The sequence below is a fragment of the Hafnia paralvei ATCC 29927 genome (assembly GCF_001655005.1).
In the GTDB taxonomy this organism is placed as follows: Bacteria; Pseudomonadota; Gammaproteobacteria; order Enterobacterales; family Enterobacteriaceae; genus Hafnia; species Hafnia paralvei.
The window spans coordinates 1-48,117 of sequence record NZ_LXET01000070.1; the positions used below are offsets into that span (position 1 = coordinate 1).

At 41.0% G+C, this 48,117-nt stretch carries 60 protein-coding genes; 12 read left to right on the forward strand and 48 right to left on the reverse strand.

Going from position 1 to position 48,117, the window contains the following annotated elements; translation table 11 throughout:
- Positions 1-232: 232 nt before the first annotated feature.
- From M988_RS21815 to M988_RS21840, 7 genes are all read left to right on the forward strand, one after another.
- A complete protein-coding gene (locus tag M988_RS21815) occupies positions 233-514 on the forward strand; it encodes a hypothetical protein (protein WP_064575938.1) in 282 nt (93 codons plus the stop codon).
- On the forward strand, positions 511-711 hold the full coding sequence (locus M988_RS22925; protein ID WP_074388474.1) for a hypothetical protein: 201 nt from the start codon (positions 511-513) through the stop codon (positions 709-711). Before M988_RS21815 ends, M988_RS22925 begins: the two co-directional genes overlap by 4 nt.
- Positions 712-781: 70 nt before the next feature.
- The gene (locus tag M988_RS21820; RefSeq protein ID WP_064575941.1) at positions 782-1,138 is read left to right on the forward strand and encodes a hypothetical protein; all 357 of its coding nucleotides are present in this window, start codon (positions 782-784) and stop codon (positions 1,136-1,138) included.
- A 227-nt stretch (positions 1,139-1,365) separates the two neighbouring features.
- Positions 1,366-1,722, forward strand: coding sequence for an LPD25 domain-containing protein (locus M988_RS21825; protein ID WP_064575945.1), 357 nt, complete (start codon positions 1,366-1,368; stop codon positions 1,720-1,722).
- A 189-nt stretch (positions 1,723-1,911) separates the two neighbouring features.
- A complete protein-coding gene (locus tag M988_RS21830; protein WP_064575948.1) occupies positions 1,912-2,121 on the forward strand; it encodes a hypothetical protein in 210 nt (69 codons plus the stop codon).
- Positions 2,122-2,457: 336 nt separating this feature from the next.
- Positions 2,458-3,033, forward strand: a complete 576-nt coding sequence (locus M988_RS21835) for a hypothetical protein (RefSeq protein WP_064575952.1) — start codon at positions 2,458-2,460, stop codon at positions 3,031-3,033.
- 44 nt (positions 3,034-3,077) lie between these two features.
- A complete protein-coding gene (locus tag M988_RS21840) occupies positions 3,078-3,338 on the forward strand; it encodes a hypothetical protein (RefSeq protein WP_064575956.1) in 261 nt (86 codons plus the stop codon).
- Positions 3,339-3,393: 55 nt separating this feature from the next.
- On the opposite strand, the gene M988_RS21845 is transcribed toward M988_RS21840, so the two are convergent.
- The 4 genes from M988_RS21845 to M988_RS21860 are packed head-to-tail and all read right to left on the reverse strand — an operon-like array spanning position 3,394 to position 5,939.
- On the reverse strand, positions 3,394-4,029 hold the full coding sequence (locus M988_RS21845) for a hypothetical protein (RefSeq protein ID WP_064575959.1): 636 nt from the start codon (positions 4,027-4,029) through the stop codon (positions 3,394-3,396).
- A 14-nt stretch (positions 4,030-4,043) separates the two neighbouring features.
- On the reverse strand, positions 4,044-4,688 hold the full coding sequence (locus tag M988_RS21850) for a hypothetical protein (RefSeq protein WP_064575964.1): 645 nt from the start codon (positions 4,686-4,688) through the stop codon (positions 4,044-4,046).
- Positions 4,689-4,731: 43 nt separating this feature from the next.
- A complete protein-coding gene (gene stbB, locus M988_RS21855; protein WP_064575966.1) occupies positions 4,732-5,433 on the reverse strand; it encodes a StbB family protein in 702 nt (233 codons plus the stop codon).
- Positions 5,434-5,444: 11 nt separating this feature from the next.
- Positions 5,445-5,939, reverse strand: a complete 495-nt coding sequence (locus M988_RS21860; protein WP_064575969.1) for a hypothetical protein — start codon at positions 5,937-5,939, stop codon at positions 5,445-5,447.
- A gap of 297 nt (positions 5,940-6,236) precedes the next feature.
- Here M988_RS21860 and M988_RS21865 point away from each other — a divergent pair, with 297 nt between their 5' ends.
- The 3 genes from M988_RS21865 to M988_RS21875 are packed head-to-tail and all read left to right on the forward strand — an operon-like array spanning position 6,237 to position 10,670.
- On the forward strand, positions 6,237-6,584 hold the full coding sequence (locus tag M988_RS21865) for a plasmid mobilization protein (RefSeq protein WP_064575975.1): 348 nt from the start codon (positions 6,237-6,239) through the stop codon (positions 6,582-6,584).
- Positions 6,568-10,077 carry an LPD7 domain-containing protein gene (locus M988_RS22730; RefSeq protein WP_064575978.1) on the forward strand — a complete coding sequence of 1,170 codons (3,510 nt, stop codon included), beginning with the start codon at positions 6,568-6,570 and terminating at the stop codon, positions 10,075-10,077. Before M988_RS21865 ends, M988_RS22730 begins: the two co-directional genes overlap by 17 nt.
- Positions 10,078-10,079: 2 nt before the next feature.
- Positions 10,080-10,670: a phospholipase D family nuclease gene (locus M988_RS21875; RefSeq protein WP_248846536.1), complete on the forward strand. Its 591-nt coding sequence runs from the start codon at positions 10,080-10,082 to the stop codon at positions 10,668-10,670.
- Positions 10,671-10,724: 54 nt separating this feature from the next.
- Here the strand turns inward: M988_RS21875 and M988_RS21880 are convergent, their stop codons facing one another.
- From M988_RS21880 to M988_RS21905, 7 genes are all read right to left on the reverse strand, one after another.
- The gene (locus tag M988_RS21880) at positions 10,725-11,036 is read right to left on the reverse strand and encodes a hypothetical protein (RefSeq protein ID WP_064575981.1); all 312 of its coding nucleotides are present in this window, start codon (positions 11,034-11,036) and stop codon (positions 10,725-10,727) included.
- Positions 11,029-11,688: a division plane positioning ATPase MipZ gene (locus M988_RS21885; protein ID WP_064575984.1), complete on the reverse strand. Its 660-nt coding sequence runs from the start codon at positions 11,686-11,688 to the stop codon at positions 11,029-11,031. Before M988_RS21885 ends, M988_RS21880 begins: the two co-directional genes overlap by 8 nt.
- Before the next feature lie 205 nt (positions 11,689-11,893).
- Positions 11,894-12,145 (reverse strand): hypothetical protein, encoded by a 252-nt coding sequence (locus M988_RS21890; protein ID WP_064575987.1) that lies wholly within the window; start codon positions 12,143-12,145, stop codon positions 11,894-11,896.
- A 113-nt stretch (positions 12,146-12,258) separates the two neighbouring features.
- Complete coding sequence (locus M988_RS21895) at positions 12,259-12,513, reverse strand: hypothetical protein (RefSeq protein ID WP_064575990.1); 255 nt, start codon at positions 12,511-12,513, stop codon at positions 12,259-12,261.
- A gap of 13 nt (positions 12,514-12,526) precedes the next feature.
- Positions 12,527-13,327: a SprT-like domain-containing protein gene (locus M988_RS21900; protein WP_064575991.1), complete on the reverse strand. Its 801-nt coding sequence runs from the start codon at positions 13,325-13,327 to the stop codon at positions 12,527-12,529.
- Between the two features lie 210 nt (positions 13,328-13,537).
- On the reverse strand, positions 13,538-13,633 hold the full coding sequence (gene dinQ, locus M988_RS23400; RefSeq protein WP_428838874.1) for a damage-inducible type I toxin DinQ: 96 nt from the start codon (positions 13,631-13,633) through the stop codon (positions 13,538-13,540).
- Between the two features lie 406 nt (positions 13,634-14,039).
- Positions 14,040-14,891, reverse strand: coding sequence for a tyrosine-type recombinase/integrase (locus M988_RS21905; protein WP_346211211.1), 852 nt, complete (start codon positions 14,889-14,891; stop codon positions 14,040-14,042).
- A gap of 395 nt (positions 14,892-15,286) precedes the next feature.
- Here M988_RS21905 and M988_RS21910 point away from each other — a divergent pair, with 395 nt between their 5' ends.
- Both M988_RS21910 and M988_RS21915 read left to right on the forward strand, forming a co-directional pair.
- Positions 15,287-15,841 carry a TIR domain-containing protein gene (locus tag M988_RS21910; RefSeq protein WP_064575995.1) on the forward strand — a complete coding sequence of 185 codons (555 nt, stop codon included), beginning with the start codon at positions 15,287-15,289 and terminating at the stop codon, positions 15,839-15,841.
- Between the two features lie 62 nt (positions 15,842-15,903).
- Positions 15,904-16,740 (forward strand): macro domain-containing protein, encoded by an 837-nt coding sequence (locus M988_RS21915; RefSeq protein ID WP_064575998.1) that lies wholly within the window; start codon positions 15,904-15,906, stop codon positions 16,738-16,740.
- 159 nt (positions 16,741-16,899) lie between these two features.
- Here the strand turns inward: M988_RS21915 and M988_RS21920 are convergent, their stop codons facing one another.
- From M988_RS21920 to M988_RS22095, 37 genes are all read right to left on the reverse strand, one after another.
- Positions 16,900-17,154 (reverse strand): hypothetical protein, encoded by a 255-nt coding sequence (locus M988_RS21920; protein WP_064576001.1) that lies wholly within the window; start codon positions 17,152-17,154, stop codon positions 16,900-16,902.
- Positions 17,155-17,165: 11 nt separating this feature from the next.
- Positions 17,166-17,429 carry a hypothetical protein gene (locus M988_RS21925; RefSeq protein WP_064576005.1) on the reverse strand — a complete coding sequence of 88 codons (264 nt, stop codon included), beginning with the start codon at positions 17,427-17,429 and terminating at the stop codon, positions 17,166-17,168.
- Between the two features lie 41 nt (positions 17,430-17,470).
- Positions 17,471-17,674, reverse strand: coding sequence for a hemolysin expression modulator Hha (hha, locus tag M988_RS21930; protein ID WP_064576009.1), 204 nt, complete (start codon positions 17,672-17,674; stop codon positions 17,471-17,473).
- 2 nt (positions 17,675-17,676) lie between these two features.
- Entirely contained in the window at positions 17,677-18,033 is a 357-nt protein-coding gene (locus M988_RS21935) for a hypothetical protein (RefSeq protein ID WP_064576011.1), read from the reverse strand.
- A gap of 227 nt (positions 18,034-18,260) precedes the next feature.
- Positions 18,261-18,629: a hypothetical protein gene (locus tag M988_RS23210; RefSeq protein ID WP_064576016.1), complete on the reverse strand. Its 369-nt coding sequence runs from the start codon at positions 18,627-18,629 to the stop codon at positions 18,261-18,263.
- A gap of 54 nt (positions 18,630-18,683) precedes the next feature.
- Complete coding sequence (gene mazF, locus M988_RS21950) at positions 18,684-19,016, reverse strand: endoribonuclease MazF (protein ID WP_064576019.1); 333 nt, start codon at positions 19,014-19,016, stop codon at positions 18,684-18,686.
- Positions 19,016-19,261 carry an AbrB/MazE/SpoVT family DNA-binding domain-containing protein gene (locus M988_RS21955; RefSeq protein WP_064576023.1) on the reverse strand — a complete coding sequence of 82 codons (246 nt, stop codon included), beginning with the start codon at positions 19,259-19,261 and terminating at the stop codon, positions 19,016-19,018. Before M988_RS21955 ends, mazF begins: the two co-directional genes overlap by 1 nt.
- A 105-nt stretch (positions 19,262-19,366) precedes the next feature.
- Complete coding sequence (locus M988_RS21960; RefSeq protein WP_064576027.1) at positions 19,367-21,160, reverse strand: PcfJ domain-containing protein; 1,794 nt, start codon at positions 21,158-21,160, stop codon at positions 19,367-19,369.
- Between the two features lie 135 nt (positions 21,161-21,295).
- Entirely contained in the window at positions 21,296-23,632 is a 2,337-nt protein-coding gene (locus M988_RS21965; RefSeq protein ID WP_064576030.1) for a type IA DNA topoisomerase, read from the reverse strand.
- A gap of 116 nt (positions 23,633-23,748) precedes the next feature.
- Positions 23,749-27,081, reverse strand: coding sequence for an autotransporter outer membrane beta-barrel domain-containing protein (locus tag M988_RS21970; protein WP_064576037.1), 3,333 nt, complete (start codon positions 27,079-27,081; stop codon positions 23,749-23,751).
- A 145-nt stretch (positions 27,082-27,226) separates the two neighbouring features.
- Positions 27,227-27,532: a TrbM/KikA/MpfK family conjugal transfer protein gene (locus tag M988_RS21975; protein ID WP_064576040.1), complete on the reverse strand. Its 306-nt coding sequence runs from the start codon at positions 27,530-27,532 to the stop codon at positions 27,227-27,229.
- A 111-nt stretch (positions 27,533-27,643) separates the two neighbouring features.
- On the reverse strand, positions 27,644-29,572 hold the full coding sequence (locus M988_RS21980; protein WP_064576042.1) for a type IV secretory system conjugative DNA transfer family protein: 1,929 nt from the start codon (positions 29,570-29,572) through the stop codon (positions 27,644-27,646).
- A complete protein-coding gene (locus M988_RS21985) occupies positions 29,565-30,152 on the reverse strand; it encodes a type IV secretory system conjugative DNA transfer family protein (protein WP_064576044.1) in 588 nt (195 codons plus the stop codon). Before M988_RS21985 ends, M988_RS21980 begins: the two co-directional genes overlap by 8 nt.
- 9 nt (positions 30,153-30,161) lie before the next feature.
- Positions 30,162-30,443 (reverse strand): hypothetical protein, encoded by a 282-nt coding sequence (locus M988_RS21990; RefSeq protein WP_064576045.1) that lies wholly within the window; start codon positions 30,441-30,443, stop codon positions 30,162-30,164.
- Positions 30,444-30,478: 35 nt separating this feature from the next.
- Positions 30,479-31,501, reverse strand: a complete 1,023-nt coding sequence (gene virB11 / locus M988_RS21995) for a P-type DNA transfer ATPase VirB11 (protein ID WP_064576050.1) — start codon at positions 31,499-31,501, stop codon at positions 30,479-30,481.
- Entirely contained in the window at positions 31,501-31,818 is a 318-nt protein-coding gene (locus M988_RS22000) for a hypothetical protein (protein ID WP_064576053.1), read from the reverse strand. The genes virB11 and M988_RS22000 overlap by 1 nt, the downstream gene beginning before the upstream one ends.
- A gap of 92 nt (positions 31,819-31,910) precedes the next feature.
- Positions 31,911-33,113, reverse strand: coding sequence for a type IV secretion system protein VirB10 (gene virB10, locus M988_RS22005; protein WP_064576056.1), 1,203 nt, complete (start codon positions 33,111-33,113; stop codon positions 31,911-31,913).
- Positions 33,106-33,306, reverse strand: a complete 201-nt coding sequence (locus M988_RS22010; RefSeq protein ID WP_064576059.1) for a hypothetical protein — start codon at positions 33,304-33,306, stop codon at positions 33,106-33,108. Before M988_RS22010 ends, virB10 begins: the two co-directional genes overlap by 8 nt.
- On the reverse strand, positions 33,293-34,075 hold the full coding sequence (locus M988_RS22015; protein WP_064576062.1) for a TrbG/VirB9 family P-type conjugative transfer protein: 783 nt from the start codon (positions 34,073-34,075) through the stop codon (positions 33,293-33,295). The genes M988_RS22010 and M988_RS22015 overlap by 14 nt, the downstream gene beginning before the upstream one ends.
- A complete protein-coding gene (locus M988_RS22020; protein ID WP_064576074.1) occupies positions 34,072-34,845 on the reverse strand; it encodes a VirB8 family type IV secretion system protein in 774 nt (257 codons plus the stop codon). The genes M988_RS22015 and M988_RS22020 overlap by 4 nt, the downstream gene beginning before the upstream one ends.
- Positions 34,838-34,963, reverse strand: a complete 126-nt coding sequence (locus M988_RS23275) for a hypothetical protein (RefSeq protein WP_282956183.1) — start codon at positions 34,961-34,963, stop codon at positions 34,838-34,840. The genes M988_RS22020 and M988_RS23275 overlap by 8 nt, the downstream gene beginning before the upstream one ends.
- 1 nt (position 34,964) lies before the next feature.
- The gene (locus tag M988_RS22025; protein WP_064576078.1) at positions 34,965-35,906 is read right to left on the reverse strand and encodes a TrbL/VirB6 family protein; all 942 of its coding nucleotides are present in this window, start codon (positions 35,904-35,906) and stop codon (positions 34,965-34,967) included.
- Between the two features lie 2 nt (positions 35,907-35,908).
- Positions 35,909-36,553: a type IV secretion system protein gene (locus tag M988_RS22030; protein ID WP_064576080.1), complete on the reverse strand. Its 645-nt coding sequence runs from the start codon at positions 36,551-36,553 to the stop codon at positions 35,909-35,911.
- 62 nt (positions 36,554-36,615) lie between these two features.
- Positions 36,616-39,027, reverse strand: coding sequence for a VirB4 family type IV secretion/conjugal transfer ATPase (locus tag M988_RS22035; RefSeq protein ID WP_064576086.1), 2,412 nt, complete (start codon positions 39,025-39,027; stop codon positions 36,616-36,618).
- Positions 38,963-39,367, reverse strand: a complete 405-nt coding sequence (locus tag M988_RS22040) for a VirB3 family type IV secretion system protein (protein WP_064576089.1) — start codon at positions 39,365-39,367, stop codon at positions 38,963-38,965. Before M988_RS22040 ends, M988_RS22035 begins: the two co-directional genes overlap by 65 nt.
- 45 nt (positions 39,368-39,412) lie before the next feature.
- Positions 39,413-39,700: a TrbC/VirB2 family protein gene (locus M988_RS22045; RefSeq protein ID WP_064576129.1), complete on the reverse strand. Its 288-nt coding sequence runs from the start codon at positions 39,698-39,700 to the stop codon at positions 39,413-39,415.
- Positions 39,701-39,763: 63 nt separating this feature from the next.
- Positions 39,764-40,402, reverse strand: a complete 639-nt coding sequence (locus M988_RS22050) for a lytic transglycosylase domain-containing protein (protein ID WP_064576092.1) — start codon at positions 40,400-40,402, stop codon at positions 39,764-39,766.
- Between the two features lie 55 nt (positions 40,403-40,457).
- Positions 40,458-40,697 carry a hypothetical protein gene (locus tag M988_RS22055; RefSeq protein ID WP_156518204.1) on the reverse strand — a complete coding sequence of 80 codons (240 nt, stop codon included), beginning with the start codon at positions 40,695-40,697 and terminating at the stop codon, positions 40,458-40,460.
- Between the two features lie 40 nt (positions 40,698-40,737).
- The gene (locus M988_RS22930; RefSeq protein WP_156518205.1) at positions 40,738-40,929 is read right to left on the reverse strand and encodes a hypothetical protein; all 192 of its coding nucleotides are present in this window, start codon (positions 40,927-40,929) and stop codon (positions 40,738-40,740) included.
- 28 nt (positions 40,930-40,957) lie between these two features.
- Positions 40,958-41,344 carry a hypothetical protein gene (locus M988_RS22060; RefSeq protein WP_064576100.1) on the reverse strand — a complete coding sequence of 129 codons (387 nt, stop codon included), beginning with the start codon at positions 41,342-41,344 and terminating at the stop codon, positions 40,958-40,960.
- Between the two features lie 361 nt (positions 41,345-41,705).
- The gene (locus tag M988_RS22065) at positions 41,706-42,194 is read right to left on the reverse strand and encodes an NfeD family protein (RefSeq protein ID WP_064576103.1); all 489 of its coding nucleotides are present in this window, start codon (positions 42,192-42,194) and stop codon (positions 41,706-41,708) included.
- Between the two features lie 14 nt (positions 42,195-42,208).
- Positions 42,209-43,144, reverse strand: coding sequence for an SPFH domain-containing protein (locus M988_RS22070; RefSeq protein WP_064576109.1), 936 nt, complete (start codon positions 43,142-43,144; stop codon positions 42,209-42,211).
- Between the two features lie 174 nt (positions 43,145-43,318).
- The gene (locus M988_RS22075; RefSeq protein ID WP_064576112.1) at positions 43,319-43,552 is read right to left on the reverse strand and encodes a hypothetical protein; all 234 of its coding nucleotides are present in this window, start codon (positions 43,550-43,552) and stop codon (positions 43,319-43,321) included.
- Between the two features lie 298 nt (positions 43,553-43,850).
- Positions 43,851-44,138 carry a hypothetical protein gene (locus tag M988_RS22080; protein ID WP_064576115.1) on the reverse strand — a complete coding sequence of 96 codons (288 nt, stop codon included), beginning with the start codon at positions 44,136-44,138 and terminating at the stop codon, positions 43,851-43,853.
- A gap of 151 nt (positions 44,139-44,289) precedes the next feature.
- On the reverse strand, positions 44,290-44,610 hold the full coding sequence (locus tag M988_RS22085) for a hypothetical protein (RefSeq protein ID WP_064576116.1): 321 nt from the start codon (positions 44,608-44,610) through the stop codon (positions 44,290-44,292).
- Positions 44,611-44,619: 9 nt separating this feature from the next.
- On the reverse strand, positions 44,620-45,645 hold the full coding sequence (locus M988_RS22090) for a replication initiation protein (RefSeq protein WP_064576118.1): 1,026 nt from the start codon (positions 45,643-45,645) through the stop codon (positions 44,620-44,622).
- Positions 45,646-47,212: 1,567 nt separating this feature from the next.
- Positions 47,213-47,902 (reverse strand): PAS domain-containing protein, encoded by a 690-nt coding sequence (locus M988_RS22095; RefSeq protein WP_064576120.1) that lies wholly within the window; start codon positions 47,900-47,902, stop codon positions 47,213-47,215.
- Between the last annotated feature and the right edge of the window lie 215 nt (positions 47,903-48,117).

Below are 48,117 nucleotides of genomic sequence, written 5' to 3' on the forward strand. Positions count from 1 at the left end.
CTAGGCTCAGCAGTGAGGGGGTTATTACGGCTGAAGCCGTAACGCTTTTTATGTCCTCGCTGCGCTGCGGGAGTCTCCGGCGCGGAGCGCCTCCCATGCGCTGAAGCGCATAAATAATATATAATATTATATAAAATATCTTGCGCCGATTTCTAATCTTATATATAATTAACCACATGAACCGGGCAGAACGCCCACCGGAAACCCGCCGTTAATGGGATGAGTAATTGCTATGAAAATCGAGACTTTTTTAAATAAATATTTTGATGTTTGTGATCTAACAACCGTATTAACACAAGAACAAATTCAAGAAGGCATTGAGCTGAAATATGGAATTGATTCTAAAGGCTCTGATTCTGCTGAACCTGAATTCATTCTGACTAAAACCCAAGATGAAGGTTGGAAAGTAGCAACTATTAATGGCGTAGTCGGTTGGTCTAATCTGAATGAAATCACTCTTAAATTAGTTTTGAGAAACTTAGAATTTACTAATGATTTGGAGCGTTTAAAATGATTGCTAAACTTCCCCTTACTGTTGAAAAGCGCAAACGTTCATGGTGCATATGTGCCGGTAAATCAGTTCTAGGTAAATTCAGAACTGAAGATAAAGCCAATGTTGCCTTGAGAGACAATCGCTCTTTCTATGAATACTGGTCAGAAAGTGCCTCTGTAATTTCAGAAAATACAACGCCAGTGATTATAAATATCTAAACTTTCAAATGCCGGGTATTACTACCCGGCAAATAAACAGAAACCCGCTGTTTCGGGAAGGGTTAAAATCATGTCTGATTCAATTGTTTTTGAAGGTAATGAAATTCGTGTTAATGATTATTTTGTTCACATTGATGGATATGAACAAACAAACGTTAATTTCTACCAAGTCGTCGCGGTATCTGGTAAATCAACGGTAAAAATACGTGCAATAAAATCATGGGATATTTGTGACCATAGTGGATCTATGTCCGGTAAGTCTTATCCGGTAATTGATAGTTTTCTGGATGAAACAATCATGGTAAAACGCCTCATTAAAGGTGAGAGCGAACCTCGTGTAAAAATAGATGATAAGCGGTGTGCTTCCCACAGGAACCCATATAAAGGGCTTCCGGTTCTCCACTTACGGTTAACTTTGACCAGATAGGGGATACCCTCCCCTATCTGGCTATTTGCTTTGTATAGATAACGCAATACCCCCTCATGCTCCCCCTTTACTCCTGCGTTTTCCAGTTCCAACGCTGTAGGTGATAAACGGTATATAATATTATATAAAATAATCTTGCGTCGCTTTCTAATATTATATATAATTAACCACATGAACCGGGCAGAATGCCCAACGGAAACCCGCCGTTAACGGGAGAGAGTAAAATCATGACTACATCCACCACTGTTACCCCTGTTGAAGTTCTAGTCCACTGGTCAGAAGCAAGAGTGTTCTCGAAGAATGAATTTACCTATACGTTTAATTCATTTGAAACGCTCGCTTACGGCGTGGCAACTTCAGCAGATAAAGAAGACGGATATTTTAAAACTAAAGTTACAGTCAAATTTGACAGCGGGGATGAATATACTTGCCGTATTGATTTAGGATTTGGTGATGAAGAAGGGTTCCGTGATCACTGTATGAAGATGATCAGATTTGCGAGTACACCAAAAGGTGCAGAATATTACGCAATGACAGGTGACGAAACGTTAAATTTTGTTCGCCGGATCAAGTGGCCGGACTAGTGTTAGCTCATACTACCCCCTGAAACGGGGTAGTATTTTGTATTGTACAATACAAATAATCAGTAATTTATCATATATAATATTATATAAAATAAGTTGCGATAATTTCTAATCTTATATATAATTAACCACATGAACCGGGCAGAACGCCCAACGGAAACCCGCCGTTAACGGGATGGAGTAAATATTATGAGTATCGTAGATCACGTAAGTGCCTCATTCGGCCAGTTGAAAACCTATTTGATCACGTTCGATAAGAATGTTGATGGATGCTGGTATGAGGGCTGCAAAATTCACGCTAACGGTTACAACGAATTTGATGCTGTATTCACGTTTGCACAGCGTAATACGGGGCAAAACTATTTTGTTAGTTCGGTTGTTCTTTGGAGCACGATTTAACAAAAAGGAAGCCGGATTGTTGGAGCAATCCGGCGCATGTGCCAACAAACGTTAGGGGTTAACTGTATGACACTTACAGACATTATAAATCTTGGGAAGAGTTTAGCAAGCAATGTTGAAAACGGAGTACCGACGAGAATACCGCCTTTAAACGCTCGCCAGTGGGGTATTTTGCTTCGATTTCTTGAATTGAGAAGAGGGTATATTTAACGTTTAACGCAAGGGGCTGATGCCCCTTGTTTATTGTATATAATGATATATACATTTTATTTTGTGAACTTATATAATAATATATACCTTTAAGGAAACCCGCCTATACCGGGAAGGAGTAACAAAATGCAGCGTTTCACAGATGAAGATATCTTAAAGCTTCGCCAGATAGCTTTTCACTTGTCTGATGGTTGGGTTTTTAACCAGTTGAGAAGTAAAGAGCACTATATCTATCTGACAAATAAAAATGAACGCCATTGTGAAATAGGTGTGAGTAAATCGGATGGCTTCTTTCGCTTCATCTCAAAGGTTAACGATAAGATAAGTTACACCACAGGTTGCCATTCGACACGCTCAGCTAAAGCAACACGCAGGGCTTCAGCAATTGCGGCTGACGTTCGGCGGCATGTCCTGCCGGGGTTGAAAGAGGCTGTAGAGGCGGCATTGGTAAAATTTGAAGCTGAATCTGATATCAGGAACCAGCAAACGCTACTGCTTCAGGCTCTTGGCTACCTTGCTCGTGTTAACAGCGGTGAACAGCGAAATTTGGGATTTTGCGATTTTACCGTAAACGACAGGGTTAAAGGTCATATTGATAAAAAGTATCAACCACATAAGTACGATCTGGAATTGCGTAATCTTAGCCCGGATGATGTGATCAAAATCGTTGGCTTTGTTTCACAGATTTCCCTGAAGGGATAACCCATAAAAAAGCACCGGCCACAGCCGGTGCTGGAGATACACACATGACAAGCAAACTGATTTATCGTGATGAAAGTAGCCGTGGTACGAATGAATATACATTTACTGTGTATGAACGTGATGATCGTAGCTATGAGGTTATTGCAAAGGCATACCGATTATTTAAGAACGGTACAAAACAAGTCGAATTTGAAAAGAAATGGGAGGCTGCAACAAAGCTTGACTTGAAGAAACTGGACTATAAAGGGAGTCAGAGATTAGCAAAAGTTTTTTTGGAATCTGAGTTTTTTTCAAACCTTCAATAATTGTAGCAACTATGCAACCAAAGAAAAGGGGTATACAGATTACCCCTTTTTCTTTTTATTTTGTTTTCTGTGATACGGCTGAAATTAATTTTAATATGTTTTCGCGGGTTGCTGTTGTTTCCTCACCAGTGAGGGGGTCAAATACAATATGATCTACCTCTACATAACGAAGTCTATTATATATTTGCACTTCGTGTTCTCTTTTCTTATTTGCGTTTTCATAACGTAATGTTTCTTCTTTCTGTCTTGTTTTAAAACCGAAAAAGTACCATATTACACAACCAACAAAAAGAACAGGCGGCACAACTTTTCCTATCCAGCTAACCATATTGCTTAGATTTGCTGATATATTGGTCATGACGTTTGTTGTTGATGCAGGCTGAGAACTAGTATCTGTTAAAAATTCACTTAATTGCGATCCGCAGCTTACTAACATACCAATGCCAATCATAGCTAACAACGGCGCATAGACATATAGCCAGTTAAATTTTTCCTCTGGTAACGAGTCAAATTCTTCAGCTCTTTTTGTTTGTTCATGTTTGGTGCCACTTACGCCACCAACAAATAACCCGACACCACCAGTTCCAAGCCCCAAACCACCACCGCTGCCGCTCCATTTACCGGTTGTAGTTTCTTTTGCCACAATTGCAGACAAAGCAACACCATCTGTAGGTAGACGTTTATTACTCATGTTAATTACCCTCTTTATTTTCCTAACTCTGTATCTGCGGCTTTTAGATATGTTTCATTAGCCTTCTTTGCTAATTCCGGTGGAAGTGATTTTATCAGTGCATCTTTACCTTTGAAATTGGCATTCAATACTTTATCTTTATAGGCTATTTGATTTTTAGCTGCGTCAAGAAATACCTTATTCCATATAGCAGTTCCTAGGAATCCGCCCCCAAGTGATAAGAGGGCGCATAGAGCACCAACAATAGCTAGCGGGGCAGGGGATGTTTTCTTTTCTTTAGTTAGTTTTGAAACATCATTACTCGCATCTTTAAGCTGTTTCATAACTGGAGTTAAGGAATTATCCAATGCGATTTTAAAAGATGCTAACGCTTCAGTTTTGATAGAGTCAGCAAGGATTGAGAATTCTTTTGCCTGATTCTCTGCTGCAATTTTTGTATTTTTATCTGCCTGTTCGGAAACTTCGATAATAGCTTGGATTTTTTCTTTTAAATTACTATCCAATTGCACTGGTAATAACTCGATTGCTTCCTTGACCGTAGAAAGTGAACTTTCGAGTTGTTGAGGAATAGCTGCTATTGTTTTCTCAAGCTCTATATAATCCTCTAACAATTGATTTACTTTTGCGTCTTTAAATTCTTCTGTAAACGATGTTGACATATTCATCACCAGTTTTAAAGGGGGCTACGCCCCCGGTGTTATTTTAAGCAATATTCAGATTTTGAAATGCAATATCTAGGTCAGAGTTAAAACCGTTCATAAGCATCTTCACAGTACGCAGGTTTGATAATTCGGCGCGTTCTTCTTTAGATGTTGTTGCGCGGATTAAGGCTCTGAAATCGCGATCATCATTATATACGTCTTCATATTTCAGTTTTGATTTGGTCAAAATGGTAAATATGTTGTTGTGGTAAACAACAGACGGGCTAGAGCCAACAATTTTTTTACAAGTTTTATCAGCAAGGAATATTGCAAATTGTTTATCTACAGTAAGGTCTTTTTCTGCCATGTTGAAAATTACTTTAATGCGATCTTGTTCTATACCCATATCGAGTAGGTTATTGATAGTAGCAATGGAATCTCTTTGCTGCTTATCCTGTGGCGTGACAGGAACGATAAAGAAGTCAATTAATTCATGACTACCTTGGAATTCTAACATTTGAACCATAAATTGTTCAATGTTAGATGCGCCAACATCAATCAAAGTACAATCAACATCATCAATACGTTTTAAAATTTCATCAAACTCTTTAGCTGATAGTTTACTGTCGTTTGTTCCGTCAGAGTTTATTGTTTCTACTTTGATGATCTCGGCATCTTGCAAGCGAGGCTTCAACATTGCTTGACAGATTGTAGATTTACCTACGTTACCGCTATTATTGAGAATTGCTGCTTTTAAATACATATGTTGCATCCTTATTTATTCTGAATATGGTTTGAAAGTCTTGTGCCAAGATTTACTTGATTTGGGCATTTCCATGACTTGATTTCATCAATAGACACTTCCGCCTCAATTGCTCTACTGGCTATACGTTCTGATCCGAAGCATACCTTCATGTATGCAGACAGTGTATCACTATCTTGATATGAGTTAATCTCTTTAGGAGCGGATTCATTCTTATCTCTTACTTGAAGTTGTGATGTTTGTGGCACACTAACTTTATCTTTGGTTCTTTGGCCGTTTTTGTTTGAACGTACCAATAAGTTTTTAAAGTACGTTAACGTAATTTTCTCTACATCATCCAGATGACTATTGATTGCATCTGTTATGAGCTGATTGCTGATACCATTTGCTTTACATGTATCAATAGCTGCTCTATGTGAATTGAAGGCATGTTGCTTGCTTGCCAAGCTGTTACGCATTGATTCAGCCAATGGTTTCATCATTTCGAAAAGCTCTTCTTTTGTCATGATCCTCACCGTTCTGTTATGAAAACCCATGATAAACACATTTTTTAGTTTGTCACGTCTTTTTTGCTATCAAATAGCTATCTATCTGCTACCTATATGCTATCCAGATGATATCTAATTGCTTTCGTTATGGTTTCACTATGGTCTTTTAACGCTATCCTCTTGCTACCCAGTTAAATCAATAGCCAAAACATAGGCACGTTATCGATGTATACACGCCCCTCCGGGGCTAGTATAATCGCGTGCCAAAGGGTGCCCCTTTGAAACCCAAAACATTAGCCTCTACGAGTCTTACAGATGAAACCAAACAAAAGCACAGTGATTTCATTCCGGTTAACTGAAGAAGAGTTCAGGCCATATGCTATGCTTTTGGATAAAAGCACAATGTCACGTTCTGAATTCTTCAGGACAATTTTTCTTGAGCACAAATTTGACCTTGTGCTTAAAGAGAAAGCCTCGCCTGATTATAAGAAATGTTTATTTTATTATAACAAAACTAGCAATAACTTAAACCAGTTGACCAAGCAAATAAATAAATCAGTGTTGTCTGGCACTATTACCCAACTTCAATACATGAAGCTTTTAAATGCTCTTATTGATATTCGCGAGTTATTAAAAGGAGGTTTAGATGCTGGCAAGGGTTAGTGGTGGAAACTCAGGTATTGCAGAATACCTTGAAAGCGGCATGAAAAATGGTCGGGATTTTACTCGCGATGAGTTAGATAACCGTCAGGTTATAGAGGGTGATTTATCATTAACTAACGACATTATTAATTCAATTGAGGATAAAGGACAAGATCGCTACCTTCATATCACTCTTTCTTTTCGAGAGGATTTTGTTGCAGAGGAAACGTTAAAGGCAGTTGTGGAAGATTACAAATCTATGCTTTTAACCGCTTACAAAGATGATGAATTTAATTTTTATGCTGAAGCTCATTTACCAAAAATAAAAGCTATACAAGACCGTAAAACTGGTGAAATGGTTGATAGAAAGCCTCACATCCATTTAGTAATTCCTAAGACTAATTTACTTACTGGTAATTCTCTAAACCCTGTCGGACTTTATGATAAAAATGTAAAATATTTTGAGGCTATTCAAGAGAAAATTAACAGTAAATATAATCTTGAATCCCCTAAAGACTTTGTAAGACAGACTGATGATCATCAGTCTGAAATTGTTTCTAGAATAAAAGGTGATTTTTTCAACGAAAAGCAAGGTAATGTTAAAAAAGATATTCTTTATAAAGTGCAAAGTGAAAATATTACTTCTATGGATGAATTTAAATCTGTAGTTGAGAAGTATGGGCAGGTAGTCACTCGAAATGCTGGTAAACCCAACGAGTATATAGCTGTTAAAATTGGTGATGATAAAAAATTCACCAATTTAAAATCACCAGTATTTTCTAAAGAATATATTGAACGTAGGGAATTGAAGTTAGATAAACCTACACCCAAGCAAATAGAAACCCGTCTGGAGACATGGCAAAGTGTTGCCAGTCGAGAAATTAAGTTTGTTGCTAATGCAACGCCTAAATTTCGTGAGACATATCGGTTATCTTCTAATGAGGAAAAACGCGAATTATTAAACAGCAGAGAGGTAGCTTATGAACAGCGATACAGAAATAAACACCTTCAAAAATCGGGAGGACGGGAAAGAAATAACCAGTCCAGTATTAACCGAGTTACAAGAGCAAATATATCCCGTTATTCCCACGGCTTGCCAAGTATGCCCGAACGCAATGTGGTTTACGGAGTCCGAGGAAAAGAATACGCATCCGAGCAAACTGAACGTGTTTTGCCTGATCATGAAGTCAGTGATATGGCAAACAGACGGCAAGAAAAACATCAACGTCCTGAACTGCGACGGTTTGACAATGACCAGCGAACAGGAGGATTAAATACTGCTAATCTTGAGTCTCAAGTTTACCGAAAGGAAATTGAGGCGAATATAGCTAATTCTGAAAGAAGTCACTTTTCTGATATCAGGAAGAACCTTGAACCAGCAAGGCTACTTAATAGTTTGAGCGTTTCTCATGGGCTTAATCCTGATAACCACTCTATTTCATTTGCTAAGGATGGGAGTGCTAGAATAGGTGCAGGTAAGCTAAATCTCAATGTTTCAGACTTTCTCACTAAGCATATGAACATGCCGTGGTCAGAGGCTAAAGAGATTTTGAATAAATGTTATCAGGAACAGAAAGAGCAACAACCTGTTCATGACAAAGTTAAGTATGACCCTGAACAGTGGAAATTATATACTAAGGAATATCGCCCTAGATTCAACGAGGAAATTAAATCAATGCGCTCAGAATTGAGAGCTACGATTAGCTCGTTAAAATCTAATTCCTTTAAAGAATACCAGTACGACCGCTCAAGAATTTATGAGACAATAAAAACGCCCCTTGATCGTAAAGCCGCTTTATCTATGCTTTTAGTTGAGCGTTTAAAAAGAGATGAGTTAATTAAAGAGTATAGGGAACGTACTCAGAATACAATTTCGGCTATATATCGCCGTCCAGAAGCAGAAAAATACAATGACTATATACATTCAAAAGGTGAAAATATGGGCATTGCAGATTCTTTAAAAAAACATATCCCTTGGAAAGAGGAAGAAAACTCTATCGTCAAAGGTGATATGCAAATTAATATTGAAGACAATATTAAAAACATCGAGAAAGAAGATAAGTTCCTAAAGGAAAAAGCTGAAAAGCTTCGTATGAACGATCTCGTAGCCTCGAAGAAATCTAAAGGTATTGTGCATTATAAATCACAGAAAGATGGCTCTTTGGTCTTTGAAGATCGAGGGGATAGAATAATTTTTAATCGCAAAGAAATTGAGAAAGAAAAAATTGCTCTTGGCTTAGAGGTTGCTACTGCCAAATATGGTAACGAACTGAAGTTGACCGGAAATGACCAATTTAAAAAAATGGTTGTAGAGGTTGCAGCCGAGAAGGGATTAAACATTATCCTGAAACCTGAAAAATATCAGGAAATGTTAGTGCAGATGAAAGCCGAGCTGGCAGCGCAAAAGGAAACTGAGAAAGATAGTCCTGAAAATTCAGTGGCACCTGAAGAGCTTACAATTGCTAAAGCCAATATGGCTGAGCAGCAACCAGCCGCTTCTTCTGAAGAATCTTCCCCGGCCAATGCTGAGAACGAAGCTACGGAAGCGACCCCGGCCAGCGCCGAGAGCGAAGCTACGGAAGCGACCCCGGCCAGCGCCGAGAGCGAAGCTACGGAAGTGACCCCGGCCAGCGCCGAGAACGAAGTTACGGAAGCTGAGCCAGATCTTGAACAGGAAGCCTTCTTATTAGATGAGGAACGTGAATTAGCATATGCGGAAATAAAACAGTCTGTTGCTAAAGAAATGTACGGTCAACAAGATTCCCCGCTGTCAGATCAACAAATTGACGCTGTTGAAAATGAAGCGCAACAAATTTTGAATGCACGAGTTGTTGAAAAAGGAATTTCAGAAATTGAGGCTTATTACGAGATCGGGCGGGAAAAATTCAGCACTTATGACGGACAAATGGTGACAAGTGCTGAAGTGATCCCTGATGGCACAGGGAAGTACAACGTTGCTTTGATTAATGAAGAAACAGGAGGGCGGCCAGAACTCATTGCAAATATAAAAGTTTCCGAGAAGCAATTAGAGCACATCACTGGTAAGGATTTTTCGGAACTCACTTCCACTCATGATGATTTGATTGAGGTTGGAATCCCTTCTGGCACACACATTGACAGTAAAATGTTGGATAAGATGTTGATTAATGAAGCATCTGAAGATATTCCGACCAGCAAAGCGATGAATGATCCTACATCAGAAAAATCACCACTGGTAATCGAATATAGCTATACCGGTGAGGGCAACAAGTTTGTTATGTCCATTGATGGGAAACCAGCCGCCGATGTGATTAAGCAACAACCTGAAGTGATTGATGCGCTCTCGAAAAATGCTTATCTGAAGCAGTTCAGTCGTGAGGAGCTGGCGAGCGGTGTTATCGATGAGACAGGGAAAGGAAGGGCGCTTGACGACGTTATTGATCATGAAGGTAACAGCGTTAAGGCTGAGCTGGAAGCCAAAAATCAGGCATCTAGTCAGAAAGAGCAACAGAAAGATAAAGGGATGGAAATGTAATCATGAAAATCCCGGCTTTTGCTAAATTGCCGGTGCTGTTTGTCGCCGCTGTTGCCATCATCGAGATGTTCAACGGCGGCCACTACACGCAACGGATCATATCAGGAGGAATCCAGCAGCCTGTAGCGGTGTTGGCCGACTCCACCATTAATGCTCCAGTGGTTGGCTTTTCTCCGGGGGGAAGGGCATCTGACATCGTTTTATCGGCTATCCGGGGCGCAAAATCCTCGATAGACGTTGCTGCATTTTCTTTTACGAGCAAACCGATAGCTCAGGCATTGATTCAGGCCGCTCATAGAGGCGTACAGGTGCGGGTTGTGGCTGATAAATCACAGGCGTTTGAACGTTATTCCATCACGCCCCTTCTGAAGAAGGAGGGGGTAGCTATCCGGGTTAACGGCAAATATAGCCAAATGCACGATAAATTCATGGTGATAGACGCTGCCAGCGTACAGACCGGTTCTTTCAACTACACGGCCAATGCTGCTTACCATAACGCTGAAAACGTAATTCTACTGAAGAACGCCCCAAAACTTGCCGAAGCTTACACCAGCGAGTTTGAAAGGCTCTATGGCGAATCAGAAGCATTCTAAAAGTAAAAGGGCTATCTTAGGATAGCCCTTCATATATAATATTATATATGTTTTTTATCGTCTTCTTCCCGCCTTGGGGGCGCTCACTGTAACTTGGTCTAATAGCTGCATCCTTTCTTCTTCTGGCATCATCAGTAGTGCTCTAATGCCAGCTCTCAGAACGTTGGTTTGGGTATAACGCTCAAACACTTCACCATCAGACATAAGGGTGTTAATCATTTCTGATTCTTCTTCAGTGCAGTTAAGCAGGATTTTCCGGGTTAACTTACTTTGAGAGTTAGGTACGGTTTTTACCTGCTGTACAAACGACTGAGCACTAACCGGCGTGTTCGTGTCTGTCTTAATTTTTTTGATTGCCTTAACCATAAAAACCTGCCTCTTTCAGTAGTAATTCTAATTCGCCTTTCGCTTTATTGTCGGAACCTTCATGAACGCCCATTGCTTCAGCGAAAGCTCTACGATGTGCCTTTCTGTCATAGATACGTTGCCTTGCAACCGGAAGCCACCAATCAGGATCGCTGGTAAGCATTTCGTAAGTATCTTGAGCATCGGTATCTGCCAGATGTGTTGGACATCGGTTTAAAACGTGCAGAACGCGCATGTTAGGGTTCAACTTCCAGCCCTCTCGCACTTTGATTGTGTGCTCTTCCAAGGTTTCTAAATCGACCTGAGAAGGCTGAATAAACGAAAGGAAGATATCTGCAAAGGTTAACGAAATGCGCTGTTCCACACTGTCCCGGCCAGCGGTATCAATGAGTACATAATCGCAGTCCTGAGCCATTTTCTTGGCTACTTTTTCCAGATCTCTGCCATAGGCTTCTTTAAAGAAGATTTCAGGAAGAATCCCCGCCTCTCTACGGCGATCAATCCACTTTTTCGCGCTCCGTTGAGAGTCGGCTTCAATAATGCCAACTTTCTTCTTAGTCAAAATAGCCAGAGCCACGGCAGAACTCACCAGTTCCGTAGTCTTGCCAACGCCGCCTTTATCACTACCAAAAACACCGATTTTGCCAGACATTTGTTAACCCCTCAATTAACGATATATAACAATATATAGGATTAAATGATGAGCGTCAACATGAATCATATATAACCTTATATACTATTTAAAAACCGAAAGTCGATGATCTGCTTTAGTGCAGACCGTATGAGCAGAGGGGGTTGAGGGAATGGTACTGAACAACATAAATGTATGTTGTAACTAAAGTATATCAAAACCTGAATTACTCAGGTGTGAAGGCCATCAAACCGGCATGGGCTTCTTGATAGGATTGAATAGCTTTTATGTAACGATCGCGCTGACATTGGGTGTCATTCAGAGCATTGATTAACTCGGTGATTTCATGCTCATGCTTGATGTACATTTCCACAGCTTCCAGCAATATTTTGGTGGCTTGTTTTTTGCCAATACGCCTGCCAACGTCAGCAATTATTGCATCCTGCTCAGGTGTGGTACGAACGGTTAGAACACTCATGTAAACCTCATTGATAGCAAACGGTATCACTTAGAAGGAACAAATGATTACATTGCTATCAATTTTGCGTTGGCCAGCTCGCCGGTCGCAACGAAAATGATAGCAAACGCAAATCAGCATTCAGGTTCCCGTAGTGGCAACCACATTAGAGCGCCGTCATAGTCATTACCGGCAATAGCCATCCAGCAATTAGATTCCTCGTCTATCGCCACACATCCAGCAATCCAGTGCTGAGGATCACGCAGTTCGTTGCACCACCCTGCGACCTCATTGTTGAAAACGATCACCACGCCACCTTTCCCGGCATAACCATTATCTGAACGCCATGAACGCGCCAATGTAATCTCTGCGTTGTATTTATTGTCCATAGAACCTTTCCCTTTAGTCTTCATCGCAAACCAACGGTAAATCACAATCGCCACAAACCAAGTTAGCTGTAGGCTTCGCCCAAGCATTCAGGCCGCAATCCGGGCAGCTAAATTTTGCTCTTGTGCCGGTGCCTTTCACTGGTGGCCTGATGTCGATTGTCAGTTCTGTGCCGTCCACGTCCGGGTTATCCTCGATATCAGGGTTACTTTTACTGACGGTGAGGGTTAGCTTGTTAATCAGCTCAGAATCATCTTTATCAGTGACACGCAACCAATCATCAAGGATATCGCTATTGGCCTTTGAGGTGATAAGCGCCTCACTGCTCCAGCGGTCATACCAAGAGATCGAGAATCCGTTTTTAAGCAGCTCATAGACGGCAGTTTGAAAGCGCCCACCGCGAATAATGTAGTGCGTCATTTGCTGCCCGGTTTTCTTCCCTCCCGGCAAGCCGGTATTCGAAGGCATCAGCCCAATTTCCTCCATCTTTTTGCCCCACACGCGATCATGATAACCGCCCCTGCATTTTTTGGCCGGGGTGTAGTGCTGCCAAACGTGTACCATCTCATGAACCAGCGTTGACAATGTATCAGCAAGAGAACGCCCTCCGAAGTAGTCCGGGTTCATCGCCAGTTCGGAAATATTAGATTCGCCGGTGAACCGCTCCGGGGCAAAGTAACCAAACGTATTTCTCCCACGCTGAAGCGTGAGTAGAAGGTCGGGCAGCTCCTGATTGAACAGAACGTTATTGAAGTAATCGTAAGCCTGCTGAAGCTCAGAGTAAGCTTTGATGGCCGGTTTCTTAGTCGTATTCATTTTGTACTGCTCACCTTGCTCATGATTTTGTATTGTACAATACAAATCACAATACCAAAGAGAGGAAGTCCGCACAACATATTTTATATAATATTATATAGCATTGTGCGCTACGTTGAATTTGAGAAAAGGAAGAACAGAAAGGGGAGTGGTAATTTATTAAAGGGAGCGAGTGGTTAGCCCGCCCCCTTAGTTACGTTTTCACCGTCATCAATCGATGAACTGGCGAATCAGTTCCAGCAGCACAGTGAGTGCTTTCAGAACCATGATAGCTTTATCTAAAAAAGCTGACATGCGTTTTCCCATTATGGGAGTAAGGACACCGTGATTTACTCCTACACTGCCTGTCACCACGGCTGCTCTCGGTTTGTTAGCAGATTGCTGTCTCACTCCAGCCAGAGCACCGAAACCAGCACCACCTGTGATCCGGCCAGGACTTGAATTTGTTCACGCCTGTGAAACTGAAGCGAAGACAACAGAACTAACGCCTGAAGTATACAGGTACTATCCGCAAGATTCATGCAGTAATTCAGTCAGTTGACAGCCTGTGTCAACCGGCACTAGACAGCCTGTGTCAAGTGTCATAATATTATGGTGTTAGCTGATTGCTGTCTCACTCCGGTCAGAGCAACCAACTCAGAGCCGGATAGTAAAAGAACCCGATCACCAGTCGGGTTTTTTTACGCCCTTAAAACATCAACGTTATATATTGTTATATATCTTTCGTAGACCGTAGTATTGCCAGCGCATCGTCCTTCTGCATCGAGAACGCCACGCCCAGCGCCGGTGTCAGGTCGAACGCAAACACCTTCGTATAAATCTCCGTGTTCTCTATCCGCTTATGTCCCATTAGCGCCTGTACCTGCTTCAGCTCGACGCAGTTAAACAGCAGGTGCATAGCGTAGGAATGCCGGAACGTGCGCGGTGTGATTGGCTGAATTGAAAACGTTACGCCGTCACGCCTTGCCCGAACCACCGCCGCCCTGATCCAGTTGCGCACCGTCTCATCACTGACCTGCCACACCGGCTCATAGCGTTTACATTTGAAGGTCGCAAAATACTCCTGCGCCCGTTGTGCATAGGCCGCATCCGGGAGTGACACAGGCCGGAACGGCGGCGGTGCATCCTTCTTTGGCCGTCCGGGGCTGCGCCCCGGCACCACGTCCTTACGTGGCCGCTTGACGGCTTGCCGTTGCTTCAGCGTGATCACCCGGACAAACGGCATCAGCTCGTTAAAGACAAAATCGCTTGGAGTGATCGCCAGCGCCTCATTAATTCTCGCGCCGGTGTTCCACAGCGTATCAATCAAAAACCGTTGGTGCATGTCCGGGACGTAGGCCAGCAGTGCGGCCACTTCCGGCGCGAGCAGATACCGGGGCAAATCCAGATCGGCGGCCATGACCATTTGCCGCAACCGCAGCGCCTGTTCATAGCTGAAGCGCAGCGGCATGATCGCGCTACGTGAAATCTGGCTCAGTTCGTGGGGTATCAGGCTCAATTTTTCATTCTCCGCACCTGTACAAAAATACGCCGCCCGTTCATCAATATCCGGGGAGCTGTTCACCGGTTCGTCTATTGTCGCAAACCCCCACCATCAGGACGACCAGAATAATGTGGCGATCCGGGGCGGCTGGCGGTGCATCTTATCTTGGCTTTTTACGGAATGTGCGTAAAGAACAAACTTCATAACGCTGCCGGTGTTAACCGGCATCGATGCAGGGTATGGCACTGAAGGGGGAAAATACTATATGTGGTATCGGTCGCAGCTGAGAAAGCCACTAGATGTAGTGTTGAGGGGCAGGACGGGGGGAATTGGGCTTCTGGCTGTAATGCCAAGGTATAAACAAACTGCACAGCATTGATAAACATTGCTTATTTTGTGGATTTAGTGAGCGGTTCTCACTTGCAAGGAGGTGTATAATTTCACTCGAATTTTTTTAATGAAGGAGGATTACAGGAATGAGTGGTAATTACTGTGCGTTTTATGTTGCTGAGCCTTTTCATGAAGGTGCGCTGGGTGCTCATGCTACGAAAGACTTTGTTTACTACAACACACTGAGAATGTGGAAAGGGGCTGATGCCGGATTCCCTTTTACTAACTCACACGACACAACTTACAATGTTCGTGATGGGAGTAATTGGGAACAAACTTTAATGCCTCGCCTCAGACAACGTTTAAGGAATTCGAAAAATATTATCCTCTTTCTGAGTGAGAGAACGGTAAACTCTCGCGCCTTAAGAGAAGAAATTGATTACGGAATTAACACATTAGGATTGCCGGTAATTGTTATCTATCCAGACTATGATACAAAAGAAAGTTTGCTACTCAATAACATTCTAAAACCACAAATACAAAATTTATGGGGTAAAATCCCAGTTTTCAGAGATTCTATGAATTCCGTTCCTACACTACATGTACCGATGAATAAAGCACTCATTATGCAATCACTCGCTGATAGTAAATTTATGGTGAGCACTAAAACAGTTCCAGATGTTTATAGATATACAGCGTAATATATATGAAGCGCCTTATAAGGCGCTTCATTTCCAGATAGGAATAGGAATAGGAATATACAATGGCTAAGGTTAGTTTCTGTGATAAACAGGTTTTTAAGGAATTTAAAGATTACACATCAATAATTTTTGGTGTGATTGGTGGGTCGTTGTATTTTGTAGACATACCGACGGAAAAAAAAGTAGCGTATGGAATTGTATGTGTTGTAATTTTATTTTTTGTCTATATCTATCTTTGGCGCAGGGCAAACAGCTTAAGGGAAATAAAACTCACTATTGATGAGAGTACTGTCATCATTAAAACCGGGGACATTTTCGCTCAGGATGGGCTAAAAGCTATAGCGTTCAACGAATACTTTGATACTCAGGTCGACGATAGAATTATCGCCGCAAGTAGCCTCAATGGTAAATTCATTACGGATCACCTACCTTGCACTGTAGCGGAACTAGACGACCATATCAAAAATTATAAATTTGATGCAGACGAAATAAAAGACATAGATGAAGAAAGAAGAGATGGTAAAAAGCAAAAGTATGAGATTGGTACTATTTGTGTTTTAGATAACTTTTTAATCACGGCACTATCTAAATTCAATAGTAAAAATGAAGCAAACCTCACCATGCCTGAGTATCTTGAGTTTCTGATAAGTTTTTGGGATAAAGTAAACCGTGTTTATGCTCAAAAAAGTGTCTCTGTACCTATATTTGGGTCTGGACTCACGCGGATCAAAGGCCACAAAACAATTGATGAGCAAGACCTACTAAAAATAATGCTGTGGACTTTTAGAGTTAGTGAGATGCGCTTTAAACATCCGGCAAAGTTAACCATCATGATACATGAAGGGAAAATAGATAAAGTTAATCTTCTGGAACTAAAAACAGCAAGAAACGGTCTGTGATTAAATGGCATAAAATTCTGAAGCCGCCATTAGGGCGGTTTTAGAATTTGGCTGTAATGCCAAGAGGGAAAAAAGAGAGGGGTAAGCGCGGGGAACGGCAGGAAGGGAGGCGACGTTATCCACAGTTTCGGGGGATAACGTCTGTATAAGCCCGGTGATTCATTCAGGATAAATTGATTCATTTTTAGCATTTATGCCATGAATGCTAAGGGTCTTTCCATCAGGAAGACGAACACCCATCAGGCGAAGGATAAACCCACGCCATCCTGAATTAGCTTCATCTATGCACCGATAAAGTTCTTTGTTTTCATTTTTTAACTTAGTCCACTCAAGACAGAGTGTCACCGGATCTAACTCTGTAATGTGTTTTACTTCACCATTAATACGCACTGTATTAATACCTTCGCCTGACATAATAAATACTCCTAATATTCTTCATCTTTTAATAGCGGGACAGATTGCCTGTCGATCAGCTTTTCGAATACTTCGTCTTGCTGGTTAATAGCATCCCATACTTTACAATCAGGATCTTGCTTCATCTTACCTGTTAAATCACGCCATAACATGGTTGCACCCCATGCAGCATTACGGAATAGTTCAGCCAAAAATTTATCCTCGGCAGATTTAGCCAGATCCATAAATTGAGTAATACTTACCGTGGCCTGTTCGGTCAGTTCTTCATAAGTCATTTTAACCACCTTTTCTCAGTTCCTTTTGATTTAAAAAAAGATTAACGAACATGCTGCCATACAGAAGCAGGTATTTTATCATACAGTTTATTCATAGTCAGTTCAGCGAGTCGGTGATCAGCCGCAGAGTTAAAAGCTTCCATTTCACTGTCGGCAAGGTTATATCTATTGTGCTCGATCACTTTTTCCAAAGTTTCCAGACAAGAACATCTGCGCAATCTCATTAACCAATCTGTTTTGTTCATATTCACTTCCATGCGTCCTGTTTTAACGCAATCTTAAATAATTCTCTTATTTCAGAGATAAGCACATTAATATCATTGGCATTCGGTACGTTTTTGCGGGATTGCTTTAATTCACGCTCAAACTCAGAAATAAGAAACAATGCAGTAGTTAAGTCTTGTACCAATAGGTTGGCTTGCATGTCATGATTAACACCTTCAAGAGCATATTGTGCAATGTGCTCTATAACATCCGAGGAACGCTCTGCTGCATTAAGAATGCTTTCGGAAGAACCGAATTCAGAAGCATATAAACATAATGCCTCTGAGATCTGACTTCGAATAAGTATGGTCTGGAAAGCCAGTTTATGAATTATCTCCATTTCATTCTCTGTTTTCAAGATAACTTAACAGTTTAAAAACGAAGCTGGCACCGTTAAAAGCGACCACAAACATTAAAAATAAACCACTTACAATCTTACCAATTATCATAGGAGTTGATAAATAGTTGAAGTTGTTTCCATTCGGTATATACAACAAAAATATCATTAAAATCAGCAAAAACCAAAAACAACTTTTCGAAACATCTAGCTTAGTAACTCTCTCGGATTTATTTTCCATTGGTTTGTTGTTCCTCAAAGGCATAAAGAGATTTTTGATAGGTGCTGACCGAAATGTTTTTAACCGTGCCATTACAGTTCAACTTGTTAACATTCTCGCTAAATGATCCATTAAAGGCATTTTCTTCAACAATTTTACATTTAGACCAGTTGGAACCATTAGATACATCTTCATCGTTATAACTTGGGATTATTATGATAGTTAAAGTCATGGCAAATCCCACAACAACACTTAAGGCGCTATAATTAAATAAAGTATCTTTCCTTTTAACTATGGAGTATATAAAAAGGATAAGACCAATTAATATCAATAAAATTGCAGGAACGCCAAAATAAGCTAATATTTTATTGTAAAACACATTCGACTCCTTTGAATAACCACCTTATTTTATATAAGCATAATACATACATATTTACCCAATCAGAGCTTTAACTTTAGCTTTTATATCCGCCAGTTCAGCCGAATTAACAGAGCCTTTTTTTGTAACCTTTCTGGCTCGCCAATCCACGCATGTTATTTGGTCAGCCAGAGCAACGCTTTCTCGTTCACCAGACAGTTCTACTTCAAATGGATAATCTTTTACCTTTGTTGTGCAGGGAACGCAGAGCAAAAGCCCCACTTTATTGTTGTACGCAAACGGACTCAGTACAACAGCAGGGCGTTTCCCCCCTTGTTCGTGTCCAGCCACGGGATCAAAATCAATCCAGATAACATCACCAGTATCTGGAACAAAACGAGAAACCATCAGAGCAACTCCTTGCCAACAGGAGCGCCAAAATCCACTTTTTCATGGATATTATCCGGCGTAATGCCTGCTAAAAGGGTATCAAGTGAATACTCTTTAGCTTTGACAGGAACAATTACAATCCGGCCATCTTCTACCGCTATATCAACGGTATCATCGACGTTCAGTGAAGCCGCTTGCATAATCGCAACAGGGAGACGTACTGAAGGGCTATTGCCCCATTTTTTAACCACAACTTGTGCCATTGCTCAACCCTCTTAGTATCAACAATGATGATACATTAGCACTCGACTACTACAGTGTCAACTTTGTTGATACCAGCTTTAGCGTGAAGGAATATGCGTAAAGCATCATTTATCTGAAATATGCTGATTAATCAGCTTGATAGCCTGCTTACCCGCTTTTTCCATCTCAGGACTTACCGGACTGTTATTCGTACCTCTGATCTGTTCGAGAATGAAAAGCATTGAATTCTCTTTTCGCATAAGCCCCATCGTGGCCCGTTCTTCACCGAGATAAAGCGATAGGACTCTGTATTGTCCACTGCTGCACCATGAAGCGTATGATGCAACGCAGTGTTCCATTTCCCGCCCCTCATTTTTTAAATCGGTAAACGTGGTGATTTCCCTGATTTTCAGATTTTCCTTTTTCGCCAGATAGCTCTCCCATTCAATATTTAGACCAGTCCAAGTTTCAGAAATCCTATAATCATAATAATCATTATCATGATAACGATGTGTCCATTCCTCAGCGAGTCGGTGATATGACGGCCACAATTGATTTTTCCTCAAAATGACATCATTCGTATCGAACCAGTCTAATGCGTGATGCAGATAATTGACTTCCTCATGCCAGCGTCGGAGGTTTTTCCTATATCCGATATTTTTATAGAGTTGCGAGTGATATTCAAACCAGCGTGTAATTACCATCATCATGTTGTTGATATAATTTTCGATTTCGGTATTAGCATCTCGCCTTCCCAACCGTTCGTGTCGTCGTATAAAGCTTAGCGCATCAACAGTCACTTTTAAAACTATGTTTGTCGGGTAGTGAGTGGTTTCATTTAGTCTGAAGATCTTCATAGCTAAATTGATATAATTAGCAAGTGGTTGATTACGTCCTCTCTTTATGTTATTTATCAAACCATAGATGAAGTGAGAATACGCCTTCGGTGCGTTCCGAAGAAATTTTAAATCTTTAATACTGAGGCATTTTATGTTAATTAGCGTGGATAAGGTTTTGGTTTTATCGAGATTAAACCCTGCTTCATTTCTTAATAGCTCAAAAATCGGGTATTCAATGATATTGAAGAATGGGGCTAGCTTGTTTAAGCGGCTATCAATTGTTGAATAAGGCAACTCACAGAAATGAAGGTAGTGCTCAAGAGTAATACCGAAGACGCTATGTGTATGTATCAAATTACTAACATCTGTGTTGTGTGAGAATGAATAACACTTAATGCTGATGTAATTGGATAAAACATTTGGATCAATAATTTTGCGTATAGCAAGGTTGAATGATTTCATCGCATTTGAATAATCATTATCTGTTATGTAGGGAATTCTTTGTATAACCGCATCAACTATTCCCTGATGATTTGTATTGTGCTGTTCATATTTGACAAATCCGAATTCGGAAATGTACATACCTTCTTTATTTAATGTATATTCTCTTCGTTCAGAATTTTTCAACATCCATTCTCGTTCATGCTCATCAGTGTACATAGGGTAATTATTAATGTATGAACCGGTTAATTTTTTCTTTTTGTTAAGAATTACGTTAATGCCGCCAGATAACTCAATATCTTGTTTCACCAGCGTGCTTACAATGTGCTTTATCGATTTCACCATCCACTCTTTCGAAATCGGTGAGGTTGATGGTTGGTAAAATATAGGAAGTGAGAGTGGGATTTTATTTGTTTTACGCCACACCCATGAGTTTTTATACATCAATTTGAATGTGGATATTTTATTGTTAGATTTGTTTTTATTAATCTTGAACATCCCGCATAAAATGACACTAAACGTTTTATCATTTTCCTCTGTTCTCACGATTCGTTTTACTTTTAGTTCAGACAGAGTGTTCATCAGATCATTAATGGTGAGCGTTTTTTTATGAACAGACAGAGGGGATTTGGTAAGCATATTTTCCATCCTGATAGATAAAAAAAGGCAGTGCCGGAGCACTGCCTTTTTTTATGAATAGAAGCGTCACAAGAAACTCATTTTAACAAACCACCCCTGGTTGATAGAAGTGTCTCAAGCAACGCAGATTTAATACTAAGCTTTTTTCGGTAAAAATTCAAAAACTAATTTTCCGGTATTTTTGTCTTCCAGTTTTACTTTTGCTGAAAACTCCTTATTTGTTTTTGTACTGGTAAAGCCTTTAATTTCACCACTAACACCTTTGGATATTATTGTTTCAGCTTGCTTGTCTGTCAGGACTTTTCCTGCCAGTGTCTTCCATATTTTAAATTCACAACCGGTACAGAAAAATCCCTTCGGGTTGATAATAATTTCTTTGCTACAGGACGGACAGGCGACACTCAAACGAGTTGCAACTCCTTCCTGTTGTTTTTCAGTAACCGGCTTCCCATTTTTATCCGGGAACGTTGTTTTACATTCTGGATAACAGGTACATCCCCAAAAATCGCCTTTTTGCCCCTTTCTCTTACGTAAGAAACCTTTATTGCAAACCGGGCACTTGGCAGCATTCGAGGAAATATTTATTCCATTTTTAGCTAAGTTATCGATTAACCCGCTGATATAGATTTCATTTTCCTGAATGAATGCCTCAATTGTTAACGTGCCTGCTTTTATTTGCGCCTGTTTCTCAGCCCATCGGGCTGAAATATCAGGTTGGATTACTTCTTTTGGTAGTGCTGCACAAAATTCCTGCCCCTGCTTGGTGGTCTTCCAGACCAATTCTGAGTATCCTTTCTCTTTTTCGATAGAGATTAATCCGGCATTAGCCGCAAGTTTTTCCAAAATACCGGCGCGTGTTGCCTCAGTACCGATACTCCCTTGATCCGTACTATCTTTATCCTTCGCTTCCAGCGCCTTTCTCAGCTCAGGATCATCTATAAATTTAGCAGCGCGAGTCATCGCTGCTAACAATGTCGATTCCGTAAAATACTTAGGCGGGGTCGTTTTTTTCTTGTCAACGCTGCCCGATTTACACAGACCGCTGTCACTGAATTTCAATGTAGACAGATCAAAACCTGTTTGTTCTGTATCATCACTGGCATCATCGTCATCGCTATCTTTGCCCAAAGTCTCCCAACCTTTCTGGACAAGTACGCTTTGTGTTGCGGTGAACGTGTCACCTTTTATATCAAAATGAATTTTGGTTTTATCCCGAATCGCATCTTCGTAAAACAGACCGATATAATGAACAGCAACTAACCGATAAACATTTTTTTCTTCTTCAGTCAGCTTAATTCCTGCACCATTTTTTGTTGTCGGAACAATAGCGTGGTGCGCTTCAATTTTACTGGCATCGAATGCTTTATGTTTCAGTTCTTTATTCATGCCGCCAGTTGCTGTAGCTAATTCTGGCATAGTATCAAGAATAGCTTTCGAAATATCTCCAACCTGATAATAATGCTCATCAGATAAAAATCGGTTATCAGTACGTGGATATGTTAATAGCTTATGTGTTTCATATAGTGCTTGCATAATTTCAAGCGTTCGAGCTGCTTTATATCCATAACGTTTTGCACAAATTTGCTGTAACGTTGACAGGTTAAGCGGTAACGGCGGCTTTGTATTTTCCGGTTTAGTAGTGGCAATTGTCACCACGGCATCCTTGCCGGTAATACGTTCAGTTATGTGTTTAGCTTGCGCTTCTGAAATCAGTCGTTTCTTTTCGTCAACCTGATCGCTGTCAGTTGTCTGGTATTTCGCTTTTACCTGCTTGCCGCCGATTTCAAGATTAGCGGAGACGTCATAATAAAAACTCTCTGTATGGTTCTGGTTTGCCAGAGTTCGCATGTTAACCAGCCCAAGGACAGCACTTTGTACACGGCCAACATTAAGAACACCGTCATACCCCTTCTCACGGCCTTTAAGTGTACTTCCACGTGTCATGTTGTAGCCAAAAGTCTGATCAAGCAGCGAGCGCGACAGGGCGCTCTTGGTCATGCCACTGAACTTATCGCCCGGTTTCAAAAGCTGCATATTCGCCAACGACTTTTGCACCGGGGCAAGGTTTAGGTCAGAAACCAACAGACGTTCGACAGGTTTTCGATTACCGGCATAAACTAATATTTCATCAACAAGTAAGCAGCCTTCTTCATCCGGGTCGCCAGCATGAACAATACTGTCAGCCTGTTTAATCAATGAAAGAATAATGTTTGTCTGAGCCTTTGAATCAGCTTTTATTTTATACGTTGGCGGAAAGGTGGTTTTAATCGGCAAATCACTGAATTGCCATTTTTTATATTTTTCATCATAATCTTCAGGGTCATACAGTTCGAGCATGTGACCAAAACACCAAGTAACAGCGTCATTACCATGTTGAAAATAACCGTTCTGTTTTTCAGTATCAGGATTACCACCAAGACCTTCAAAAATGGCTTTTGCTAATGATGGTTTTTCTGCAATAAATAGTCTCATCGTAATATCCTTTAAAGTTATAAGAAAAAATCATGAATAGATTAACGCTAGCTTTTCACAAAATAAGAAAGTTATATAACGGCAGGATTCACTCTGCCGTTATTGTTATTAATACCTCAGAAAGACCAAGACGCACCTAAATTAGCCGTCCACGGCGCTTCAACATGGCTACCTTCTGAATAGCTTGCATCGGCATGAACAGTGATCCGGTCAGTAACTTTCGCGTTAACACCAAGCTGGTATACGCCGCGAGTACCGCTTAAATCATTGGTGAAATGGTCGTCATTAACTTTAACTGCGTTATCGTCAATGAATTCCTGAGTAACGGCCAGTTTGATATAGGGTTGAACCTGCGCCCCCTTAACAATGAATTTATGCCCCAGATTTACCCCGGTTTCACCGATAACTGACCGCTGAGAGCCTACATGCGCCTTCATGCCATTAGATAGGGTGTAATCACTGGTATTGCTGGTAAAGCCCGTTACAGACGCATACGGCGCGATATAAGAATCACCAAAGTAGAAATACTTTCCACCCTGAAGATTTGCGCCAATGCCGGTTGTATTGTAATAACCGTTTGCCGCCGCGCCGCTGGTCATTTGGCCGTTAACATCATTACCAAAGCGGTTAACCTTCAGAACGCCGTCAAGATAGAATCCTGAGTTATGCAGGTAGCTCGCATAAGCCCCGACTGAATAGGAATCAACGTTACCATCACCGCCACGGTCAAAATCCACATCAGAATGACTGTAAGAGAAGAAAAGACCCTGAGTAGTAACGCCGTTATCGGACTCTCTGGATTTATCCGCGCCAATCGTCACACCATTTACGTGCATTCCGTAACCTGCACCGGCAGAATCGCCTACGTTATAGCGATTGGCCGTGTAATGACCCCACACATTGGTATCGTGCGAAAACGAACGCACCTGATCCAGACGGCTACGAACAGAACTAAGCTCAGCCTGAAATATCAAAGGATCGACCGTTGCCATAGACAGAACGGCTGCGGTGCTTGGGGTAATTGTCGGTGCAACTGGAGGCGGGTTAGGTGTAGGTTCTGGCGTTGGTTCCGGTTCAGGTGTTGGCTCTGGTGTCGGTTCTGGATCAGGTGTAGGTTCCGGTGTTGGTTCTGGATCAGGATCGGGGGTAGGTTCAGGCTTCGCTTGTGGAGACAGCGCCCATCCTCCTTTACCATCAGCGACCAAATAATATTGGTAAGTACCAACATCAACAACATGACCATTATTGGCGAGGGTGAAGTCTGCACTTCCCCCTCCAGTTTGGATAATCTGTAAACTGGAATCTGAGGTTGGGCTAACGCCGGTGTCAGCGATATAAACATCAAAATCGCCGTTGGCCTGTCCCTTAACCGTCAGAAAATCGCCCTGCAAACTGGCTAAATTCGTATTCATATAAAATGAACCGGAGCCATCCAGACTATCCAGCGTCAGAGACGAATAGCCAATCTGTGAACCCCCACCGCCTACCTGATCGAAGTAAACGTTGCCGCCATTCATTGTCATAGCACCTAATGCGAAATCATAGGTGCCGGTGGTCGCCGCATTGCTGGCTAAATACAAACCCCCGGAACCCGTCAGGGTGACATCAGCATTTTGAGTGTTAACGCCGGTGATTAGCGTTAGTTTACCGCCATCATTAACCGATACATTCCCCTGAAGTGTAGAAGTCGTGTCAAGTGCGGAAGTGTTTGGATTAACAAACATCGTGCCGTTGATCGTGGCATCAGTAACCGTACCAGAATTGATATTCGCGTAAGCGCCGCTATTAACTGTCAGATTTGAAGATGTGGCAGCATCAACGCCACCGAGATAGTACGTCCCGCCATTAACGACAGTGTTAATATCCTCACCATCGACATTCACCATCTGGCCGCTGTTAAGTACAGTATTGGTGGCTGTGCCTTTCTTGATCCACAAATTGCCACTGTTTACCGTACTATCATTGATTACCGACGAATCAGTTTGCAGATAGACGTAATCCGCAGAACCACCATTTATAATCCAACCATTGGCCTGTGCATTTTCATTAATTGAAACCTTTGCACCATTTTCAATAGTCGCATTATTAGATATAGCCTTTTGATTATCGGCCACACTTCCCGTCACTAAGAAATCACCACCTGATTTAACAACAGTACCATTGTCAATACCGCCATTGTTTTGCATAGTTCCATAAACTACGGTGTTATTGGCTGTACCATATTGTAAGCCTACGGTATCGCTGGATAACTGGTCATGGAGGAAGTATTGAACTTTTAATGAGCCGCCCGTATTAACAGTGGAACCATTGCTGGTTCCACCATTATCAACGGTCTGTAAGCCCCCACTATTAATGGTGGCATTATTCGATATAGCAGTATCAATCCATCCATTGTCACTGTTCGAGCCTGTTTCCAGAACACCACCTGAATTCACAGTGGTATCAGTATCAATACCAAAACGATTCTCCATAATGGCACTACCACTCAAAGTAGCCCGGTTAACTATACCACCAGTGCTAGGATCTACAGTTCCGTTTGAGCCGGAGTTTATCGCTATAGAGCCACCGGTAGCCGTCAGATCGTTTATTACACCATTATTTTGTATATCTCCATCAGACATAGATAGAGTGTTAGCAACACCACCATATGCTACGCTTATTTTCCCAGAATTCAGAGTTGTAGAATTCGCAATGCCATTTTTTTGCACGTTTAGATCGCCATTATTAACAATGGTATCTGTCACCGTACTGTACAGGCTGTTATTGGTTGAACCAACATCAACTCGCCCACCATTAATAGTGGTATTGAGCATCTGAGAACCGTAGTCTAACTGAACATAACCACCGTTATTAACGGTGGCATCATTGAAGACAGGAAAATCAGTGTTATTATCGTAAATATCCCGATAGACTGTTACATCCCCGCTTATGTCCCAATTATTTAATTCGGCATTACGGGCAACAAGAACACTTGCACCATTTTCAATGGTTGCATCAAAGCTCTTAGTTACATCCGTATCCGATCCTGCAATTCTAAATGTTCCTCCCGATTTAATAACAGTATTATAATCTTCACCTCCCCCCATACTTTGGAGATAACCGGACACTTCCGTATTGTATGCCTTGCCAGAAAGAAAAAGCGTACCAGTGCTTTCGACTTTAGAGTTTTCAGCAACACCACCCTTATTAACTGTTTGCCCTCCCTGAACAACAGACCCTTTTGCAACACCACCATCTTTAACGGTTTGATAGGCACCGCTTTCGATAGTGGTATCGACCGCAGTGCCATAAACATCCTGATTATTACCGGGCTGCGAGGTCGGATCTACGACTTCATTTGACACCGTATCACCTGCTGCTACATTTTGGGTATATGTTGCCAAGGCTGAATTTGATAAAGCAAGGGAAACAGCCACGGCTAAAAGCAATGGCTTAGTCTTCATTTTCATAATTTCACCAGAATAGTAGATAAGTTATTGTTGATACTAAAGCCGCATCAATAACCAAACAGAACAGTACGATATGCAGGACTCGAATTTTAATTTGCGATAATTTAATTATTAGCTTCTGATACATCCTCCCTCCCGGACACCATTAGCCGAACATTTTTCTTCCGAACATGTTATTTATTGATTTAACCGCCGAGGGATCGGCTGTAGGACAAGAATTAAGAAGGTTTAGCCTTTTTGTCGCCGTTTTATCCGGTCTGAAAACTCCTTTTTTAAAAACCTTAATACCGAAGTATTCACTAATTGCAGAGTTGCAGTCGCTACCGCCCCCCTGCCCGGTGAATTTTCCATACATACAAAGAACAACTTCACACGGATCGGAAGCAAATGAAGGTGCAGAGAACCCGGCGGTCAGGCACAGCAGCGCCCCCGCAATAACAGTTTTTTTCATACAAATATCCTGTGGTGTTTATTGATTAAAGGACGCTAACGCCCTTCGGTTGTTCAACCCCGAAAATGTCAGATTACAAATCGTGGCATTCCCGGCGTTATCATGGACAGATTAAGCAGACTCCTTTAATTTTGGTATTTCAGCGTTTTCAGGTTTGGGGAGGGAGAAACCGGAGAATTTAAGGTTGATAAAAGGAATATCAACCGGATTAGCGACAGAAAACAACTTCCTTTCATTGAATTCTGGCTCATCAAAATAAATAATCTTGTTCGCTATGAAAGGTCTGACTTTTTCCATGATGATAATTTCATGCAAGCCAACGCCTTTATATTCAACATGACCAAGTTCAACTACTTCTTGCGGCAACATGACTTCACGGCCAAAATCTGACTGATTATCGCCGGTAGTGCTTCCACCTTTAGCGCGTGATTTGGATTTAGATTTAGATTTAACCGTCTTCTTACCGATAGTTTCACTAACTAATTTAGCCTCATCGCCAACAACTTTAGGTGGGTAAATCAATTGTACCGCACAGTTATCTATTAACGCCTGAGCACCTTCTTTACCATATAATTTATCATCTTCAAGCTGGCCGCGAGTCTGAATAATAATCATATAGCGAATATTATAACCCGCCGTATAAGCAATAGACTTCTGGATAATACCCACACGCCCCATAGACGTAAATTCATCGAGAACAAGCAAGCATTGATACTTTAGCGATTTATCCTGTTCTGGTAACGTTTTTGTATTAACGTTAATCAGCAAACTAAAGAACAAATTGATGAGTTTTGAGTAGGTATCTAACTGAGTAGGATCGATACCAAGATAGATTGACATACGGCGTTTACGAACATCACGTAAATCAAAGTCGTCGCCACTGGTGGCGGCGGCACATGCAGCACCGCCAAACACGGCCAGAGGCGCAGTCAGGTTAGAAAGAATGCTACCCTGTGTTTTTTCCGGCGCGGCCATAAAGCGGTTAAACTCAGCAACACAGGCCGCTGAGAGTGGTTTGTTGCGCTTTTTCGCAATGTCTATCTCTGATTGCATCCATGCGTTCAACCCACCGTCTGGAGAGGTCAGAGAAAGCAATTGCGCCATTGTGACCGGCATCCCACTGTCTTCACAATCCAGCATATAAAGAATCAGACCACGAAACAGGTTTGCGGCCAGCTCGTTCCACACATCGTTATCACCGCCGCCAGTAGGAAAGAGGATCTTCCCGATAATATTGATATCTGCATCGCGGAAATTGGGGTTACGGTTGATGTAGGTTAGCGGGTTCCATCGATGCGAACGCAGCAGTTCGCCGTTCTTCTGTCTCTCAATCTGAGATAATTTCTCTTCTTCAGGTAACGCCTTCCACTTATCCGTTTCTTTCAGTGCTTCGAATTGTTCATCAGTAAAACCGAAACCCGCCGGAGAGAACAAATAAACCTCTTGGCCGACTGATTTTCTAAAGCCCCCGGTAAAAAGGAAGTTCTCAAATTTGATATCAAGTACCGTCACGCTATCACGGTAATTAAGCAGGTTAGGAATAACGATCCCAACCCCTTTACCGGAGCGCGTAGGCGCTGCAATATAAACAAACTGCTGTCCAGAAAATCGCAGGTACTGACCTTTATAGCGTCCTTTTGCCATTTTCCCGATAAGAACTTCAGGATGCTTACCTTTCCCAATTTCGTTTTTTAGCGGGAAAAGTTTACTTTTTGCTAAATCGCGGTCATTCGCTAATCTGGCACTACCATAAAGCTCTTCTTTCTTCCGCATTCCAACCAAGATAGCTATCAAAAGAAACAGCGGTATCAGACAAGGTGCAACAGCACCGGCTCCCCCGGCTAACAGATATTTTTTAAATTCATGAATACCTTTGTATCGCTCGTAGTATTTATACAGCGTGTCGTAAGATAAAAAGCTCATATCAATATGTGTCATTTTCAGAAACACATAACCGCCAAGGTATTGACCACCAATGACAGCAACGACAAACAGGACAGTGAAGAATATGAGTAAGGGAATTAATTTTTGCTTAGTCATGATTTTTCAATTCCCAATCATCTGCGTGTGGATCAAGAACAACTAAGGTATCGGCATATTTAATAACATCCGGTATAATTAAACCGACACCTTTCCCTTTGGCTGCATATTGATAATCAGGAAAAATCAAATCATACCGCCGTTCCAGCCCAACACCAGATTCAGGATAAAGCCGGGAAAGTATAAATTTTGCCTCAAACAAGCCTTGTATATTAGGCTCTGGAGGTGTTTGTGAAAGAACAACAAAAACACATCCACTTGATCTGGATTTCCTGAGCAATTTGACCAGCACATCCAATACTTCTTTATTCTCTTTGGAGTCGAAGACAATGCCATCTAAAATGCAGACTGTATTTTTCATTTCAGACAGTCGGGTAACATCTTTAATTGATATTTCCTTGCATTGAAAATCAAAATATTCAGCTTTGATATGCTCATTATATCGTTCAGCTAAAGCACTTTTCCCTGAACCTGTGACACCTACTAAAAGCAAATGACCATCGACACAGGAGATTTCTTTCAAAAACTTCTTATAGACACTACGCAAGGATTTTCCATTTACTGCTGGATATCTTTTCATATCGCCCTCTCATTTAGATTTAGTCAATTGCTCGTTTTCTTTCAATGCAATTAATTGCTTCAATAAACTGTTATTTACCTCAAGAGTGAGTTGAATTTTATTCATTTCATCAAGCTGTTTAAGCTGTAACTCTTGAAGAGCTTTAGCATTGGCAGCAGCGTTAACATCAATAACAGGTGTTCCTGAACCGTGAACCTCACCAATAGAACACCCTGCACAGGGAATGCCTGTTGCATTACCAGCCAACGGCATTAACAAGCATAACGATACCGCAAAAAATTTAATTTTCATGTATAAGTCCTAGCATTATTGTCGGTAAGCAGTAATCACATTGAGCTTAGAATTGAATTTTTTTCTTCCGGGTTAAAATAAATTTCCTTCATATAGGAATGTTTAAAGAAACAAACAATATCAATAGATGATTTGATTGTATTAAGAATGAAATTATAATCCAGAGTTTGACCAATTTCAGATTGTTTAACTAATGCAGCGATTCGAGAGAATGCGCTATAACAATCATTAGCATGAGTCGTTGTAATACTGCCACTATGCCCCGTATTAAGCATTTCAATATAGTTCCATGCCTCATCCCCGCGCAACTCTGCAAGAAATACATGGTCTGGTTTCATTCGCATACAAGCTTCAATAATCTGCTTAGGTTTTACACCGTCCTTATGGTAGAAGAGATGCAAATGATTGGGATGATATGGAAGATTAAGTTCATGAACATCTTCTATTGTGAATATGCGCCGGTCACGAGGATATAAATCCGCAACGGCTTTCATGAATGTTGTTTTACCGGAACCGGTTCCCCCCACTAATAGAATATTTAAGTGGTTATCAACCGCCGTCTGGAAAAATCGCTCCATATCTTGCTGATCAAGCATTTTGAGCATCTTCTTTTGATACTCAGTCAAATCATGAAGCTTTTTTCGCGCTAAAGAGAAGCCTGAAAGCCGGTTAGTCTCGACATACCCCCCAAGCGTAAATCGAGTATCAGAGGGTTTACGAATTGTCATAGAGACACATTGCTGTATTGTGGCCGGAGGAAGCACGATCTGGCCGCGCTGGCCGTCAGGTAAAACAACTGACTGGATAGGGTTAGACGCACCAACAACATCACCGCTGTTGCTGAATACAGAAAGGGAGTTTGCAAGCCTCATACACTGCTCAAAAGAGCATCGTTGTTCGTCCTTAAATTCCCAACCATCACCGCGATCAAACCAGATTTTTCCCGGTTCGTTTATTGCAACTTCGGTAATGCCATCCATATCTAATACTTGCTGTATGCCAATTTTAGATAACTGGCTACGCGCAAGCATTGAACGGTCAAAATCGTCATCTGCCATTAATTTCTCCACTCAATAAGAGAAATAGAACGAACAGTAGCGATAACACTCTGGCGGGCTTTGTCAGACAAGGACAAATATCGTTTAAATAAGGCAGCAGCGTCAGAGTCAATACTTCCATCATTTGTTAACTGTTCAAATAAAGCAGCTAACTTATAAAAATCTAATGAATATAAATCTTTATATACATCATCCCCACAATAAATACACCCACGAATCAAACTAAACGCTTCCTTTGTCCAGAAATCATGTCCAAAAGAGGACATTGCCAACCGTATACTACCATTAGCTTGTGATTTTTGAAATTCATTCAACATATTAACTTCCTCAGTATTTATTAAATTCAGGCAAATTTAATCTCTCGCATATGACAACCTCATATAATGATAGGGGGCATAGCCCCCTTTAATTAACGGTTGATATAGACGCTACTAAAATCAATATTACGTGGAACTAATATATTCATCATTTCACCCTGATTTATATATGCAGTCGGTGGAATATTGATTGTATTGTCCAGTGCTTTAGAAGCCATGCTTTCGGCATTGCTGGTTGTGTTATCAATACTGACATCAGAATCATTCTTGCTTGCGGCATTTGCGGCTGTAGCAAAGAGATCATCAATGAATGACAGCATGATTGCACCACCGAAACGCTCAGCATAATGGTTATCAACCCACGCTTCAGCCCCGGAAGCACCTAAGCTATCCGTTCCTAAGCTATCCATTCTTACCGTTACACCTTCCGGGGTATCAGCTTCAGTCCAGTTAAGGAAGACTCGCGCCTGTCCCTGACTAACTGCTACTTTCTGCTCACCAAAGAACGTCGTTCCTCGACGCAACAAAAGCGTGGCCGCATTAGCGGAATAAATATCTTTGGTTAACTGGCAAAGAACCAATCCTTTGTAGGTTGTCACGATCTTCGTTTTCAACACACACGGCAGTTGAGTACCATGAACCAGTAGATAGTCTTTGTTACCCAACAGGCCAACCTTACCGTCAGAGTAAGACTCACCTTTCAGAGAATCATTCATTGCCCCGCCCTGATTCTGCGGTGCATTGTCTTTCTTAGTATCCTTCCCAAGATTAACTAACGTTTCTCCCTGCAACTTCCGTTGAGCTGGCGTCAATGGGGCTTTGTTATTTCCCTTACCGGCAGTTCCCCCGCCTGAAGCCTGAACATCAGGATCAGGCATATCATTCTGGTGCTTAATCCGCTCCAGTTCAGCCTTCTCTCTTTCAGCCCGTTCTCTTGCCTCCTTTTCCTTTCGGGCTTTGTCTATGGCGTCCTGTTGCGCTTTCTGACGTGCGGCTTCGTCTTTCTGCTGGTTTTTTACAATCTCATCCATCTTTGAAGATAATGAGCGATCATCCTGTTGAGAAGTCAAAAGCGTTTCATCTACCTGAAGCCGCTGATTTGCATTATCATCAGGTTGTGCACGTTTTTTTAGTACAATAGGAACAATGACAATCACGAGAACTAAAATAACAACGATAAATAGCAAAAGAATTAAAGCCTTTTTGCTTTTCTTTTTACCTTTGACTTTTAAATTACCGCGATCACCAACCGTTGGAATAGCGCCATCATTCTCATTATTTGATTCGTCAGTCATTAGCGCCCTCCTTTTTAACCAACGATGTTATTTCATTAGTGCGAAAAATAACTTTAACATTGCAATTATCCAATATAGCTTTTGCCATATTATCTATTTCTGTTTCTGATAATTGACTGTAATCAGGAATAGAAAGAATTGACATGCCGGTTCTTGGTGAAGCGTAAATTAAGCTATGATTATTTTGTTTCATTAATAACCTCCCTCTTCAAGCCGGTTGACGTGGCATTTGTACTGTATGAAGCTGGCTTGATAGAGTCAGATTTAATGCCGAGTACCAAGTTACCCAATCTCACCCGATATTGATTTGCCACTTCATGGATAACCATTACGTCATTTTCCATATGCGTATTTACCAGCCCTTCCTTACCATCAGGAAGAATGCGGTAGACAATTGGAAGATCCGTAGAACTTGGAAAGCGCAGACAGGTAAAGCGGCCATCGTCCCATGCGCCCACAGGCGCAATTGCCGAATCGCCTTTCTTCTGATAGTTCCAGTTCATATGGCCGGTAGTCATACACGGCAACGGAGGCTTGCTATTGAAGACATTTTTAGGTGGCACTGGATAGACAAAACGCACAATCCACGCCGCCGGAACGCCTTTAGATACAGACTCTAAAGAAAATGCGTAGGTACGTTTATTTGAAACCAGAGTAACGTTGGTATCTGGCTGTTCAGCAATTGGACGCAGAAAAATACTGTTGCCGCGAACGCTGACATTCCACGCCAACGGATCTCCGAGTCCCATCCCTGCTACCGGCTCAGTAATAAACTCATCTTTATCAAGCTGAATGAGCGTTGAAACCCCCTCTTTAACTTTGATTCGCGTCACATCATCCGGGTTATAAAGAACCGTCTGGATGCGTGAATCATAGGCTGTACGTTGGGGGTTAATTTCTGCGTGAGCGACGGTGGATAAAAGCAAGGTTGCGACAAGAGATAAAGCTAATCCCCTTTTCATCGTTTACCTCCGGCCACATTTTCAGGATCGGCACGATAGCTAACAACACGGAATCCAAGTGGATTAATTAACCGTTGTTGCTCAGTGCGAATCTTTTTCAAATAGTCATATGCTATTGTCGCAACAAAGTTAGCCGGTTTATATTCCGGTGCCATTGTTCCGTTAGAATTTTTGACATACTTGATAAAACGCACCTGCGCTACATCACCTACAAAAGTAACGGAAACAACACGCACCATTACTTTCTTATCTTTCTTTAAGAGATAAAGCGGCGACACGTCTTTATTTTCAATAATGGTCTTATATTCAGTAAAGACTTTATCATTTGTCATTAAACCGACCACATCATACATATTTTGCACTGTTTGCCATTCGTATGATTCCCGATTAGTCACGAACTTACTTAGCCAGTATTTATCTAACTCCTGACCATATGTAGTTTGAGCGTCACTCATAGGAGTAACAACATCGGTATAACCGGTATTGTTATCAACACGAATAACATATGGCATCACCTTTTTAAGTGGCATCATCATTGCTATTGCTGCTGCCATCAAAGCGGTAACAACACAAGCAATAATAGCGATCCGCCATGCTGTTTTTGCACTTTTAAAAGCTAACGTTATCCGGTCATTTTCAAATTCCCTAACCGCCTTAAAATGCAAATCAGCATTTGTCTTTGCGATTTTTTCTTCTTTGGGAGATTTAGCTTTTTGCGCAGCTTCAGCATTCTCACCCAAGATTAATTTTTTATTACCACGTTTAAACATGTGTATTTGCCCCTGCATTATTAATTGGTGTCCACTCGCCTGTAGGTTCAGGCGGCACAGGAGGGCTTGAGCATCCCGCTAAAAGAGCAATAAGCAAAACCAGAGCTATTTTTTTCATCTCAGCCACCTTTAATACCGTTTTTCATGAAATTGGAAACAACCGAAGCTGCTTTACCAGCAACGCCGCCTGTCATTTTCTTAGCGATACCCGCCCCTCCACCAACCATTGAATTAGTTGCTCCAGTTAAACCATTAATCCCCATTCCACCCGTTAAGGTTGAAACAAGAACACTTATTTGCTGGATAACAAAGACACTAATAAAGAACACAATGATTATCTGAAATGAAGATTCAACCCCCAAATCGGCAAGATTAAATTTGCTGGTAATGAAGTCATTTAATATACCGATTGCAAGCGTGTACATAACGCTTAACAATATATAGTTAAGACACTGCCCACACCAACTTGTAAAAAAACCTCTTGTTGGTGGATAAAATGCGAACCAGATAAATATCGGGCCAACATCCAGTAACAGGCCAACCATAAACTTAGCGACTAACAGATATGCTGCCGCGTAGAATATAAATACAAATGACCCAATATAAGTAAGCACAACCGCATATAATGCCTGAAAAGAAACACTCCAATCGTCAGTAAGACCGAATTGCATCTTATCAATCATTGTATCAAGACTGGTCTTTACATTACTTATCATCGAGTCCAGCGCCGTAGCTGATGCCGGGCTACCTGTCACCGCTGCACTGATTTGATCTCCTGCACCTGTGACAAATGGAACAACATACTGGATATAGTAAGGAGAACTCACGGTGAATGCCGAGACAAGCGCAAGTGACATTACATTTTTAATAACCTCAGATACGATCACCTCCTGATTCGTATACATTATTTTATAAGTAATGAAGATAACATAAACTAACAATGCCGCCCCCATTACGGGGGCAACAGCAGAAGTAATAGCAGATACAGAACTGCCGATTTGATTAGTTATTACGTTTGAAAGATCATTGAACAAATCAGAAATAATATTTTCGATTGCCATCGTCATTTACTCCTGAATTCGTCAATCCATGACTGAGCGCGTGCTTTGTTCTGTATATGCTCCCTTTGTTCCATCATTGTTTTCACTGCATTGACTTTAGCCTGTTCGTTTTGAATTTGAGTTTGCTCAAATAAAATACGGTTGGCGTAATCAGATTTTTGCTGCGGCGTTTGCGCAGAATTCATATAAGAGGCAAGCTGTTCAATATTCTTAGTACGTTGAACCGTTGAATCATATGCTTCCTGCATGGTATTCAGGTTACTGAGTAATGAATCGTACTGCTCCTGAACTTCAGGATTAGACGATTTCAATTGGTACTGGTCACGTAAACCAGAAACATCCCCTGAACTATAAATATCAGTCCAGTTGTCAGGAAGATAACTAGTCAAGGTTGGATCATTTAAGATATCGCCCAAACTCCAGTTACCTTCAAAACGGGCTTTCTCAGCTTCAGCAGCCGCTACAGCTTGATTGTACTGGTCTTTGAGCTGGTTAAGCTGGTCAGCAGCTTGTTGAGCGGTTTCAGTAGCGTTCTGTACCATTTGCATAATACTACCGGCATCAAATACCGGGATACCTGTCGCGTTAGCGATAAGAGGCGCAGTAAAATAACAGGCAATAAAGACTGATAATAATTTTCGTCTCATATTAATATCCTCAAAAAAAAAGACGCCTTAAGCGTCTTTATCAACAAACCAAAAATCAGGTATTAACCTTTTCGTTTCTCTCTCAGCCTCCGTTGAAACTCAGGAATCCAGATATCAGGATCTTCGGTATTTAGCTCTTTACGAATACGCTCACATAATGCAATTGAAGACGTTGAACCTGAGATAATAGGTAGAAAGTCGTCAAATCCAGATAAATCCATTTTGGCGAAACAAGATGAATTTGATTGCTTCACCAAAAACATTCTACACTCTTTATCCAGCTTTGATATTTCATCAAACTCTTTCTTCGTACAGCCAATTTTCAAATAACTTTCTTCCACAGCATCAGGATTAGGAAGAAGTATTTTTGTAGGCGTTTGCTGAACTATCGCAGAGAATATTTCACAATTAATTGCATCCTCCGGCGACTGAGAAATTAACCAGAGAAATTCACCTTTTAAACGACCAGCTTTTAACCCTGCTTTAATCAAGCTCTGAGTTAATGGGAAGTTCGCAGGCATCCAGAACTCTTCAACAATGGTTAACATCAACCGGCCTTCTTTCTGCATCATGTTCTTATAGAAGAACAGTGTTGCTAAAAGTGGTTCGGTGGCAGCATGGGTTTTACCACTATCATCTTTCTGAAGAATAACCGTGGTATCAAAACCAATCTTATCAAAATCATTAGGATTGAATTTATTAACCGGGGAATCTAATGCCCATGCCAATTTACCGCCTTCACTGGCACACCATTTAGACAGTCGAGTATGTAGATCACTTGTACTTGGAATATCGAGCAGTAAGGCGCTAAATCGCCGCTGTTCAACATCCAACCCCAATACGGCATCAACGGCATTTTTAACAATTTTGGCGTCTTTATCTGAGATTTTACCATTCTCATCTGAAGCACAACGTTCAACTAAGCGATAAAGGAACTGGCGAAGTTCTGGTGTAGGTTCATTAACAACGTTCCCACTATCATCAAGATACGTTATCTGGAAAGGATTCAAGCCCGTGAACACCCCTTCCTGAAGAGTAAAGTAGCTTCCTCCATACGCCCTGACAAAAAGCTCAGTTGACCGGTTAAAGTCAATAACAAACATCTGTGGATCAAAACGCTGTACAAACGCGCACATCGTGGCTTCCAGCGTAGTTTTCCCTGTACCGGTAGCACCAAGAATCAAAGCATGGCCAGCGATAAACTGTCCGGTTACATTCTTATGTAAATCGCTATAGTGGGTATTCAGAAAATACAGACCATCTGAACGTGTTTTCACCGGCATAATTGCCGTACCGTCGCCTATAGGGTTCCCTGTAGGCTTACCAAACGAGTAGTTGTGAAATGACACACCACACGCCAGATTAGCCGACGTTCTCACGGATGATAACGGACGGTATTTGGATGAGGGCATGATACTGATGAATGCAAACGGTGCTTCTAGGTTGCATTTAAGCCATCGAGCACCACGTCCAAGCGTCAAAAATTCACTGGCTACTTTGTTACCGTTGTTTAGTGCCTGTTCCGGGCTGTTGCCGTAGACAATCAAAGACGCTTGATAGTCACCAAATTGAGCCTCACCACTGGAAAGAACAGCTTTACCTAACTCCAGTTCCTCCACCTGATGAGTCGCAGCATCACTAACAGAAGCCAATTTGTTCTGCTGCTGGTCAATCATTTTTAGGCTCTTCTGCGACGAAGTAAAAAGGAATGACTGCGACAATACAAATTCATACGGAGCTGCTAACAGAAAATCCCACATTCCATTTTTAGTTTTTGCAGGGTAATCTTTTAAGAGATAACTGACCGCAAAACGACTATTTAACGTCTCCTTATTTCTGATTTCCTCAACATCGTAACCAAAAGCCCACTCACTGCTTTGAATTGATTCCGTAACCGGCGTGTGAGAGAGAGGTATTTGTGTTTCCTGTCCATTCAATAAAAATGACAAGAACTGGCTATTCTCACACAAATAAAGTCCATTAGCGGAGTCCTGAACCATAAGCAGACTACAGTTGAAATTTTTAAATACCGTCAATGCCTGATTATTAATGTTAGTGAGCTGTTCCACACCATCATTAAAATCAGAATACTTTAAGACAAACGTGACATAGTATTGTGTCTTAAAAAAATTTCCGTTTTCGAATGACTCGCAGTATTTACTCACAAAGTCAGTAACAAACTGGCTTTTAAATTTATAACGTTGCAAGAGTGATACTCTTCTTTTGACTATATGTGTCCATATAGCCAAATTACCCCCACAATCTTTACCAATAGAACGCAGGTAGTTATTAACCGCAATGAATCTATTTCGAATCAGGTTATCTGATTCAGATTCATAGGGCATTCCTTCGATAACGATAGTGGAAAGTAACTTACCGTCTTCTGTACTGATAATACTATCAGTGACATTAAACTGATAAGGAGGAATCTTCCCCTCTATCGGAGATAGCTTTTTTGAAGAACCGTTTTGCATGGGATTCCCTTGATTTTTCATCGCCAGATACAAAAACTAAAACGTCGCTCCCTTGTTTCAGTCTTAGGAACGCCCCCTTTAGTCGCCAAGTCATGATTTCCATTGCATTTGGATCGTCTTCACATATAAGCTTCAGGACAAATAAGCAGAGAAAAACAACAGCAGGGAAAATAAGCCCATACCCTCCCCACATAAGTAGCCCTGCAAATCCACCGAATACCATTAAAAAGCATCCAAACAGCATAGGCATTAAAGGCACTCCCATAAAAAGGGCTGGCCTGTTCATGCCGTTATAAGAAACATACTCAGAATCATCTTCTGAATTTTTATCAACGCTCATAAGCAGCCTTAGCGGGGGAACAATCCCCCGCCTATAAAATTCCACTTACTGGAACAGATCCAGCGCCCAAGTACCGCCAACTACTGCACCACCGGCTAAGCAGCAATACACCAGAGCCATACCTACTTCCCCCCATGTTTTACGTTCCATGAAGGCCATTGCGCAGCAATACAGCAGGTAGACCAAAGCACCGACACCAACGAACGTAAACAACCATGTTTTAACATCAGTTAACGCGCTGGTAGCCGCATCAAGACCGCCCCCGGCAAACGCTGGTGACGCTAAGACCAATACAAAAAGAGCGCCGAAGGCGCTCTTAATTGATTTGGTCATGGTATTTTTAAAAGTCAGAGAGAATAGTGCAGTTTTCATTTTATTAAACATTACGTTTACCTTTTATAGATTGAAATCACCGTAAACATCCCAAGGTTGTTTCTTAGGCTTATTTTCGGCACTTGCTTGTGTTGAATCCTTTATATCGTCTTGAGCAACGACATAATCTTTATCAGAAGTGTCTTTATTGGGCTTAATCGCAGGGACGCTGTAAATTTTATTTACTGCGTTATTTGCCCGATCTACATAGCTTTCATTTTTCTTTCCTTCTTTAACAAACCCTCGTGACATATTTCCAGAGTAATAACAAGACAAAGCACCCCGAAGAGCGGCTTGCTCATCAGGAAATCGCTTATCTTTTTTTGCATCGATATAACATTGCTCGTATATTTTCGCGCCCGTAGCGATGTTATTACAAGGCTCATAGGCTTTTTCAATATCAATGCCATATTTAACGAAGTTCTTTTTATTAACTTGCATCAAACCAGCACTGTAGTTTTTCCCTTGTTTTTCTAGCTCCTTGGTGAATTTTATTGCACTTGCTTTATCTTCTGGATAAATAGAACTCCCATCGTCTACAACTGCAATAACATTTGGATTACCCGATGATTCAACACTAACGATGGTTTCCAGTGTTGTTGGGGCGACTTGTGGTGCGCATTGTAAAAACAACGCAGCTAGAGCGGCTTTTGTGAGTATCATTAAATTTACCTAAAAAAAAAGCCGCTTTAGCGGCATTGTCAATTCATCAAAACATTCATATTGCGCCGCGAGGTGGCTTTGATTTACCCCTCATTTTTTGCCGCCCAATCGCAGAATATCCATCACGCTGAAAATCACTTTTTATAGAAGGAGGATTTAGAGATAGATCATCCTCTTCTGGTACATCATCTTTACCCGGAGGCATAAAATTACTATTGATAGCCCTGTCTACCTTACTCCCCCTTTCTCTTTGTTTTTCCCTCCATAATTTTTGGCGTTCAAGTTCATCTTTCATTCGTTTAGTTCTCACAACATACATCGGCATATGTTCACCTCTATTGCTTATATCGGCTTCTTGAACAACGTATTTTCTTTGCCGCTTTTAAAGAATCTAAATATTTAGGAGTGAAATCTTTATAATTATCTGGAAATGAAATAAATGAGCGTCTAAATAGTTCATCATCCATGCCAAAATCCAATAAAGAGCATAAAGGCTCTTTGCAACTCTTATTTTTTAAATTACTCATAGATTCACCTAGAAGTTGATAATGGCTGTCAGTTATTTCTCCAGTAAGTAACGCCATCATCACAGTAATAAGCCGTCTTATCTGATTCTGGAGTAATAATCACGCCCATTTTCCCCGATGCTGTAATTCCAACTCCAGTATTGATATCACCTTGTACTTTTTGTACGACCTTGCAATTATGTTGCTGTTTGAAATCGTCCCATTCTTTACTTTCATTTACTGCATATACAACGATCAGTACGAAAAAAAAACCAACCCCAATAATGGTAATAAACGGCATAGCACAAGAGATAAAGCCATCAGAGTTCCCGGTCATATACTGCATTCCGAGATAAAGAAAATAGATTAAAGTGGCTACCCCACCAAAAATTAACAACTGCGTCAAAATGGAATCTGACGTTAATAACTCTTCCATCAGTTCTCCTTATTTATGGCGAAAAAAAACCCGCCACCACTCCTGATAGCGGGTACAAAAGAAGCAGTTAATACAATGTATTTGAAGAGCTACGCAAAATTTACTGGAGTGACGCCCATCGCTTCATGCAGATTTCACGTAGCGTTACCACACTCTCGCAGTGGCCTCGCTCATGCCCTTAAGTACCTGTCGCCTTCTGGCCGCTTATAACCGGTGCGCGTCTGGCCTTCGCACTGCTTTACCGAAGCTTGTTTTGATATAAGAACCTTGACCCGTCACTACACAGGCTCACCCAATGGCGACTCAGGGCAGAATCATTCTGCTGCATTGCCTTTCGGCTGCGGTCTAACCGTTTACGTTTTCATTCAGAACCCTCCTTATCTTCTGTATGCGCACAGTTGAATTCCCTGATTAATAATGTAATGCCATCAACAGCAAATACTTCTACCTCAATACCAGATTCAATATTACGACTGGCTCTTACAGGCCATATGCTATCGTTAACACGAACACTGCCAGAACAATTTACCAGTGTAGATTCCAATACAAACCTTCTTCCAATAAACTGACTGTTTCTTTTATTTAAGAATGGTTCAGTGTTTTCTTTTTTTGATAACCTAAACCATTTATCCCATAAGAAAAGAACAATAATAGTAATCGATGAAAACAGCACCCCTTGCCATTGCCAACCAACAGGGAAAAACCATACTAAGAAACCAGTTATGATCGCAGCTACAGCAGACCACAACAAATAACCGTTAGCCCCTACAACCTCTATCGCAAGAAGAACACCACCAGTACACAACCAAAAATAAATAGAATAATCTTGGTACAGCACTGTATTTATCATAATGCTATTTCCATTCAATTATTATTTGATACACCTTTAATTAATTCAGAAATTCCAGCAATAGACCCCATAAGGCTCGTTGAGTCCAACGGCATCATCACCAACTTACTATTAGATGCAGTCCCAATACTTGTTAATGCTTCAGTATATTTCTGAGCAACAAAATAATTGATAGCCTGAACATCTCCAGCAGCAATTGCTTCTGATACCATTTTGGTTGCTTGTGCTTCAGCTTCCGCTGAACGTTCACGCGCTTCAGCTTGTAAAAATGCGGATTGTTTTTCACCTTCTGCTTTTAAAATCTGAGATTGTTTTTCACCTTCTGCTTTCAAAATTGCAGCCTGACGCACACCTTCAGCATCAAGAATGCTGGCTCGTTTGGTACGTTCTGCTTTCATCTGAGCGTTCATTGCATCAACTAATTCTTTTGGAGGCTGAACATCACGAATTTCAATACGAGTAACTTTCACTCCCCAAGGATCAGTAGCATGGTCAATAGTTGCAAGGAGCTTAGTGTTGATACCATCACGCTGTGATAGCATTTCGTCTAATTCCATCGCGCCTAATACTGTACGAATATTCGTCATGACCAAACTGGAAATAGAACCATTTAAATTATTAATCTCATACGCCGCTTTTACAGCATCTATTACCTGTACGAAGCAAATAGCGTCAATAGTGACATTTGCGTTGTCTTTAGAAATTACCTCTTGTTTTGGAATATTCAGCACGCTTTCCATCATATTTATCTTGTGTCCGATGCGATCCATAAAAGGTATGACCACAGTTAAACCCGGATGCAAAGTTCTTGTGTACTTGCCAAATCGCTCAACATTCCACTCATAACCTTGAGGCACAATCTTGACAGCGGCACCGACAATGACCATAACCACGATTATAGAAATAAAACTAGCCAGTATAGTTGGTATAAAATGCAGAAATTCTAACATTGCAACACTCCTGTTTGTTTAAAAGACAATTTGAAAAAAACATTTTTGAAATTGCCCTTCGCTTTGAGCTTTTTACCTTATTACTTAGGCGTGACACGAGGCTCATCGTTCTTCCAGCAGTTATCCTCCAAATATGGCTGGTATTCGTCACTCACTTATTTTTAAAGAGCAAGGCTATAAGCCAGTTATCTTTTCGTCCACTTCGATTAATGCTTTTTCAAGAATTTCCTTTGCAAGTAAAGTCTTTGGAGAGTTTGGATTTAACAAGCGTAACTTAGCTAAAATATAGTTACCTCTACCACTCAGCCTTACATTAACCGTCGCGGATTCCCAAGTATTACCATTAGCAACATAACTTTCCCCTTCACTATTAGAAGGTGGTGTTGCGGTTTTTCGTGTTTTAGGCACTGTTGAGATTCCTTGTATTTTCCTCACGTTCTCACCTTCTCGATGAGTTATATTTTCCCACCTAATTACTCACTCAAAAAATACCCATACGAGGACATTTAGTATTTTTAATTTGAGTTATAGTTAGTAAATCCATTTAAAACAGAAGGTTATTGATGCGTGCAGGAGTAATTAAGTGTGGATTATGGCGATTTAAGTGCAATTTATGTGATGCAAATCACATTTCAAGCAGTGTTTTGGAGGTGTTTATGGACAAAAAAAGACGGCATTTGCCGTCTTTATGAGAGTATTTATCAATTCACGCTATTTTAGCTAAGCCGATTTGACGCCCCCATAGATCAGCCATCAAACGGCATAAGAAGATGGATCTGACTGCTTCCAGCCGTTCAGCGCCAAGGGCAACCTTACTTCTTTGTAGCGTTTTCTTGACTGCTTCTGTTGTGCAGTCACTATCCCTTGCAATGTCGATCACCTCAGTCCCAAGTACCCAACTCATCGTTAATCTAAACTGCTTTTCCGTTAGCTCAGGGAAAAGCGCCTTGATTTGTGTCAGTCCGTGGAGATGTGTAAAATCGAACGTAGCCATATGGCCTCCAGTCTAGGTTGTATGGTTAGCCGGTGCCGTCGTGGTCAAGACGGCGGCACTGGCGACAAGTAAGTTCACCTAGTTCTCATACTCTCTAGATCCTTTATAAGAACTAGGCTCATGTATTTTACCATTGAATCAATTAGTTAAATCACTTCGCTTTAACGTAGACACCACCGTTAGTACCAATTTTGATATGGTCGCTATCAATTAGTGTAAAAAGACGTTTACCTGTTTTTTCGTTCTCTAAGTATTTCCCTTCTTTCTCTACTGCATCATATTCACGATCCACTTTCATTTGAGTGTCAACTTCGTGAACTAAATAATGATCACCCTTGTCAGTAATCGTAGTTACGCCATGAGCAGGATTTTTCTCATATACCCACGAACCGGAAAAAGCACCGCTAACATTCTCTTTACAGGCAGTAAGAGCTAAAGCAATAACCATTACAGATAAAGTTTTCTTGAACATAATGATTCCTTATTTAATTTTAGACCTACGGCGTTCTAATTCTTGTGAATAATCAAACCTTTTACTAACGTCTCCCCACGTAACACCAAGAATACGGAAATAGCTCACCAACTTCTCTAAGTCGCTTATAGGTAACTGAGACGTATTATCATACTCTTTTAACGCTTTTTCATACTCCAATATAATATCAATGCACTTCCGCGCCCACTCACCTTCAGCATGAGAACCTACCTTAACTTTAGGTCTGGATGGTAATCGCTTACGTTTTGGTTTGATGGCCTGTAGCGTAGGATTATCTTCTTTAACAAAGCTAAATGATATTGCCGTGACCTTTCTTGATGTTTTATGTTCGTTCAACACAACTGAAATATCAGTGGATGCATTAATCTCATTAAGTGAGCGTTCAATGATTTTTTGCTTTAAGAACTTATATTCTTCATATGAGTTTTCAATACTAAGCATAGTTTTGAAATCTTTGAGCGTAATGCTATCAGTTGTTATCACCTCACCACTACGATAAAAATCCATATTCCTGTACTTACATATCCAAGCGTAAATTCGGAATGAATGCGGTGAAGTAAATGCAGATATTGCTTTCAATGCGAAAAGTGTAAAATTACCTTTTAGCTGGAACAATAGCTCTGATATTTCAGACGAAAATACTATTTCAAGAAAAATATTTTCATCACCTTCAATATCATATTCGACCTCCGACAACCATAACCTTCGTCTGCGTGTTCGCTTCCCTGTCTCTTTATCGACTGAATAAGTATCTATCGTTTTTCCTAATAGTCCATCAGCTATTGAAGATAAGCGATTACGGATGTTTTTATCCTTGATGTTGAACGTTTCAACAAATTCCTTGGTAGTGATCCTTACTCGCTTTTCGGGATGGTCGTTCTTGGTAATCTTTGAGATAGCAAGGTTAAGTAAGCGAAACTCATCGAGGGTGATTTTGTACACACCATCAGTAATAGCATTCGATTGGTAGACCAATTCGCCCTCTTTTGGCTCTAGCTTCGCAGGTAAGTTCATACAATCATTACTCTGTGTTACGACTCAATAATCAAACTCTATCAAAGGTAGATTTTTTTTACAATACTGGATACCTTTAAATTTTTAACAACATCGAAATCCGTTGATTAACTATTGAAATTAAAGAATTTATACGATTAATTTTCTAGGAAAGGAATCCTGAAATCGATATACCTTTGATTATTCCCCCCTTCCGTCCTGAAGTTTGGCAACCTTTCACCTAACCTGAAAACTGGATACCTTTGATCATGCGCCCCTGCGCATGGGAGGCGCTACGCGCCGGAGACTCCCGCAGCGCAGCGAGGACATAAAAGCGTTACGGCTTCAGCCGTAATAATCCCCCTCACTGCCAAGCCATACAATCAGCCAGCCAGCTCAATGCAAATGCCGTCTGGAACACCCCGTTAGCGCGGTTTACCGCGCTGTATCGGGGACTTAGCGTTAGACGCATAGCGGATTACGCTTAGTGACGGTAATCCACTATCCTGAAAATCGACTACCTTTCAGCTCAATTTGATTCCTGAAAACTGGCTACCTTTCATCGATTCGATACTCCTGAAATCTGGTTACCTTTGGCACGTTAATCACCTCCTGAAAAATGGCTACCTTTCGACTTCATGACTTCCTGAAAAGTGACTACCTTTTGTCGGTGCAAAACATTCCTGAAATCTGTATACCTTTAGAAAGGCATGAAAGACCCAAAAAAAAGCGCATACTCTAAAAATCCTCCACATACAAAAGATCCCAAATGGATACAAAAAACCATTTAGCTATTTAATATCATTAGGTTAAAGCGCATGATACGAACTAAATAAGCGAAGTTATCCACAGAATGATCAATTTGATAGTTATCCACACTGAAATCCGTATACCTTTAGCCTGAAAAGTGGATACCTTTCCCTGAAATCCGTATACCTTTAGCCTGAAAAGTGGTTACCTTTAGCCTGAAATCTGTATACCTTTAGAGTTTTAACTAATTGTTTTAATTGATGAAAAGTGGCTCCGAATTATAGAAGTATTCGAATAAAGATCGAATAATAAGAATAAAAAATCTAACGCGCTTTGCTTGTTTTTGATTTTTGCTCAAAAAATAATCATTTTTAGATACTAAAAAACATCAGCAACGAAATCCTCAATTTAAGGGCTTCTAGCAGCGTTTTAAGCTGTTCTGGTAGATTGGGTAGGCATAACGCCAAAAAAACGCTTATAGCGGCATCTGTGGAGCCACAATCAGTAGATCCTTTGCAGAGATCCACGATCCTTTTTCAGATCGCAATTCAAACTGAGGCTTTACTGTGCAAACCGGATATGTCGTGATAACGCGCAGAACTGCGCTTGTATCTCAACCCTACAGGCTTGCAACGTCTAACCTAAAACATGCGGCTGGCTCCTGATCCAGTTGGCATAAAGCCAGCCACATGCTACCGTTTTGACAAGTCACATTGTTAATGAGCAAAATCGAGGTGCTTTTCGATTTGCACATTTTGATTAGAAGCAATACCTCTAAATAGGTGCATGGTATAACAGTACAAAATGCACCTATTTTATAAAGAGGAATGATGATATATCATTTATTTGCTTTATCAGATATTAGGTCATATCCAATTTCCGCGAATCGTGGAGGTATATATAAATGCCAGCCTTCCCGGAATCCACAATTGAGCAATTCTTCTCTCCCCGAAGTTCCTGTTCGTAAAAACAACCTAGAAATTAAATTTCTGACTGATGTTTCTCTCAGATTTAAAATTTTAGAAATTTGTCTTTTCTCTATTCGTCTGAATAGTAAAAATAGTATATCCCATTCCCTCGGTGAAAAAATTTCTGTTGGAGGGGAGTAAGTAGCCTTACCATAGAATGGTTTATCAATGAAGTAACTCATTGATATTTGTTCAAAAGGTTTCAAGTGGAAGATTGTTCCGCTTATTTCTCCTGTGCTTGAAAAGCGAGGCCACTTTTCAAAAAGAAAAGTTCTATAGTTACCATTTATCAATAATGTTCCTACAGCCTCGTATCGTTCCCCTGTATTCATTACTTCTTGGTCATGTGACACAAGACCTTTTATTAACGGCTGCAATGAAGGTATAAAATCATAGCTTTTAAGATGTATTTTCTTTCTTTTCTCTATTGGCACATCTAAAAAATCAAAATAGGCTTTATTTGCATAAACATATCTGCTTTCTTTATCTTTAATTCCCCACGGTTCGTTACTTTTTTCAAAAAAATAGATTACTTCTTTTGGGACAGTTTTGATGGTCATGGTGTTTCCTGCTGATCCGGAGTCAATACGCGGTCTTCTAACTGGTGTTTTTTTTGATGTAGATCAATTCACTATCATTTTGAGTATAGAAGCTTGCACCTGTAGGCCGCTCAGCAAAGCTGACCGACCAACACACCGGAAATCACGCCCAAAACGCCCTATGGGGCATTCTGGCCGCTCACCGGTGCTTTCGGGCGCAAATCAGTAATAGCGTT

Coding starts and splice junctions, on each gene's coding strand:
- M988_RS21815 (WP_064575938.1), top strand. CDS start 233: ATGAAAATCGAGACTTTTTTAAATAAATATTTTGATGTTTGTGATCTA.
- M988_RS22925 (WP_074388474.1), top strand. CDS start 511: ATGATTGCTAAACTTCCCCTTACTGTTGAAAAGCGCAAACGTTCATGG.
- M988_RS21820 (WP_064575941.1), top strand. CDS start 782: ATGTCTGATTCAATTGTTTTTGAAGGTAATGAAATTCGTGTTAATGAT.
- M988_RS21825 (WP_064575945.1), top strand. CDS start 1,366: ATGACTACATCCACCACTGTTACCCCTGTTGAAGTTCTAGTCCACTGG.
- M988_RS21830 (WP_064575948.1), top strand. CDS start 1,912: ATGAGTATCGTAGATCACGTAAGTGCCTCATTCGGCCAGTTGAAAACC.
- M988_RS21835 (WP_064575952.1), top strand. CDS start 2,458: ATGCAGCGTTTCACAGATGAAGATATCTTAAAGCTTCGCCAGATAGCT.
- M988_RS21840 (WP_064575956.1), top strand. CDS start 3,078: ATGACAAGCAAACTGATTTATCGTGATGAAAGTAGCCGTGGTACGAAT.
- M988_RS21845 (WP_064575959.1), bottom strand. CDS start 4,029: ATGAGTAATAAACGTCTACCTACAGATGGTGTTGCTTTGTCTGCAATT.
- M988_RS21850 (WP_064575964.1), bottom strand. CDS start 4,688: ATGTCAACATCGTTTACAGAAGAATTTAAAGACGCAAAAGTAAATCAA.
- stbB (WP_064575966.1), bottom strand. CDS start 5,433: ATGTATTTAAAAGCAGCAATTCTCAATAATAGCGGTAACGTAGGTAAA.
- M988_RS21860 (WP_064575969.1), bottom strand. CDS start 5,939: ATGACAAAAGAAGAGCTTTTCGAAATGATGAAACCATTGGCTGAATCA.
- M988_RS21865 (WP_064575975.1), top strand. CDS start 6,237: ATGAAACCAAACAAAAGCACAGTGATTTCATTCCGGTTAACTGAAGAA.
- M988_RS22730 (WP_064575978.1), top strand. CDS start 6,568: ATGCTGGCAAGGGTTAGTGGTGGAAACTCAGGTATTGCAGAATACCTT.
- M988_RS21875 (WP_248846536.1), top strand. CDS start 10,080: ATGAAAATCCCGGCTTTTGCTAAATTGCCGGTGCTGTTTGTCGCCGCT.
- M988_RS21880 (WP_064575981.1), bottom strand. CDS start 11,036: ATGGTTAAGGCAATCAAAAAAATTAAGACAGACACGAACACGCCGGTT.
- M988_RS21885 (WP_064575984.1), bottom strand. CDS start 11,688: ATGTCTGGCAAAATCGGTGTTTTTGGTAGTGATAAAGGCGGCGTTGGC.
- M988_RS21890 (WP_064575987.1), bottom strand. CDS start 12,145: ATGAGTGTTCTAACCGTTCGTACCACACCTGAGCAGGATGCAATAATT.
- M988_RS21895 (WP_064575990.1), bottom strand. CDS start 12,513: ATGGACAATAAATACAACGCAGAGATTACATTGGCGCGTTCATGGCGT.
- M988_RS21900 (WP_064575991.1), bottom strand. CDS start 13,327: ATGAATACGACTAAGAAACCGGCCATCAAAGCTTACTCTGAGCTTCAG.
- dinQ (WP_428838874.1), bottom strand. CDS start 13,633: ATGGGAAAACGCATGTCAGCTTTTTTAGATAAAGCTATCATGGTTCTG.
- M988_RS21910 (WP_064575995.1), top strand. CDS start 15,287: ATGAGTGGTAATTACTGTGCGTTTTATGTTGCTGAGCCTTTTCATGAA.
- M988_RS21915 (WP_064575998.1), top strand. CDS start 15,904: ATGGCTAAGGTTAGTTTCTGTGATAAACAGGTTTTTAAGGAATTTAAA.
- M988_RS21920 (WP_064576001.1), bottom strand. CDS start 17,154: ATGTCAGGCGAAGGTATTAATACAGTGCGTATTAATGGTGAAGTAAAA.
- M988_RS21925 (WP_064576005.1), bottom strand. CDS start 17,429: ATGACTTATGAAGAACTGACCGAACAGGCCACGGTAAGTATTACTCAA.
- hha (WP_064576009.1), bottom strand. CDS start 17,674: ATGAACAAAACAGATTGGTTAATGAGATTGCGCAGATGTTCTTGTCTG.
- M988_RS21935 (WP_064576011.1), bottom strand. CDS start 18,033: ATGGAGATAATTCATAAACTGGCTTTCCAGACCATACTTATTCGAAGT.
- mazF (WP_064576019.1), bottom strand. CDS start 19,016: ATGGTTTCTCGTTTTGTTCCAGATACTGGTGATGTTATCTGGATTGAT.
- M988_RS21955 (WP_064576023.1), bottom strand. CDS start 19,261: ATGGCACAAGTTGTGGTTAAAAAATGGGGCAATAGCCCTTCAGTACGT.
- M988_RS21960 (WP_064576027.1), bottom strand. CDS start 21,160: ATGCTTACCAAATCCCCTCTGTCTGTTCATAAAAAAACGCTCACCATT.
- M988_RS21965 (WP_064576030.1), bottom strand. CDS start 23,632: ATGAGACTATTTATTGCAGAAAAACCATCATTAGCAAAAGCCATTTTT.
- M988_RS21970 (WP_064576037.1), bottom strand. CDS start 27,081: ATGAAAATGAAGACTAAGCCATTGCTTTTAGCCGTGGCTGTTTCCCTT.
- M988_RS21975 (WP_064576040.1), bottom strand. CDS start 27,532: ATGAAAAAAACTGTTATTGCGGGGGCGCTGCTGTGCCTGACCGCCGGG.
- M988_RS21980 (WP_064576042.1), bottom strand. CDS start 29,572: ATGACTAAGCAAAAATTAATTCCCTTACTCATATTCTTCACTGTCCTG.
- M988_RS21985 (WP_064576044.1), bottom strand. CDS start 30,152: ATGAAAAGATATCCAGCAGTAAATGGAAAATCCTTGCGTAGTGTCTAT.
- M988_RS21990 (WP_064576045.1), bottom strand. CDS start 30,443: ATGAAAATTAAATTTTTTGCGGTATCGTTATGCTTGTTAATGCCGTTG.
- virB11 (WP_064576050.1), bottom strand. CDS start 31,501: ATGGCAGATGACGATTTTGACCGTTCAATGCTTGCGCGTAGCCAGTTA.
- M988_RS22000 (WP_064576053.1), bottom strand. CDS start 31,818: ATGTTGAATGAATTTCAAAAATCACAAGCTAATGGTAGTATACGGTTG.
- virB10 (WP_064576056.1), bottom strand. CDS start 33,113: ATGACTGACGAATCAAATAATGAGAATGATGGCGCTATTCCAACGGTT.
- M988_RS22010 (WP_064576059.1), bottom strand. CDS start 33,306: ATGAAACAAAATAATCATAGCTTAATTTACGCTTCACCAAGAACCGGC.
- M988_RS22015 (WP_064576062.1), bottom strand. CDS start 34,075: ATGAAAAGGGGATTAGCTTTATCTCTTGTCGCAACCTTGCTTTTATCC.
- M988_RS22020 (WP_064576074.1), bottom strand. CDS start 34,845: ATGTTTAAACGTGGTAATAAAAAATTAATCTTGGGTGAGAATGCTGAA.
- M988_RS23275 (WP_282956183.1), bottom strand. CDS start 34,963: ATGAAAAAAATAGCTCTGGTTTTGCTTATTGCTCTTTTAGCGGGATGC.
- M988_RS22025 (WP_064576078.1), bottom strand. CDS start 35,906: ATGGCAATCGAAAATATTATTTCTGATTTGTTCAATGATCTTTCAAAC.
- M988_RS22030 (WP_064576080.1), bottom strand. CDS start 36,553: ATGAGACGAAAATTATTATCAGTCTTTATTGCCTGTTATTTTACTGCG.
- M988_RS22035 (WP_064576086.1), bottom strand. CDS start 39,027: ATGCAAAACGGTTCTTCAAAAAAGCTATCTCCGATAGAGGGGAAGATT.
- M988_RS22040 (WP_064576089.1), bottom strand. CDS start 39,367: ATGAGCGTTGATAAAAATTCAGAAGATGATTCTGAGTATGTTTCTTAT.
- M988_RS22045 (WP_064576129.1), bottom strand. CDS start 39,700: ATGACCAAATCAATTAAGAGCGCCTTCGGCGCTCTTTTTGTATTGGTC.
- M988_RS22050 (WP_064576092.1), bottom strand. CDS start 40,402: ATGATACTCACAAAAGCCGCTCTAGCTGCGTTGTTTTTACAATGCGCA.
- M988_RS22055 (WP_156518204.1), bottom strand. CDS start 40,697: ATGAAAGATGAACTTGAACGCCAAAAATTATGGAGGGAAAAACAAAGA.
- M988_RS22930 (WP_156518205.1), bottom strand. CDS start 40,929: ATGAGTAATTTAAAAAATAAGAGTTGCAAAGAGCCTTTATGCTCTTTA.
- M988_RS22060 (WP_064576100.1), bottom strand. CDS start 41,344: ATGGAAGAGTTATTAACGTCAGATTCCATTTTGACGCAGTTGTTAATT.
- M988_RS22065 (WP_064576103.1), bottom strand. CDS start 42,194: ATGATAAATACAGTGCTGTACCAAGATTATTCTATTTATTTTTGGTTG.
- M988_RS22070 (WP_064576109.1), bottom strand. CDS start 43,144: ATGTTAGAATTTCTGCATTTTATACCAACTATACTGGCTAGTTTTATT.
- M988_RS22080 (WP_064576115.1), bottom strand. CDS start 44,138: ATGGCTACGTTCGATTTTACACATCTCCACGGACTGACACAAATCAAG.
- M988_RS22085 (WP_064576116.1), bottom strand. CDS start 44,610: ATGTTCAAGAAAACTTTATCTGTAATGGTTATTGCTTTAGCTCTTACT.
- M988_RS22090 (WP_064576118.1), bottom strand. CDS start 45,645: ATGAACTTACCTGCGAAGCTAGAGCCAAAAGAGGGCGAATTGGTCTAC.
- M988_RS22095 (WP_064576120.1), bottom strand. CDS start 47,902: ATGACCATCAAAACTGTCCCAAAAGAAGTAATCTATTTTTTTGAAAAA.